Raw genomic sequence first — 56,384 nt, forward strand, 5'->3', positions numbered from 1 at the left:
AACGAGCAGTGTTCGTGCTTCGTGAGGCGCTCGGCTTTGAATATGCTAATATTGCTGAGCTCGTTGGCAAAAGCGAAGCGAATTGCCGCAAGCTGATCAGCCGTGCGAGAGGAAAAATGGGGATTACCCCCGATGAACCAGTCAATCCCGAAGCTGCAAGCGAAGAGTGGGTCCGTCGACTCCTAGCGGCTCTCGAACAGGGTAACGTGGATAGGGTTGTATCCATGCTCGCTAAAGATGTCGTGTTGGTCTCAGATGGAGGGGGTAAAGCCTTCGCCGCCGTCCATCCTATTGAATCGCGCGATCTCGTCTCCCGTTTCCTTCTCGGCTTAACTCGTAAGGCTCCTCATTACGAAGGAGGCGTGCATGTAGAAATGAGGGATATAAATGGCCAAACAGGACTCGTTGTCCGTTCAGGAGATGGCATCGTAACTGTTGCGCTAATGCATGTCGAGAGAAATTCGATTCGCAACTTATACTTTGTTAGGAACCCAGATAAGCTGAGGCATTTATTGAAATGAAAAGAGGATTTGAAAAAAATCGCCGTTAGAACAGTTATGGAGATGCGGGGAAGTGAGCACTCCGGTAACACTAACGGAGTTGATTACTAATAACAAGGAATTCAGGAGTGTAACAACACTACTAGGATCAGAATAAAGGAATACAGTGGATTAGCCAACAAATCACTTAAAGTGCTTGTTAGAAGTTAAGTTTAGTGGTAATCAAAGTGAGGGTTATGTTATGCCAAAAAATGATAATATGCTAAAAATTCTATGGATGTTGAATTCGGGAGAGAAATTGACTGCAAAGCAGATATCGGAAAAGTTAGAGATGAATATAAGAACAGTTTATCGGTATATTGATGCATTATGTGCCAGTGGTGTCCCTATCATATCCGACACAGGGCACAATGGCGGGTATAGCTTGCTGCACAATTTTATCAAATCTCCTCTGCTATTTAGTATTGATGAAAAAAAGACACTGCTTCATGCTGCCCTATTTGCAAAAGAAGCCGGATATCCTTTGAGTGAGGCATTAGAGAATGCAACATCTAAGTTGAAAATGTATTCGAATCAGGAGCAGGAAAGTATACTAAGCCATCATTTAGCCGGATTTGAAGTAATAAACCGCAAGGGATACCCCGCTGTTCAGCCGGTATTGCAGGAATTGGAGCACGCTGTAGCAAATGAATGGTCTGTAGAAATTTCTTATCGTAACAGTCATGAAGAGCAGTCCCCAAATAGGGTAATAGACCCCTATGGTGTGGTTAATTGGAACAATAAGTGGTACACAATTGCATTTTGCCACCTGCGGAATGAGATCCGCAGCTTTCGGGTAGAACGAATTCTGAACATCACACGCACGCCATTCTCATTTAGGCGTCCCAATGATTTTTCAGCGCGTACTTTTTTTATGAAAAATCTGTTACCAGATGTAGTAGGTAAATCCGAATTAATTTCTTTAATTATTGGTGGCAGGGCAGAGGCGTTGGATGATTTATGCATACATTGGTTTTTGGAGCATCATTTGCAGGAGCGGACATCAACGCAAGCAATTTTTTTACTTGAGGAAGAATCACTGTATACATATGTTCCGTATATAATTCTTCCCTATGGGAAATCCATTCAAGTTTTAGAGCCACAGAATCTAAAGAATAAACTTGTGGCGGTTGCTTCAGAGTTAATGGAATATTATCAAGTTTAACAACTTCACTGACAGCAGATGTCAGTGAAGTTGTTTTATTATAATGATAACCACTCATTAAAGATGAATGGTTGCTGTTACCTAATAAACTTTATGAGGAGCACTTAGAAATGAATAATACAGTATATCTTTATGTGTTTGATACCATGTCCGATTGGGAAATAGGTTATTTAGCCGCCGAACTGAACTCTGGAAGACACTTCAGACAGGGGCTGGCTCCAGCAAAAATAGTCACCGTTGGGATAGAAAAGACTCCAGTAACTACAATGGGCGGATTGAAAATAATGCCTGACATTAAAGTGGATGAGTGCAGCATTAAAAGCGTAGATGCACTGATTTTACCTGGTGGAAATACATGGACAGAAGCTATTCACGTGCCCATATTAAAAATTGCCGAGATGTGTTTAAAGGAAGGGATAGTAGTTGGAGCAATTTGCGGTGCTACCTTAGGACTTGCTCAAGCAGGATTGTTAGATTCACGTTGGCACACAAGCAATGATTTGGCCTACCTTAAAATGATTTGCCATTCTTACACGGGCGAAGAATATTACAAAGTGGAATCTGCTGTCACCGATGGGAAATTGATCACCGCATCCGGAGTAGCTCCATTAGAATTTTCTGTTCATGTTTTAAAAGCGCTAGATGTATTTTCTCCAAAAACATTAGACGCTTGGTATAGACTTAATAAAACTCAGGAACCTAAATATTTCTACGAGTTAATGAATTCAATCCAATGACAGTATAGGGATATTAGGCATGTGGAGTGCTGTGTGTTGTTGATTCACTAATAATGTCTGAAGACCACATTTACCTATAAATAGAAGCCCAGGCGTATTCAACGCTTGGGCTTTTGCAGTTTGGTCTAAGCCGCGCTATCATCCAATAATTCTCTAGGGGGTCATGATTTTTATTTGATCGGAATGTACAGATCTACTTTGGAATCAGGATGATCATATCCTAAATATCGTTGATCGTATAGCTCAAAATCCTCACGCTCGTCCATTTCCTCTTTCGTGTTAAGGAACCACGTTCCCCAAATATAATGGAACGTTTGGGGAAGCGTGCGCAGTGTACCAGTGTGAGTGAATACGGCGTAACGCCCCTCTGGAATTACCTTTTGTACAAATTTTGCAGGAAGTCCTTCAAAAGAATCCACTTCGATGCCAGCGACCTCCGTAAATAGCACCGTCTTTATATTCTGTTAAACCAAAGCCTTCGAGTTTACGAGTGTAAGCAATCTTATGTGCTGTATTTTCTGAAATAATATTGCCTAGCTTATACCCAATTTCATAGCTTGTTCCTTTCAAATCCAGTGTATGAACGGAAATCGTTAACATCCTGTTCCCTCCTTTTTTCTACAGTTTAAGGTGGAAAGGGAAGCAGTGCATGATATTTTGTGCTGTTTTTTTCGCTCAATACCAAAATCAGTTTTTTTACCGCATAACAGAAGTTAATGGAGGATATAACAAAGGACCAATTCGTAATTATTTCCGGCGTGAGTAGGAATTTAAAATCCGTCAGCTCATGTTATTTAGGTGATAGTCCATACTTTTAGAATAGTGGCGCATATTATATTTTAGGAAGTAAAAGGGAGGGATAATCAATGAGCTGTGGAGTTGGAGGCAGATTTACTTCTACTGGAGAAATTTTGGTTCTTTATATCTTATTGGTAATTATATTATCTGCTTGTTTCTTTGTATAATAGCAGGCTATCAGAAAGAACAATAGCCACTGTTCCAAGGCTATTGTTCTTTTTTTTGCAAATGTTGATGGACATGCCAATCCTTTATTTCGTTCCAATAACGAGAATAAATCCGATGTATTCATGATAACGGTCCATTATACTGTTGTACTTACTGATCACTTCCCAAATCGTGTGGTCAAGAAAGGAATCAGTGTCCATTTGTTGATAATGGTCTGGATGCTCTGTAAGATCCTCACTTGATTTAGGGAACAAGAAGGGACCATCTATCTGTGAATGATAAAATCCCATAGTGTTTACTAATGCTGACCATTTATTAAAGTCCCATAGATTCTTTACATGATAAAATGTACTAATCATTTGATTAATTTCTGTAGACATAGGTTTATATTGAATCATTTCTCTGTCAAAAAGCTTGCCTCCAGTCCGCAGAACCCTATAATATTCCGAGAATGCCTTTTCTGTATCAGTGAAAATGGATACAGACTCAACAAGAATCACATCAAATGACTCGTTAGGAAAAGGAAGCGAACTTGCGTCACCTACTAAGAATTGAATTATAGATTTCTCTTTTTCAGCCCGTATTTTTGCTTTTGAGATCATATCTGGGTGAATATCTATACCTATTACATCATGACCTTGTGCAGCTAAATAACAAGATGTTCTGCCAGTGCCACAACCAACTTCAAGGATTCGGGAAGCAGGTGGTAGTGGATATTGTTCAAATTGCTTTAAAGTTGCAGTAAACCCTCCAGGATGAGCATTTCCAACACCTAATTTAGCAAGCATATTCAAATATTCCATGAGTGTAAATTCCTTTCACTGCGGGTCTTATTTTATAATATGAAAAAAAAATAACTTTGTACCGCAGTGCTAAATATTAATGACTTAAAAACATACATAAAAAGAAAATGTTGGTTTATTTTTAAATTAAAAGCCAGGTCGTCAAGCAATGTGCGTAATTGCTTGACGATCTGGCTTTTTTTGCTAAAAAGGATATGATTGTCCGTTCTTTTAGTAGTCTCCGATTACAAGTTGGGGTTTTATTTAATTTATTCAAGAACGCTTGAAAATAATGTAAATGTAGAGTATTGTAAGTGATAAGTAGTAAGTAGTAAGTAGTAAGTAAATCAAAACGCTCACCATACGGAATAAATATCATCCAGTAAATACGAATTTATGGATAGGGGTGGATGGTTATGATGGATTTAAAATTAGCACCGAGTTTTTCAGTGATCGCGCTTAATGCACAGAGAAGTCTTCATATGACTACTGTCAAGAAAGTGTCTTTACGCTGTATGGCAGCAGCGGTTATATTGGAGCTTTACTTAGAGGGATGTTTTACGCAATCAGAGAACAAGTTAACTTTGCCCAAGGAAGGATTTGATCAAGCTCATTCAGCACTTTATAGAGAAACGGTTCTACAGCCCTTGCTTCACAAACATGCTGAAGTGAAGGGTGATCTTAATTGGTGGGTAAAAAAGGCCTCCATGCTGTCTAACAAACAATTAAAAAAGTTCGAGACCGCGATTTCAGATTATCTTAAAGCAATGGATTTGCTTGAAGATATCCCAAGTCTGTTAGGGAGCGACATGTATTTTGATACTGCCGAAGTTGAAGTTAGAGCGTATCGCAGTAATATGGAGGCGTACACAAGCATTACAGAGAACATTCGCGCAGAGATTTTGGAAGAGGGTTCAGTAACGGATGAGGTCATTTGTATGCTGTGGCTGCTTCGTGAATGTGGATGCATGCATGATTTCTTCTCGCTAAATGAAATAGAAAAGGTAAATATCAAACTACATGATCTATACCAAAGTAATTTATGGGCAAAGGCATTGCTTCCAATACAAATTCGCCATGGAATTGAGCTGGGAATCAAACGCTTTTTAGAATTGAAGACAAAGTTTGCGAAGACTTTTATCGGTAGTAGCATCAATCTTTTATTCCCTGCCCTAGAGCCATCGCGAGCTGTCTTTATAGAAACAGAGTCTTGGTTTGATAATTCTAATCAAAGACTAGACGCAGTTATTACAAGATTATTGTCCTATGGACATGAAGTTAAGGTGATGGAGAGAGGATCGATTGCGACCCTTAAAATTGATAATTTGTTATACGATGCGATCCCGCATTTTGTAATGATGAAAGTGCCAATCCAAGGTGTGCGTCTTGTTCCGAAGCGCCCGCTGTAAAGGAGTTGGTAATCAATGTCTAGACAACGCTCCATGGAGAATATTTTGGCTTCAGAGTATGTATCTATAGGTGAATTGGTAAGAATCACAAACTCTCGTTATAGTACACTCAAACATTACACAGAAGAAGGCATGCTTCCCTTTGAACAGGCCGAGGAGAATTTAACACGCAGATATAAAAGAGAGAAAACCGTCGCACGCATTCTTTGGATCAAAGAGATGAAAACAAACGGTTTATCTATCCCGCAAATTAAAGGAGCTTTAGGAATGAATTAAACATCGGGATTCCCGGTGTTTTTTGCTTTTTTAGTCAAAGAATTATAAACCCTCAGATAGCCGTGCCCCAATCATCTGAACAAATTGCTCAGCCGCAATAGACAGCTTTCGATCCCGTCGTACTGCAAAACCTATACTGCGAGGTAAAAGCGGATCTTCTAACTTCAACTCATGAAGCTTTCCACTATGAAGATCCTCTTGCACGAAAGAACGGCTGATAAAAGCTGCCCCATACCCTAATCTGGCGAACTCTGCTAGCAGTTCTATGCTCCCCAATTCAATATCTGGAATTACCGATAATCCCTTAGTCGCAAACCATTGTTCAACAAATACTCTAGTGCTGCTCCCTTGAGAAAATAAGATTAAAGGCAGCTCTGACACTTCTCTCATGGTTAGTGAACGACTAGCTAATTCTTGATAGGCTTCACCTACTACAAAACAATCCTCTAACACAGCCAGCGTCTGTATATTTAGCAGTGGATCGTGAAGCGGCATATGGACAAAGGCGCAGTCGATCTCACCATCTTTTAAACGCTTAGTGATGTCTGGCGTCTTCCCATGAGAGAGACGAATTCGTATACCTGGGTATGTGCTATGAAAGGTATTCAACTGCGGCAACAAAAGGTGCTTGATCAGATAATCACTGGCTCCGATTCGTATTTCTCCCTCATTTAACTGCTTCAAGCTCTCCAGATGCTTCTGTGCAGAATCCAGCATGGAAAAGGATTGCTCCACATATTCAAATAGCGCTCGTCCTTCTTCTGTAAGCTCTACACCTTTGGACAGCCTGTGAAACAGCTTCAGCCCTAAGGCTTCTTCCATTTGTTTAATGGCATAACTCACAGAAGGCTGTGTAATATGTAGTTCCCCTGCAGCTTTTGTTAAATTTCGATGACGTGCCGTTTGCCAGAAAATACGATACCACTCCAAGTTGAACATGTGGTATAGATCACCTCTATATCATTATGGTAAAAATCCAATTTCATTTATTTCATTTCATTCATTATAATCAGGCTAGAGGAATAATTCAAAGGGGTGGATGAAGTGGAATCCAATCAACCGGACTTAGAAGCACGTTCTCCATGGTCAACGAATAGCGATAAACACATAGTGAAGATTAGCCCAGCGAAAGCGGTAATCAATGGGACGATAACCATATCAGGAAGCAAAAGTCTGACGAATCGGGCCTTGGTAATCGCTGCTTTAGCTGATGGACGTTCAGAAATAAAGGGAATATTAAGAAGTGATGACTCTTACTGGTGTATTGAATCATTAAAAAAACTGGGGATTCCCGTTGTGATAGAAGAAGAGACAGCTGTTGTGGATGGATGTGGCGGCAACTGGCCGAATCCGACTGGTGAGCTATATGTAGGAGCGGCAGGTACGGTTGCGAGATTCTTACCGGCTGCACTCGCGGCAGGGACTGGCACTTGGACAATGAATGGAAGTAAACGGCTTTGTGAGCGACCACTCGCGCCATTACTCAATGCATTAACAACCCTGGGTGCACAATTTGAGTATAAACAAGCCGACCGTTGTTTACCTTTTACATTAGAGGCAAAAGGTCTGCAAGGAGGAAAGGCAACCCTGCCCGGCTCCACTTCAAGTCAATTTATAAGTGGATTACTGCTAGCCGCACCGTATGCCAAAGAACCGGTAACCGTGTATATTGATGGAGAAGTTGTGCAAAGAGACTATGTAGAGATGACCCTTACTATGATGGCCTCCTTTGGTGTAAAACCAGAAGCATCTCAGGACGGTCAATCGATAACGGTTCCTGCAGGAAAGTATCAAGGTCACACGATCACTTTAGAGCCTGATGTATCCACATGCTGTTACTTTTGGGCGGTAGCTGCACTTACGGCAGGACGTGTACGAATTGAAGGGATCAATGCTAGCAATACAAGTCAACCTGATATCGAGTTCTTAGACGTTCTGGAGGTAATGGGCTGTACCGTTGTTCGTGGGGAGAACTTTGTTGAAGTACAAGGTGTCCCACGGCTTAAGGGTGGATACACAGTGAGTATGAAGAAGTGGTCGGATCAAACACTAACAATGGCTGCTATGGCTATTTTTGCAGATGGTCCAATCACTCTAAAGGATGCCGCACATATCAGACATCATGAATGTGATCGGATAGCCGCGATATGTGAAGAAATAAGTAAGACCGGAATACGTGTGGAAGAGTTTGAGGATGGTCTAACGGTATATCCGGATCAGCCAATCCCAGCTTTACTAAATTCTCATGACGATCACCGGATGGCTATGGCGCTTTCTTTAATCGGCTTGAAGATTGAAAATATTCAGATTAACGACCCTGGTTGTGTCTCAAAGACCTGTCCAGATTATTTTGACCGTTTGTCAGCGTTAGGCGTACAGGTCCAATACTAAATAAGGAGTGCATATATAATGGCAGGAAATACATTCGGTGAAGTGTTCAAAATTACAACCTTCGGTGAGTCACATGGTGTGTCGGTAGGGGTCATAGTGGATGGTGTAACACCAGGCGTCGAGATTAACGAAGCGTATATACAGAAACAGATGGATCGGAGAAAACCGGGCCAATCTTCAGTGACTACTCCTCGTAAAGAATATGATGTTGTCCACATACAATCTGGAGTATTTGAGGGGAAAACAACAGGTACACCGCTCTTTGTAGTTCTTCAAAACCACGATATGAGACCAGAAGCGTACAGCGAGATCCAGGACGCTTTTCGTCCGGGCCATGCCGATTTTACTTATTTAGAGAAATACGGCATTCGGGATCATCGCGGTAGCGGACGTGCTTCAGGTAGAGAAACTGCGGCAAGAGTAGCTGGAGGTGCGATAGCTCGTAAGTTGTTAGAGAGAAGAGGCGTACAGGTAGTAGCATACACACAAGAAATCGGAGGCATAAGATGTGAATCCTTCGATGAGGGTGTGATTGAACAAAACGCTGTCCGTGCCTGTGATCCAATTGCAGCTGACAAAATGATTAAAAAAATTGAGGGGTTAGCCGAGATTGGGGATAGCTGTGGTGGCATTGTAGAATGCCGTATTCGTGGCGTGGTTCCGGGTCTTGGAGAGCCGGTCTTTGATAAATTGGATGCAGAACTGGCGAAAGCTATGCTTTCCATTGGCGCTGTTAAAGGGATAGAATTTGGAGCTGGCTTCGAAGCAGCAACGATGCTGGGGAGTGAGCATAATGATGCGAGGAATAGCGATGGTTTTCTAACTAATCATTCCGGAGGAATCATCGGGGGGATTAGCACAGGACAAGAAATCGTATTTCGGATCAGTGTAAAGCCTACTTCGTCCATCTCTGTGCCACAGCAAACGACTAACATCAAAGGGGAAGAACAAGAGATTCGCACCGAAGGCAGACATGATCCATGTATTTGTCCGAGAATCGTACCTGTCGTAGAGGCTATGGCTTGTTTAGTACTGGAGGATCAATACAAACGACAAGCTGCTATGCTTGGATAATTCTAGAGCGGCATAATGGTGATGTTTGATTTTGACATGATCATTGAATTATTTTCCATTTAATGATATTTTTAAGATCGATTCATTGTCTCAGTCTACCCTGGAAGGAGCTGTACCATGGAACGATCAATTTTTATGAAAAGCATTGCTGCCCCTCTCGGCTTAATCCTGTTCTTGACCAGTATCGGTCTTGCCATTTCATTTGCCGTCCCACAGCGGTCAAAAGCAGCGGTTGTTAAGTCTTCTTCTGCTTTTAGTTTGTTTGAGCAAAGAGTGAAGAAACCTTCATCTCTCAGTCTGGCCCAAGCCACCTTAGTCAATCGTATTGATGAGATGACGCCAGCAGAGGCTAATTTAGCCGTTTTACATTTGGAAAATGCCCTGAAAGCTTATCTACCTACAGCAATCAAACGAATGAATACGCCTGCTATTCAACAAGATATCAAAGATATTTATACTCCAGGCATGTCAATGGTGCTGGCTCGATCCAAGGTGAAGCAGTCCCAGACCCGTGTTGTTCTACAGGACTTGACTGCCATGGACTATAAGCTTGTATTGGGTGGCGGACGCTTTTATCCAATCATTCAATACAAAAGCTTCAAAGTGTTCAAACCTTACGTCTCCAAAGATTTGCAAGCCTATATCGAGCTGATGGCTACTGAGTCTGAGCAACCCTCTGCTGTGAACGGAACTTTGCTGATCAACTGGTACAAGGTCATAGAACGGGCTATGGCATATGAAGATTTTTTGTCAACCTATAAGTCTTCCAACCGTACAATAGCTATTAAGGAAGCCTATAACGTAGCCAAAGAATATGTGTTTAACGGTACCCAAAACTCTCCGCTCTTTGATAAGATAACGCAAGTGATGAGTGAAGAAGCGGCAATTGCATACGAGAATACATTGTCAGAAGCGGGGCCAGAGCAGATTGAAGCCAGCCCACTACTGATCCAGCTTGAAGAATTTTTGATGCTACTGGAGAAGAACGGGGATAAGAAGACGCAGGCTGTTAAGGATTTTCTGAAATCGATTTAAGCTATAAAAATTTCAAAATAATAACTCTTGGAAGGCACTAACGTCCTGTTAGTGTTTTTTTTGCGAAAGGAGAACCTATGAACCGAATACTAGTCATTGGATCTGCTGGATCGGGCAAATCTACCTTGTCTCGCAAACTACATTACATACTTGATCTCCCTGTTGTACATTTGGATACCTATTACTGGAATGCCGACTGGGTTCCTAAACCAAATGAAGAGTGGAATAATATTGTCGAACAATTTATCAATGAAGAGCATTGGATCATGGATGGTAACTATTCAAGAACGATGGATATCCGAATTAACAAAGCCGATTTAATAATTTTCTTAGATATGCCTAGACTTCTATGCATCTACCGAATTATCAAACGACGAATTATATATCACAAGAAATCCAGACCGGATATGAATCAAGAATGCCCAGAAAAATTAGATTGGGATTTTGTGAAATGGGTTTGGAATTATAGAAAAAAAGGTCGAGTGAACACTATAAAGAAACTTGAGCAGATTAAAGGACGTAAAGAGGTTGTTATTCTGAGAACGAGGAAAGAGATGGATGAGTTTATAGGGAAGGTGGAGAAGGAAGGGGCTGGTCTGGGATGACTTGCAAACTGTTAGTTCAATCTGTAAATAAGTCATTAGAAATTGTTGATTTGTACTTTGTACAAGGATGGTGTAGATACTATCACAACGGGTCATCCTGCGGTTAGAAAGTTTAACAATTCTAAGTTATGGGATGATCCTGAATGGGTGGATGGTGTTTTTGAAAAGCTTGAACAATATAAATTCGAACTGAACTCTTGAGCATGTAATTGGATGAAGAGCCAATAGAAATGATAAGCAATAAAAGCAGCGATGTGCTAAGGTTTTAATTCTCAGCCCTAGCACCGCTGCTTCATTTTTAGAGCATCTAATCCAATTCTGCTATCATCTCAAGGCTTTACCCAGGATCCCTTCAGATCCATTTCTCGAATACATTCAGCCGAGTCGTTCCTGTTGTCGTTAATCATTGGTGTGACCGGGTACACCTGCATTTCATCTGCTGAATAAGGCCGCAGAATCGGATTCAGTGCTTCCAGATCATTTGTCTCCTCATCAAGCCATCGAGTGATATCCTGTGGGGACAAAATCGCCGGCATCCGGCTCTCAAATTCGCTAATCAGTGGATTGGCATCTGTCATGACCAGAGAGCAGGTACGAAGAGGCTCCCCGCGCGTATCCCGCCAAATTTCGTATAGACCAGCCACTCCGAACATACTGCGATTATTCATGACTACCCGAACTGGATAAGTCTTCTTGCCTTCTTTTTTCCAATAGTAAAATCCATTGCAAGGGATAATACAGCGCTGCTTGTCCACCATCTTGCGATAGGTTGGATTCTGATGCACATTTCGGAGATCCGCATTGATCGCATCTTTACCCCAATAAGGAACGAATCCCCAGCGGAACTCATCCAGAATTCGCTCACCATCCTGCTGTAATACGACAGGCATATCCTGTGTGGGACTAATATTATAGCGGTCTTTATAGTAGTACATCACCCGTTTGATCTCAAAATGATCCCTAATGTCTTGTAGTTCGGCCGCCAGAGAAAAACGTTGACACATGAAACATCAGCCTCCTTTTGTTTCGTAGTGTTTGTAAAAGGAGGTAAATTATTCATGATTTCCATGGTCATTCATTCGCATTTTTTACAGTAGGCGGTTATTTTAGCAATCACTCCGTATTATGATGTAAACAGACTTAAACTGTTTCCAGGTATGGAGGTGGATATCGCGAGACAGGTCATATCCTGCTGATCGGACTTAAGGAGAATGTTCTAGCAGTTCGGGCTTTACTGGATGAGCATACGCAGGAGGGGGATTTTATTACTTTCAAGGTGCTGGACATGGCCGACGAACATAACCTTTGGAAAATCATCCCTTCCGAACTTCTACGCCATTACATCAACTGGACCCGGAGCTGCTTCGGAGATTAGATGCTTTTGATTTCAATGCAAAGGATATTTACATGCAGGGGGCAGAGACTTATAAGAACCTGATCACACCATTTGCTGAAACGCTTGGTGTACCTGTGATTGCCGGTAGTGATAGTCATCAATGTCTGCAATATGGGATGTTCTGAATCGGTTGAATGTTACCTGCTCGACGGTTGAGGAATTGAAAGAAACTTTTGAAGCAGCTCATTGGTGAAGCACCTTCCAGAGATGATGCAGAGGTTGGCAACATGGTCTAGCCGATTCCAAATATTCCTGGTATACTTTTTTCGTAAATGTAATCGGAGGTGGTACTGTGCTAATGCTGGTTTGCCCATTAGCTAGAAGTTCCTCACGCAAAGCCTAAATTAGGGCGATACTTTGCGTGAGGTGCGATAGGATGGATGATCGCCCAAACTAAATATTATCGTTTCTAATAATGGGCTTTGCACCTTATGGATTGTTCAAAACAAATAAGGGGCTGAAGAGCAATGAATACACCATTTATTAGAAACCATCAATATAATTTTATTAAAAAACAAACAGACATCCTTCTAAAAACACTGCGAACTGTAGCGGATCGAAGAGTCTTGGAGACGGTAAGATATCGTTCATCGTTGAATGTAGTAGAAGCTTTTTCAACACTAAGTGATAGTCAGGAACAGCTGCTGCAACAAATATCTGCCTTTGAGACTGCATACGATTTTCAGAAGTATCTTAGTGGATTAGAGCCTTATTTAGAACCTTATCCACAGATTACACCCAAACAGATTCAGAAGCTATTCCCTAAGAATAAGAAGCTGAAGGTACCTGATTTATCAGCAATCGACTTTCGATATATGACATATTTGAGCTGGATAGATATTGCTACCAATAAACTATTTATTGTATATCCGTTCGAAGGGCAGTTTATCGGTATTGAGGGTAGAATGACACCAATGAACAAGAAGGGGTATTGCCTGTTCTGTAATCGGCAGCAACAGCTCGCCTTCTTTACGGTCAAGACCAGGCTTGCGAAATCTTCGCCGGATGATTACTCCTCCATTGGCCAATATATTTGCATAGAGAGCCAAGAATGTAATCATAGGATTACGAATACAGCAGCGTTAGAGAGATTCATTCTCTCCACTCGTGCATAATGTTAGGATTAGCAAAGGCTGCTTTTGTAGGTAGCTTCAGACTATAGAGCAATAGGGTTTTGAAACGAATGATTTCCGTTTCGAAACCCTATTTACTGTTCGTTCAATTCTGAATTAATTATTTTGAATATTGTTGAAATAGAAACAAAAAAATAATGTGATATAATATTGTTAATGCAAGAGTGGGTGGGAGGACAGGTCATGAACAAAGAAGATCAGATCCTAATGGGTGTCAGGGACCTATATAATAAGATGGTTTGGCTTAACAAAGATAAGATGGAGGCAAGTCTTAAGGGTTATACATCTTCCGAAGTACATTGTATTGAATACATTGAAAAAAATGTAGATTCCAACGTAACAAAACTTGCGGAGTCCTTTTTTATGACTCGCGGTGCCATAAGTAAATTAACTAAGAAACTCATAGAAAAAGGCCTGATCGAAAGCTACCAGAAGTCGGATAACAAAAAAGAAATCTATTTTAGGCTTACTGAGCAAGGAAAAGTAATTTATAAAATCCATGAGAACCTTCACAAAGAGTTTCAAGAGCGGGATAAAGCAGTCTTTGCGCAGATAACCGAGGAACAATTTGATAGTATGCTTAGTTTCGTGGAAAAGTATAGTAGTCATTTGGATGCGGAAATAAAGAAACAGGGTAAAGATATTAAATCGGAATAAAATTTGAATAATGAAAATGAAACCACATGCAGTCGGGCGCTCTATGGAGAACGGCTGCATTTTTATTGTTATTATTTTGTTGACAAGGAAACGAAACGGCGATACGATAAACATGTTTCCTAGGAATCAAAACAGTAACTTTAAGGAGTGAACATAAATGTCCATATTTAAATCACACAATGAACAGAACACAGGACAATCCGTAGATAAACACGCCTTAATATTCGGTCTTATCTCTGTGTTTCTTTGCGGAATAGGCTTTAGTATCATAATGCCTGTCGTCCCATTCTTAGTGCAGCCTTATACAAGCAGTCCTGGAGAACAAGCAATAGTTGTTACGATGCTGACCTCGGTATATGCAGTCTGTGTATTTTTTGCAGCCCCCGTACTTGGAGCTTTGAGCGACAAATATGGCCGGCGTCCATTACTCTTAGTATGCCTGTTGGGTTCCGCCGTCGGGTACTTGGTTTTTGGCATAGGAGGGGCTCTATGGGTACTATTTGCTGGACGTATAATCGAAGGGATAACAGGCGGGAGCATAAGCACGATCTTTGCATATTTTGCAGACATCATTCCTTCGCAGCAGAGAACCAAATACTTCGGATGGGTAAGTGCAGTTGTAGGTGTAGGCACCGTCATTGGCCCAACGATAGGCGGATTACTTGCTAAGTTTGGTTATTCTGTTCCCTTGTATTTTGGAGCAATCATAACTTTATTGAATGTTGTTTATGGATTCTTTTTTATGCCAGAGAGCCTTGCCAAGAAGAATAGACTGAAAGAGATCACCTTTGTAAGACTGAATCCATTTTCACAGCTTGCAAACTTACTTTCTATGAAAAACTTAAATAGGCTGCTAGTCTCAGCGTTTTTACTCTGGATTCCTAACGGATCTTTACAGGCAGTATTTTCTCAATTTACGATGGATACTTTCAGCTGGAAGCCTGCACTAATCGGACTTATGTTTTCGATTATGGGTCTCCAAGACATCATTTCACAAGGTTTGATCATGCCAAAGCTTTTGAAGAAACTTAGTGATAAACGTATAGCAATTCTTGGAATGGCTTCGGAAATTATCGGTTACAGTTTTATTGCGTTATCTGCGTTGTTCTCATTCTATCCTCTTTTTATCGCTGGAATGTTTATATTTGGCTTTGGGGATTCGATCTTTGGGCCTTCATTTAACGGGATGCTTTCCAAGTCTGTCGATTCTAGTGAACAAGGTAGGATTCAAGGAGGTAGCCAATCTATTCAGGCTTTAGCAAGAATGATTGGGCCTATCATTGGAGGTCAGATTTATGTATCACTTGGCCATGCCGCACCCGCATTTATGGGGATGATCCTTATAGCAGCGGCCATACTCGTTTTGTATAAGCGTCCAGATGTAATTATGTAAACTACCTACGTTTAAGAACATATAAAAATAGGGTTTCAGAACTCAGGGACAAGTTCTGAAACCCTATTTGTCATAGTTATTGTTTGTTTTTGGAATCTTTATTGATAACCCGTGCAGGACGAGTTACCCAGTTCGTACGATTCATCGGTTTAACTGTATCAATTCTGGTATTTGACGGTTCATTTGAAGCTTCAGTCGATTCTGTTTGAGTAGATGTTGTAACTTCTTGATCCACGCTTTTTTTCCTTGATAGTCCTGTTCCATCATGCTTGCCTCGGTTCCATACTCTTCCCTTACTCATACATACACTCCATTTCTATACGCTTATTCATAAACCATATCATATTAGGACAAGTTAAGGAAGAAAGACATAAGCACAAATCGAAGGATTTTTCAAGTTATATTGGTTACTGGAGATTTCATTTGGCGATAGCTATAATAGTACTGATATTGAAAGGAGAGTACTTATATTATGGCAATCAAGATCATAACAGATAGCGGTTCTGACCTACCCCTTGACTACATGGAGAAGTATAATGTTTCCGTGGTCCATCTACCGGTTCATTTTGGGCATGAGTTAATGCCTGCGGATACGGATACGAAAACCTTTTATGCTAAAATGAGTGAATCCAAGGAGCTACCTACTACGGCAAGTCCAAGTCCAAACCAATTCCTTGAGACATTCAGGCAAGTAGAGGAAGGTACTGACATTATGGTCATTTGTATGTCCTCTAATATTAGTAGCACTTATCAGACGGCTATGATCGCTATGGAAATGTATCAAGAAGAAGGACACACCAATGCGATAGAGGTTATAGATTCCAAGACCTTTTCTGGCGGGTTGTCGCTGATCGTGGGCCTTGCGGCGAAGTGGTCACAGACTTGTTCAAGTCTGCAGGAACTGAAGGACAAGGTGCTTCAGCAAATGGATGAAGTTCGCGCATATTTTACACTGGATACACTTGAGAATGTAATGAAGGGCGGACGTCTAAGCCGGATATCAGGAGCGGTTGCTTCCGTGCTAAATATCAAACTACTGCTTAAAATCAGCGAAGAGGGTACTGTTGAGGTAGTGGAGAAGACCCGGGGTCTTACAAAGGCATTAAACCGGCTGCTTGCGCATTTGGATGAGAAGCAGCATGACTACGAGAAGGCTGTTATCGCTATAGTACACAGTAACTGTGAGAAGCTTGCACTTGAGATTAAAGAACGCATCTTACAAAAGCACCCGTTCAAAGAAGTTTTACTCTCAAGTATGGGACCTGTAATGGGAACCTATGCGGGTGAAGGTGGAATTGGTGTTGCTTTTTAATAGGACTCCGAGGGCGTTTATATTTGCCAGCAGATGTTCAGATTTCTGGAATTATACGATCGTACATGGGACGAGTTCCTGTGTGCGATTTTTATTTAAATATAAGAATTTGATGGATGTAATAATTTAGCTATTCTTTAGATTGCGTTTAGGTGGGTTTAATAATCGAAGATTATAGTTAGATGGGGTGATTACTGTGTATACAATTCTAATCGCAGATGATGAAGCAGAAATTGTGGAATTGTTGAGATTATATTTAGAGAAAGAGTACAACATTGTGGAAGCGAACAGTGGGACCGAAGCGTTAATGCAAGTGCAGAACCAAAAAATTGATTTAGCGATTCTTGATATTATGATGCCTGGTTTAGATGGACTGCAATTATTGAAGAAAATTCGTGAGTTCCATCATTTCCCGGTGTTGTTTTTATCTGCAAAAAGCGAACATTACGACAAAATACTGGGACTTGAACTCGGTGCCGACGATTATATTTCTAAACCGTTTAATCCATTGGAAATTGTAGCTCGTGCAGGAGCTTTACTGCGGCGGGTACATCATTTTGACGCACAGATTATTGAAGAAAAGGCAGCTGAACAAATTGTGTTGGGAGAATTGAGGCTTGATCAAAGCCAGTGTCTGCTCTATCGTTCAGGAGAGCCCGTCGTTCTTACCTCTACTGAGTACAAAATTCTGGAATTAATGATGAAACAACCGGGTCGGGTCTTTACACGAAAAAAAATATATGAGGCGGTATGGGAAGATTTCTATGTGTACGAAGATAATAGTATCATGGTACATATCAGTAATATCCGGGAAAAGATCGAGGAAGATTCCAAAAAGCCGGTTTATTTAAAGACTATTAGAGGGCTGGGATACAAAATTGAAGCGCCTATGGAGCAATAGAGATCAACGACCTTTACAATCATCGCTGACGCTGGATTTTTTGTTATTCATCTGCATTTTGTTTTTTCTTGTGATTGTTTATTATTTGTTCATTAACCTTGATGTGACCCATTTGTTCGAAAAAAATAAAATCGCTGATCCTGATTTGAAGGTTGAAGCGAGTGCCTATCGAGATAATCTGGAGCATGGGATAGAAACCAAACGGCTTCTGCGTAGCGGTGGGTGGATTGAGATCTTGGGTCAAGACAAGAAGGTCATCGACGTAGTTGGAGATAAGAAGGACGATGTAACACAATATACCGACAACCAGCTCTTAAATAACCTGGAAAACGGAGAAGATCAGGCGTACTTCTACTCGTTGACTACACGTAATAATGAGAATGAATCAGAGTGGCTGCTTTTGAAAATCCCTAGAGAAGTTATCGACATTTCAATTAATAGTGATCCATTAGTTGAATACTTCAACCACTCGCTTTCATACTATGTTTTTTTAGGAGTTGGAATGGTTCTCTTGCTTATTATCGTGTACAGCTATTGGGTGGCACGAAGAATCAGGAAGCCGCTGCGTATTATTACGCTTGGTTTGAAGCAGATGATTGAAGGAAATTATGATACTCGTATCTCGCTATATGCAGAGAAAGAATTTTCGCAAATTGGGGAGACTTTTAATTATATGGCGGACGTAATTGAGAAGACAACGAAAGAAAAACGTCAAGCAGAAGAAAGTAAGAAACGCATGATGGTTGATCTTTCTCATGATCTGAAGACACCCATTACGAGTATACAGGGGTTTGCACAGGCGTTGGTTGAAGGTCGTGGTGAGGACGAAGAACGCCAGAAACGTTATTTAACCTATATCTATAATAAATCCTCGCAAGTGACCAAGCTGATTCAAAATATGGTGGAGCTACTTAAAATAGATTCCCCAGATTTTTTACTACGAATGGAGCGTCATGAATTGGGCGAGTTTATTCGTGAAATCGTTGCAGACTCCTATGGTGAGATTGAACAAAAGAACTTCATCCTGCAGCTGAATGTTCCTGAACAGGAAGTCTTCGCAAGCTTCGATGCGGAGCTACTCTCGAGCGTAGTTCATAATTTGATCTCCAATGCTTTGACCTATAACCCGCCAGGCACTCATCTGCGAGTGGAGGTTATCCCCTCGGAGAGCGAGGTTACCATTGAAATTGCAGATACCGGAGTAGGCATTCCTGAAGAGCTTTGGTCAACGCTTTTTGATCCGTTTGTTCGAGGAGATAAAGCGCGGTCAACTACAGGTGGAACGGGTCTTGGTTTATCCATTGCTATGAAAAATACAGAGAAAATGGGTGGAACGCTTCATCTCAGTCGCGGAAAGAAGGAACCAACGGTATTCACCATACGTATTCCCAAATAACGAGATGAAAGACACCCGAAAATAGAAGATAGGAGAGAACTATGGCTAAACTGAACACATTCATTCGAGTTTGTATAGCGATCCTTTTGGTGTTAGGCATCGTATTTTTAGGCTCACAAGTTAATTTTATTTTCAGTCCAATCTTGTCTTTGTTTAATGTTATTATCGTGCCCTTAATGTTGGCAGGATTTTTCTATTATTTACTCCGACCTCTAATCAATACTTTGGAGAGATATAAACTAAATCGCTCTGTTGCGATCATCATCGTATATGTGGTCATTGCATTGCTCTTGTTTGGTTTTAGTATTGGAGTATGGCCTTCACTTCGAACACAGCTAATTAATTTTGTCGATAATATGCCAAATCTGATCGCAGCCGTGAATCAGCAGTTATTGAGGCTCGAGGACAGTGGATTCTTGGCTTCTATTATCCCAGCAGATATGGATCTTGCTTCCCAATTGACTGAATATTTGAATAAAGGATTTAATCTGATTTCGAACTACGTAACGGGACTATTCTCCTTTGTTTCAAATTTCGCGATTATTTTATTTACCTTTCCTATTATGTTGTTTTACATGCTTAAGGAAGGTGGGAAATTTGGTCGTAAGATTGTAAGTTTCTTTCCAAAGAAGTATCGTGGAGAAGGGACTACAATGATGAGTGAAATTGACAGTGCGTTAAGTGGATTCATTGTTGGTCGGGTATTAGTCAATCTGGCACTTGGTGTTCTGATGTATATTGGTTTCCTTATTATTGGACTACAGTATGCATTGTTGTTGACAGTGATTGCTGTTGTGATGAATTTTGTACCTTTCATTGGTGCAATTCTCTCCAGTATCCCAATTTTCATTATCGGATTCATCCAATCGCCGTCCATTGCAGTATGGTCCATCATCATCGTTCTTGTAGCTCAGCAAATTCAGGATAATCTGATTGCTCCCTACATTTTTGGGAAAAAGCTTGATATTCATCCGCTGACAACGATCATCTTAGTGTTGGTTGGTGGAGATATAGGCGGGATTATTGCGATATTGCTGATTATTCCATTGTATATGATTGTGAAAATCCTCTTGACCAAAGTGTATAATTTGTTTGTTAAGAACCACAGGGCAGAGTCAGAGGTAGAAGTAGAGGTAGAGGAGAGCCTTTAATATCTCTTAAATTAACAAATATGGAGGTTGTTTATATGAATGAAGGAACGGAGCAAGGATTAATTCATATCTCAGATGATGTAGTCACATCGATCGTTGGACAGGTGGTTCTGGAAACGCCAGGTATAGCCGGGATGTCAGGAAGTAATATTTCGGACAACTGGGCCAAACGTTTGGGCGGTAAAAATGTGAAAAAAGGATTGTCTGTAGAAGTGAAGGAAGTAGACGTTGCCATCGACCTGCGGGTTATTGTTAATTACGGATGTGTGATTCAAGAGGTCTGTTATATGCTGCAAAAAAATGTGCGTAATGCTGTGGAGAATATGATGGGCTTGTCCCTTGTTTCGGTAAATGTGAAAGTTGAGAAGGTAGCCCTTCCAGTATAAGGATATCTCTCAAATAGGCACCGTGATATAGGCTTCTGCATAGAATGGAGCAAATCCATTTACGGAGGTCAGAGCATCCATGTCGACATATAACACTGGGCAAGAGCAGAATGTGATTTATCAGGCCGATCCTGCGGTGATCCGGCACCTGCACGGTGTCCGTGATTCCTTGCATCAATCTTGCAAGCCCTACCTAAACCATAGGGTGAATGTACAGACTTTAGATGGCTTAGTGCATGAAGGCACTATTGCCGGAGTAGATAATAAACATTTGTATTTGAACGTTGCAGTTAATGGGCAAATGCCGCGCGGATATTATAACCCTTACCAACCGTATCATCCGGGTCCTGGTCATGGTCATGGTCATGGTCATGGTCCGTATCCCGGCCCGGGTCCTTACCCAGGTCCTCCTAATAATAATGTGATCTTGCCGCTTGTGTTGTTCGAACTGCTAGCTATTTCTTTACTCTAAAGTTGAATTCTATTGAATAAGAGCATGTACTGGTTTTGCGATCGTACGTTGACGCGACTAGTCATGTTCTTTTTTTGTGTAATTGATGTGTACTCTTGATATAATTGCTGTAATACTGGAGGTGTCATATGATTAAATATCCGATTTTGAACAAGAATGCGACAATAGGGGTGACAGCACCTTCATCTGGAGTAGGCGCTCAAAATGCACAGTTAATTAAGTTGGCTTCAAGTCGTTTGGAATCTAAAGGATTTAATATGATTTGCGGGGATACGGTATGGACGCAAGAGAAGGCTAAATCGGCACCGGCCAAAGTTCGTGCTCAGGAGTTTAACGAGATGATGAGCGCTGAGCATATTGATATCCTTATTCCGCCTTGGGGCGGGGAGCTGTTAATTGAGGTTCTTGAGTTTATTGATTTTGATACCATGAAGGACAAATGGATCTTAGGTTATTCAGATATAAGCGTGCTGTTGCTTGCAGTTACGTTAAGAACAGGGATTGCCACGGCCCACGGGACTAACCTTGTTGATTTAAGAGGAGAGTATTCAGATGATACCACAGCCATGTGGGAAGCGGTTCTAGAGACGAAAGCAGGGGGTTCTATTGTCCAGCATTCATCGCTTAAATATCAGGGGGAATGGCAACATGATGCTCCTACGCCTTATGTATTTCACTTGACAGAAGATACCCGTTGGAAGACAGTATCCTCTGGTCCTGTAACTATGAAAGGGCGTCTGCTAGGGGGCTGTATAGATGTAATAAGGCATCTGATTGGCACACCATTTGGCAATCTGCGGCATTTCCAAGAACAAATGATTAACAATGAACCGATCCTATGGTATTTGGAAAACTGCGAACTGAATACGGTTGATGTACGTAGGTCATTAGTTCAGATGAAGCTCGCAGGTTGGTTTGAGAATTGTTCTGGCATTATGTTTGGCAGAAGTCCTGCTAATCGACCAGTAGAGAACTATATGGCCGAAGACATCTACGCAGAGCTTTCTGAGGAGCTCCAGGTACCTATTGTGTATGATATCGATTGTGGTCATATTCCACCGCAAATTACGCTGATTAACGGTGCGTACGCTGAAGTTGATGTGACGGACGGAGTAGGAACGGTAAAGCAATTTTTCTATGAATAGATGCATACAAAAAAGGGACAACCATTTGGGTTGTCCCTTTTACTATTAGTTTCCTGTAGTTACAATTGCAGTGATTTCCTCATCTAGGTCTAGCCTTACATCTTCGCGGTATGCACGAATGCCATATTCGCTAAGCATGTAACGTAGGATCGCCTCGATCATGTTGGACTCAACTAAATATTGACTACGTCCCTGTACCCAAACCTCAGCAGAGTATCCGGTGTCTTCGTCCCAGCTCAGTTCTACTTGAACATCTTCAGGGCGAACCGCTTTACGTTCAGCCATGTGTAGGCAGAGGGCATTGATGATCTCATCCATGCTTAGAACCATTGTTGACATTAGTAACGCCCACCTTGATCTTCTAAGCGACGACGTTCTTTTCTGCGACGGAAGAAGGACATCACCAGCATTACGAGCACATAGATAGCAAGCATATTAATGACGAATCCTAGAATGTTACCGAAGGCACCCATACCGGCGAACATTCCGCCGAACAGTAACCCAGCCAAACCACCGATCATCATACCTTTCATTAAGCCACCACCGCTGAAGAATCCCCGTTTCGTATTCGCAGTAGATCCTGATGTGGAGCTTTTAGTGCTATCGCTTTTTCTTACGTTATCGGTTGTTGATTTTTTTGGAGTTGTTGAATAGCTGCGAGTGCCGGATTTAAATCCGCCACCACCTCGCTTCGCATCCACAAAGTTCGGGGTAGCTACGGCGAAAAATAGAGTAAAGGCCATTACAATCATCATTACGCGTTTCATTGGTTTCATTTAGTACGAAAACCCTCCTGTGAGTATGAATTTATGTGCATGTTCAGTATTACGCAGCTAGTCCTACTAGGTTTCAATTTTTATTTAAAATATAAGAAAGTATATGCTTGTCATAATTTATACTTTTTTAATCAGAAAAAAAGCGTGGATCCAGGATCCACGCAATTAGCAGATAGAAGGTAGTTACTTAAATCATTTATACCCATCAACGACAAGCTCAAGCGCTCCGGTAGCCGGATCGATGATCATGCCATGCACTGGTACATTTGGGGGTAGTAATGGATGCTTATTGATCAGATTCACAGTTTGGGATACCCCTTCTTGGATATTGTCAAACCCGCGTAACCACTTGGTAAGCTTGATCCCGGAATTCTCCAGCGTGTTTAGCACCTCTTCGGATACTCCGCGTTCTTTTATGGAATTGATCATATGATCTGCATTGAGGGAAGCCATACCGCATTCATAGTGCCCAACTACGATAACTTCCTCCGCGTCAAGTTCATATAACGCAACCATGACACTACGCATAACACTACCAAAAGGCTGAGAAATAACCGCTCCGGCATTTTTGATGATTTTAACATCACCGTTTTTAAAATTCATCGCTTTTGGTAATAGTTCAACCAGACGGGTATCCATACAAGTGATAATCAACATTTTTTTATCTGGATAGCGGCTTGTTAAATACGCTTCATACTCTTTATTCTCTACAAAACTCTTATTAAAGTTAATAATATCGGATACATGGCTCATGGCTATTCTTCCTCCCTAAAATCACTGAATTGTACTTACATTACGCATATCTCTTACCAGAATGTTTTTTCCGTAAATCTGTGAATCACTGTCTAGCTTAAAGGAAGAGAATCTTTCCTCGGCATCCAGACGCATCTTGTCCTCATAAAAGATTTCCTGCTGGCGGCTTACGATAAAGGGAAGGGAATCACTTTCCATCCTGGAATCGCCGTCCTCCACTTCTGAAACAATCAGTAATACATTAATTCCGTCACACCCGCAGCCTTCCGTATCATAAAAGAGCTTGAAAAATCCTGGCCGATCTTCAAGCCTTTCCTTCAACTTCCTTTCTGCGAGAGGTGTAACTTGAATCATCATAGCCTGTTCACGCTCCTTTGAATTTTGTGCGAAGCAAGATCTGCTTCTTATGTAACCCATTGAATATTTTAAATTAGAGATGTAATCTCTGAAGTTGATTATACTCATTCAAAAAAGTATCATCAAGAGGAGTCGGCAAAACAGAGAAAGCAGGTGTAATAAAATGGAACAGCAAGTGAAGGAACAGTGGGAGAAATTTAGCGAGTTATTATCAAAAATAAGTGGATATTCAGAGGCCATAGAATTACTTCACTGGGATTTACGCACCGGTGCGCCACGTAAGGGAGTGGAGGTTCGTTCGGGTACGATAGGGATGCTGAGTGGAGAACTGTTCAGACTCGGAATTTCGGAGGAGATGGGAGATTTTACAGCATTTTTTACCCGTCCTGAAGTGATTTCCCAGCTATCACATGATCAGAAGAAGATCGTTACCGATTGCCGTAAAGAATATGAGCGCAGCAAGAGCATCCCTTCCAAAAGATTTGAGGAGTACGCTGTCCTGTCCGCACATTCCCAAACCATCTGGGAAGAAGCCAAGGAGAACGATGATTTTGCTACTTTTGAACCTTACTTAAGCAAGATAGTTGCTCTAAAGCAAGAATTTATCGATTATTGGGGTGTAAAAGGAACGCGGTACGATACGCTTCTTGATATGTATGAGCCTGATCTTACGGTAGAAAAAGTGGATGAAGTATTCAGCCGCCTGCGCAGCCGTTTGGTACCATTGGTAGAAGCTATCGCTGCTTCGCCCAATAAACCAGACACAAGCTTCTTACAGCAGATCTTCCCTAAAGAACAGCAGGAAAAGTTCGGCAACTTTATTTTAGAGCAAATGGGCTACGATTTTGACGCAGGTCGTTTAGATGAGAGTGTGCATCCTTTTGCAACAGGATTGAATCCAGGCGACGTTCGTATTACAACCGCTTATCTGCTTGATAATGTGACTAGTGCCATATTCAGCTCACTACATGAAGGTGGACATGCGCTTTATGAGCAAAATATCAGCAAGGATTTTGTTGGAACACCACTGGCACAAGGTGCATCGATGGGGATTCATGAATCTCAGTCGAGACTATGGGAGAACATGATCGGACGCAGCCGGGCTTTCTGGCAACGTTATTACGGGGATCTTCAACAACAATTCCCGGAACAGCTTGCAAATGTGGAGTTGGAAGATTTCTACCGGGCGATCAACAGCGTGGAGAACTCATTTATCCGGATCGAAGCAGATGAGCTTACATACAATCTGCACATTATCGTGCGTTATGAGATCGAGAAGCTTATTTTTAATGAAGGCCTTTCTGTAAAAGACTTGCCTCAAGTATGGAATGCTAAGTATCAAGAGTATCTGGGTATTACTCCGCCATCTAACGCACTTGGTGTGCTGCAAGATGTCCATTGGTCTGGCGGGGATTTCGGATACTTTGCTTCCTACTCCTTAGGTAATATGTACGCTGCACAGATTCTGAATACACTTCGCAAAGAGTTACCGGAGTTTGATGAGTTAATTGCTGCAGGGAACCTGTTACCTATTAAAGAGTGGCTAACCGATAAGATCTATCGTTTCGGCAATAGCTTAACGCCTTCACAAATTATTGAGCAAGTAACGGGGGAACCACTGAGTCCAGATTATTTAGCTGATTATTTAGAAGCGAAGTATACGGAGATTTACAAACTGTAATCCAGTAGGGTACGCGTGGTATAATAGAAAGAAAGCTTAGACGGAAGGATATGGATATGGCAAATACTCACACCTACAGCCGGAGAGAAGAAGTCGCGAATGCGATTACGCACGGGATTGGAACGGTATTAAGCGTGGCTGCACTTGTTCTGCTTGTTGTTTTTGCAAGTCTGAAAGGAACGACATGGCATGTGGTCAGCTTCTCCATCTATGGAACGACAATGCTGCTTCTGTATCTGAATTCAACACTAGTGCATAGTCTCAAAGAGGGTAAGGCGAAGGATTTGTTCGAATTTTTCGATCATTCCGCTATTTATCTGTTTATTGCTGGCACGTATACCCCCTTTTTGTTAGTCGCCATTCGGGGAACGCTTGGATGGAGTTTGTTCGGCGTTATTTGGGGAATCGCAGTGTTCGGCGTTTTCTTCAAGGCATTTTTTGTTAAAAAGTTTCTGTTCATGTCCACCATATTCTACATCGCAATGGGCTGGCTAATTGTAATCGCTTGGAACCCTCTTTCGGCTGTTGTAGCAGACGGAGGAATGATCCTGCTGATGGCTGGAGGTATACTCTATACATTAGGTACTGTTTTTTATGTATGGAGAGGGTTTCCATACCATCATGCGATTTGGCATGTATTTGTCCTTGCGGGTAGTGTCACACACTTCTTCGCCGTATTGATTTATGTACTACCGATCCAATAATTTCAAGCGTATTTATTGCGTGAAAAAGGGATTTTTAATAAAGAAAGAGATGACAAGCAAAAATGCTTGACATCTCTCTTTCTTTTAGGTATCATAAGGGACGTTGTGAAGGTGTAAAGTGTTTTTCCTTGACGAAGGGAGTGCCCTTAATGAGTCAGGAGAATAGGCTCGAGAAAACGAATCGTATCAATCTGCTTTTTGCCTTTTATGAACGACTGCTTACAGATAAGCAGCAAACGTTTCTTAAATATTATTTTCACGACGATTTTTCCTTGGGAGAGATTGCCGCTGAATTTGAAATCAGCCGCCAAGCCGTTTATGAACATATTAAACGGGCGGAGCAAGTCCTAGAAAATTATGAAGAAAAACTTGGTTTATTAGTGAAGCATGAGAGTCGTACCAAATATTTAGAAGAACTGCGCAGACTGCCGGAGAATGGGATGCTGCCTGAGCAATATAAACTTCGGTTCGCGGAGATCGTGGATCGCTTGCAGAGGTTAGAGTAGCATGAAGGGAGAAACTGCATATGGCGTTTGAAGGTTTAACCGGAAGATTGCAGAATGTGTTCAGCAAGCTGCGCGGTAAAGGTAAAGTATCCGAAGATGACGTAAACGAAGCTATGCGCGAAGTACGGTTGGCCCTTCTGGAAGCCGACGTTAACTTCAAGGTAGTTAAAGAATTCGTGGCTAAGGTGAAAGAAAAGTCTATTGGCACAGAAGTGATGGACAGCTTTACACCTGGGATGGTCATTATCGACATCGTTAACAAGGAACTAACCGAGCTGATGGGCGGAAGCCAAGCGAAGCTGGCCAAGTCGAACAAGCCACCAACTGTCATTATGATGGCGGGTTTACAAGGGGCGGGTAAGACAACCACTTCGGGTAAGCTGGCGAAGCTGTTACAAAAGGGCAATCATCGTCCATTGCTTGTTGCGGCAGATATTTATCGCCCTGCTGCGATCAAACAGCTTCAAGTACTTGGAGAACAAATTAAAGTTCCAGTATTCTCGCTAGGTGATCAGACTAGTCCGGTAGAGATTGCCAGACAAGCTGTACAACATGCGAAGGATAACGGACTTGATTATGTAATTATTGATACTGCAGGCCGCCTGCACATTGATGAAGAATTGATGGAAGAACTGAAGCAGATTCACAACATTGTAAATCCTGATGAAGTTCTGTTAGTAGTAGATGCAATGACCGGTCAAGATGCCGTGAACGTAGCTGAGAGCTTTAATAAGCAGCTTGAGCTTACAGGGGTTGTATTGACGAAGCTTGACGGCGATAGCCGCGGTGGTGCTGCACTATCCGTCAAAGCCGTAACTGGTTGCCCGATCAAATTCGCTGCGCTAGGTGAGAAGATTGACGCATTGGAGCCGTTCCATCCGGAACGTATGGCTTCGCGGATTTTGGGTATGGGTGACATGTTGTCGCTGATTGAGAAAGCTCAAGCGAACATTGACACTGATAAAGCTAAGGAAATGGAACGTAAGATGCGCAATGCAGAATTTACGTTTGATGATTTCCTTGAGCAAATGGATCAGGTGAAGAAGCTTGGCCCGATCGATCAAATTCTTGACATGCTGCCTGGCATGAACAAAGCCAAGGGCATTAAGGATTTGAAGGTTGACGACAAGCAAATGGGCCGCGTTGAAGCCATAGTTCATTCTATGACTAAGACGGAAAAGCGTCAGCCCGAGATCATCAACCATAACCGCCGCAAGCGTATTGCTGCTGGTAGCGGAACTTCGGTTGCCGAGGTCAACCGCCTCATTAAGCAATTTGATGAGATGCGTAAGATGATGAAGCAATTCTCAGGCATGATGGGCGGAGGCGGCAAAGCCTCTAAGAAGAATGCGATGAAGCAGCTTAAAGGTCTAGGTGGAAAAGGTATGAAGTTCCCTTTTAAATGATCTTGCTGTTCTAATATCTCGAAACTATTATAAGGAGGTGATTTTTCGTGGCAGTACGTATTCGTCTGAAAAGAATGGGAGCGCATAAAGCGCCTTTCTATCGTGTAGTGGTTTCCGATTCCCGGTCCCCTCGTGACGGTCGTTTTATCGAGGAAATCGGTTATTATAATCCGATTGAACAACCGGCAGTAGTTAAGATCGATGAGGAAAAAGCTCTTAAATGGCTTCAAACAGGTGCACAAGCATCTGATACAGTACGCAACTTGCTTTCCAAAGCAGGCGTAATGAAGAAGTTTCATGAGCTTAAGCAACAGAAATAATGACTGATTGCGAGGGTCCTCTATGGAAGAATTAGTTGGAGTAATTGCTAAGGCTTTAGTGGATCATCCAGAAGATGTGACGGTACGAGCGGTGGAGAAGGATCACCTAATTGTCTATGAACTGTCCGTACATCCTGATGATGTTGGGAAGGTCATTGGCAAACAAGGAAGGATCGCTAAGGCGCTCCGTACAGTAGTCACATCTGCAGCAGTCAAGAGCGATAAACGCGTAACTGTAGATATTTTATCTTAAATGATGCGTACAATGAGGGGCTAGGGATAGTATATCCCGGCTCCTTTTTGTTCAAATATAGATTAGATGAAGCTCGTAAAGGAGAGGGTTGTATGACAGAAGAGTTAACCGTAGGCAGACTTGTGAATACGCATGGTATTCGTGGGGAGATTAAAGTGCTATCCCATACCGATTTCCCTGATGTTCGTTTTGCTGCAGGTAAGAAGCTGCAGGTGATCCCTGCAGATGGCAGTTCTAAATTCGAAGTAACTGTAGAATCCGCTCGTGAGCACAAGGGTATGTTCATCGTTAAGCTCAAAGGGTATACGAACATCAATGAAGTGGAAAAATATAAAGGAAGCCTCCTGAAGGTTCCGAGTAATGATCTGGTGGACCTCCCTGAGAACGAATACTACTTCCACCAAATCGTCGGTTGTGAGGTATACACGGATGAAGATGAAAACAAACCTCTCGGTACGATTACAGAAATCTTACAGCCTGGTGCGAATGACGTATGGGTTGTTAAGCCTGCAAAAGGACAAGACATTCTAATTCCTGTAATCAACGATGTAGTCCTGAATGTGGATATAGAAGCCAAACGAATTGTTGTCCATTTGATGGAAGGGTTATTGCCATGATGAGAATTGATGTGCTTACGCTCTTTCCGGAAATGTGCGAAGGCGTATTCAGCACAAGCATTCTTGGTAAAGCACGTGAAAAAGGAATCGTCTCCTTAAATGCTGTGAACTTCCGTGATTTCTCGGGAAATAAGCATAATAGTGTGGATGATACACCGTATGGCGGTGGCGGGGGTATGGTGCTCAAGCCTGATCCGATTTTTAATGCAGTCGAGCATGTGCTTGGTATTACACCGAACGAGGAAGATCACAATCGATCTGATGAAGTGGTTTCTGTGAAACCACGTATCATCCTTATGTGCCCACAAGGAAAAACTTACAATCAGAAGATTGCAGAGGAACTGGCGCAAGAGCAGCACCTAATCTTCATATGTGGGCATTATGAGGGATATGATGAGCGGATTCGTGAGCATCTGGTAACTGATGAACTTTCAATGGGTGATTACGTGCTAACAGGTGGAGAGCTGCCTGCGTTGACGGTTATAGATTCCATAGTCCGGCTTCAGCCAGGAGCACTTGGAAATGAAACCTCTGCGATATCTGACTCGTTCAGCACTGGACTGCTAGAATATCCACACTACACACGTCCTGCCGAGTTTCGCGGCTGGAAGGTACCGGATATTTTGCTGAGTGGTCATCATGCTAACATCGACATATGGCGGAGAGAGCAAGCACTGCTGCGCACGTTGGAACGCAGACCGGACCTGCTTGAGACTGCAGAACTTACATTGAAAGACAAAAAGACACTGGAACGTCTAAGAAATGTGGACAAACCGGAGTGATAATTTAATGAAACAGGTATATTTGACGTCTTTTTAACGTATCTTACGTTGAGGAGGCGTTTTTGTTATGTGTACCTGAGAACAAATAAAATAATAGTTTTCAAAATAATATGAGTATTGGTGCGTTAAAAGCTTCTTTTTAGGGTAATGAATAGAGGTGCCGCACTAATATATGCAGCTGATAACGCAGCAAGCTTAACTATTGAAGGGAATGAACTGAAGTGACTACGAAGACGCATGAAGAATTCAAGCCTAACGTGGACACAATCCACAAGGAAGCGGAGCCGCTCCGCACCGTGAATGATATTATCGATTTTTATACAAATCGCAATTCCCATTCGCCATTTAAAGAGTGAACATATAGGATTGAATGTTAGGGATTGATTGTTAGGCTTAATAAAACCATTAGATACAGTGAATTTTGTGTTCGCTGTCGCTAATGGTTTTATTCTTTTAGAAGGTAACAATGCTTGAATCCTATTACTCCGGTTAAACTGTAAATAACCACTTTCCGATGAGATCTAGTATCTCAGCGAAAAGTGGTTATTTTTGAAATTATAAGAAAGTATAAGTTTCACGATATACTTTATTCTTATAATTCTCGCACAAACGCTTACCGTCCTTAAAAGGACGCCGTAGGCGTTTTAGCTTGCTATAAAAGTTCGTGGAGGCACATGTTATTCTTTGCGTAAGATTTTGTGTACTCCTGTAAGGAGTGAGTACAGCGCAACACATACGAGAACAGTAACAGCCCATGCGTAGTTGCGAACGGTGTAAGTAAGTGAAGCTAAAATAACGAAAATGGTGATACGCAGTACGCCTTCTTTAATAAACTGTTTTCTTTCTACATTCATGAGATTGGCCTCCTCGAATGGATGGGATATTGCGGACTGCTAGCCGTAGATAGGTCTTACATTATCTATAGCCTTGAGGAATACGAAAGATACAAGGATCGAAAAAAGTAAATATTGACCCAAAGTCCGACCTATGTAAGTTCGCCGTTACCGACCTGTACTCCTACACATAGATTATATCATTACGAACAAGGAGGAGTACACTAGTGGAAGCTTATTATAATTGTTTGCGTTGTAAGGATAGAAGGGTGCGGATTCTGACTAGAGACGGTAGACAGCATGAAGGCGTTATTACAGATGTAGACAGATACAATGTTTACTTAAGAACTGACAATGGTTCTGTGCATACTTCTGCTTTTTGGGGAAATTCTTTTGCCGGAAATCAGATCTTAACTTTAAGTTTATTCACTCTGCTAGCCATCGCATTAATCTAATCGTTAGGAACCAAAAACAGACCGCCCGATTATCCCGGACGGTCTGTTTACTGCTGATTACTGTACTGTAATTGCACCTATATTTGAGCTTAGGGACAATAAGGGGCCGCCCCCATTGATATCGGTCTTTCCGCCTTCTACACCTTTGATTTGCCCGAGATCACTATTGGCTTCTAAGCTGCATTTCATACCATCGGCTAGGACAGCACTGAGGCTGCCGACCTCTGTTTTGGCTTTTAGGCTGCTATCATCCTTCATCCCTGCTATATCCATTCGTATGCTGCCAGTATCGGATTCTATAGTGGATTTGCCAGTGATTTTAGCTCTTTCAATATTGATCGCTCCAACGTTGCTGACGATTTGATAATTCCCCTCTAGATTGTGAAGACGAATTTGACCTACGTTATTTGTGATTTTATATTTATTCATGCTGGCGGGGAGCTCTATATTATAGCTTATGCTAAAATCTGAATATCCATATTTGTCTTGCGCCCATGTCCATAAGTCCTTTTTAGGACTTGATTTGGAATGCGTGGACACCTTCAACGTATCACCACTGACCTCTACTAAAACTTCAGCATCATCTATAATCTTTTGACGGTCAGACGCATGGAGAGAGCTGTTGTGGGCTGAGATCGTTGCATTTACATGGATCAGATCTCCTGTAACAGCTGTAACTTCTATTTCTCCTACTGCATTGTCCATGCTGAGTACGGATGCTGAACCGATCGCTTGAGATACGGAGAGTTCTTTGCTAATGCTGTCTGCTTTAACTTCGTCAACTACCTTAGTAGCTGTTTCCTCAACGGCTTGCTGCACAGTTGCAGCTGCTTTTCCTAGCTCTTGCTTGACAACTTCACCAATGTTCTGGTGCACATTCTCAGAAATACTCTTTTCAACCTCATTTTTGGCAGATTGTCTGCCTGGTAATTCAGTGCAACCGGCCAAAAGTACGATAGATAATACGGCTACTGCTGCTAATACACTATTATTATTCCTTTTCCTCATTGAAAAAACTCCTCCTCATATATGGGTGTATGTGATCTGACATATGTGATTTCGTTATGTACTTCTGTAAGTATAGCTTATGGAATTTATCTGTAAAAACGGCTGGAGGCGGGTTATTATACTGGACCAAAGACTAGGTCTCAAAAGTGTTCACTACACTTCGATTTTTAATTGTGCTAAAATAAATGAAAGATCACTCGCTGAATAAATACGATACGGGTACATATTTAAAAGGGCGCGGAAATCCTCATATAGAACCTTCAGCAGCTACTGGAAATCGCTTTTTTCGGATAGAAGTGCATAGGTGTGCTAAGGCTACATTGTATACAGATATAGACCGTTACCTCACTTGCAGAACAGGGCGGTCTTTTTACTTTCTTTCTTTAATAAATCCTGAAGGGTGGAGGGAGCCAAATGAAATATGTAGCCATTTTGCTTGCCTTAGTAGTTTTGACAGGCGTATATTTTTTAGTCTGGAAACGGAAAATAAATACTGCAAAAAATTATCCGCGTACCACTCAGAGCAATGTAATCTCAATGGATAGTCATCGTAAAGCCAAACAGAGCCCAGGGGAGCAGCCTTGCTCTTCTTGTAAGAAGAAGAATGGAAAGCTAGTCTTCTATGCACAAGATAATGGAACTGTGGTTGGTCTATGTAAAGATTGCCAATCGAAGGCGAAAAAAAGAGATATGCTACCGCTTTAAATAGAAAAAATAAGTTGTATTAGCCCGTCCTTTATGGTATTATTATCTCTGTTGTGTGGAATACGGTGGTCCGCTGCGGATAATGAGGGAGAGCAAAGATCTCTCCGGAAGAGGCAAGAACACCTGTACGGAAGGAGGAAGTCCTTAATGAATATCCTACAAGCTATTACGCAAGAGCAACTTCGTAAAGATATCCCGAGTTTTCGCCCGGGTGACACTTTGAAGGTGCATGTAAAAGTAATCGAGGGAACTCGTGAGCGTATCCAGTTGTTCGAAGGCGTTGTAATCAAACGTCGTGGCGGTGGAATCAGTGAGACTTTTACGGTTCGTAAAATTTCTTACGGTGTTGGTGTGGAAAGAACATTCCCAATCAACTCGCCTAAAATCGAGAAAATCGAAGTGGCTCGTCGTGGTAAAGTGCGTCGTGCTAAACTTTATTATCTTCGTGAACTACGTGGTAAAGCAGCGAGAATTAAAGAAATTCGTCGCTAGAATAGTGACAAAGGAAAGGGGCTTGAATTCAAGCCCCTTTCGTTTTATTATTTTATGAAAATATAAGAAAGCATCAGTTTCACGTTATACATTATTCTTATATTTCTCGTATAAACGCTTACCCGCCTTAAAGGACGCTGAGGGCGTTTTAGCTTGGCATACAATGCGTGCGACATATACGCTTGGGGATCAGCTTCTCCGAAAAGGCCTCCTGAAGGAGTATCTGTGGAGGGGTTTTTGGCAGGAGCTTTTTTGTGTTGTATAGTAAGAGTAGTATTAAGAGAGGACGGTGAACTATGCAGCAGGAACAAAGTGAAACTTTGGAATCAAGCGCGCAGAACCCACGTAAACCTAAAAATGAAGTCTTGGAATGGGTCAAGGCCATTGCGATTGCTTTAGTGTTGGTTTTTCTGATTCGCTGGCTTTTGTTCAAGCCTTTTATTGTAGATGGACCTTCCATGCAGCCTAATTTCCATACTGGTGAACGTGTTATCGTAAATGAGATTTTGTACGATATTAGATCTCCGCAGCGGGGCGAGGTTATAGTATTCCACGTGCCATCTGAGGGTAGAGATTTTATTAAACGTGTAATCGGTGTCGCTGGAGATACTGTGAAAGTAGAAGGGGATGTAGTTACAGTTAACGGGGAAGTTGTTAATGAGACCTATATCCAAGATGCAATTGATGCAAAGCATAGTATCAACGCTCTGTATAATAATAAAGATTTCCCTAATGAAGAGTTCCCAGATGGTACTGTACCTGAAGGACATGTGTTCGTTATGGGGGATAATCGCTCGGATAGTACGGATAGCCGAATGATCGGTTATGTACCTCTGGGGGATATTGTAGGCCGTGCAGATTTAATCTTCTGGCCGATAAAGGATATTTCACTGATTAACCATTAAGTTGACAGAAGTCAAAGGAGGTGACGGCAATGGCCATTCAATGGTTTCCTGGTCATATGACGAAGGCTAGGCGGCAAATCGAGGATAAGCTGAAGCTGATTGATGTTGTAATAGAATTGCTCGATTCCCGTCTGCCGCTTTCCAGCCGCAATCCGATGATTGACGATATTTTGCGGGACAAGCCAAGATTGATTATTTTGAACAAAGCGGATCTGGCAGATCCAGAAATTACACGGAAGTGGCTGGCGTACTTCAAGGCACAAGGGCATGTTGCTTATCCTGTTGATGCATCTACTGGAACAGGTGTAAAGGATATTCCAGAGCAAGTCAAGCTGCTGCTAAAAGAAAAGATTGACCGGCAGATTGCAAAAGGAATGAATCCGCGAGCGATGCGTGCATTGATCGTTGGTATTCCTAACGTTGGTAAATCAACACTCATTAACCGGATGGCTGGTAAGAGTATTGCTGCTACTGGTGACCGCCCAGGGGTAACCAAGGGTCAACAGTGGATTAAGACAGGCGGCAACTTGGAGCTTCTGGATACCCCAGGTATTTTATGGCCGAGATTTGAGGACCAAGAAGTAGGTTATCGCCTAGCGGTAACAGGTGCAATAAAGGAAGAAATCCTGAATATTGAGGACATCGCCTTTTATGCAGTGAAATATTTGGTGAAGGACTACGGCTCTAGATTTCAAGAACGCTTTGGCATTGAGAAGCTTCCTGAGGATCTGGAGAATCCAGATGAGATCGTAGCTGTTATGGAAGCCGTGGGTCGTAAACGCGGTTGTCTAATTAGCGGTGGACGTGTAGATCTGGAAAAAGCTTCGCGGGCCTTGTTGCATGAGCTACGGGCAGGTAAGCTTGGACGCTTTACGCTGGAAACGCCTTAAATGGTGTGAATTCTGCGTTTAATGGACTAGGTATGGAAGAGCCATCCGAAATTTCGGAGGCTCTTTTTTTATGTTTTGGGTCCTCGACAAAGTACCTGAGTACGCCTCAAGCTAAGCCCCACTTTGTGGGGATATTTTATGGGAATGGATTAAATTGGAACGTCTATTTTAAGATGACCATGTAAGCTTTACTATGATAAGCTGACTTATATAGATCATAGAATAATTCATAATTGGCGGTGACAAATTAGTGAGTTCGTTAGATATGTTGGCCTATGAAAAAGAAGGCTGGGAACAGTCTTATCGCCGAATAGCAGGCGTAGATGAAGTAGGAAGAGGTTGCTTGTTTGGGGACGTCGTCGCAGCAGCGGTGATTTTGCCAGAGGGGCTTATTATTGATGGAGTGAATGATTCCAAAAAACTTACAGCTAAAAAGAGAGATGCTTTATACGAGATTATAATGGAGCAAGCGCTGGCCGTGGGTGTGGGGTATGTAGACTCTACTGTTATTGATGAGATTAATATTAAGCAAGCTTCACGCCTGGCCATGAAAAAGGCGGTTGAGAGTCTAGAGCACACTCCTGACTATATGCTGATCGATGCTGAAAAGGTAGACCTCCCTTTGCCACAACAGGCAATTATTAAAGGAGATGCTAATAGTCAGTCCATTGCAGCAGCTTCGATTATCGCTAAAGTGACACGAGACAGGTTGTGTGAAGGTCTGTGGGAGGAATTATACCCTGATTATGGGATTGCGATACATAAAGGTTACGCGACCAAGCTTCACCGGGAACAAATTACGGCTCTAGGTCCAACACCTATGCATCGGCGCAGTTTTATTGGACGGATTCTCGCGGAGCAGCAAACGTTATTCTAGAAGCAATGCTTAAAAAAGTAGGATGAATACCGATATAGTAAGAAGAGAGAAAATGGAGGGAGGAGAAACGGTATGAATATCGGAACATTGATCCGTGGATTGCTTGGAGAACAAAAACCGGGTGCAGCGAAGTCTTTAGAGTTAAAAGAAGGGCAAGTTGTTCGTGGTGTTGTTCTCTCTGTATCGGATTCAGGCAAAGAAGCGGTTGTGCAAATCCAAGGTACACCTGTTCGTGCAGAATTAGAAACACCATTACTGCCTGGAGAAACCTTGAATTTACAGGTTGGATCACCCGGAGAAGGTGGATTACCCGTATTGAAGCCGGTCTCCCTCGGTGAAACGGCGTTAGTCACTCCCCAAAGCATGGGTGAGGCCTTGGAGTCGCTCGGATTAGCTGATTCCAAAGCAGGTCGAGAAATTGTACTAGCGATGCAAGCAGGAGGCGTTCCACTTACAAAAGAGACAGCGGCTTTGCTGGATGCGGTAATGAGTGCAAAACCAGCTGGTGTGCCTGCTTCAGAGTGGCTTGACGCAGCTGTCATTTCTGTAAAGCGGGGACTACCCGTTACAGCTGAGAGTGTGAGAGGATTGCAGCAGGCTGTATTTGGCCCGCAGCTGCATCAGCTTTTATCAGCACTGGAAGATCAGATTACTATATGGGCAGGTCAAATTGCTAATGAAGAAACAATAACCGCAGAATCTAAAGCTGGAATGGGTACAATTACTGGAAAACTCGAACCTTCGGTAACTGCAGGTGCTGGAAGTGGGAATAACATGGGTGTTGTAGAGAGTGATGTCACAGAAGCTGACCCTATACAATTGGCAGCTAAAGGAAATGGACAAGCTACAACTAAAACTGCTGAAGGCACTATCGCTAGCGGAAGTACCGCTCTTTCGGAAGGAGCAGCTGAAGGTGCTCTGAAACCGGTTGAACAAGGTACGCCAGTCAAGGTGACTCTTAATATAGCTTCTGATAATGAAACGGGGATTGGAACTGGCAAGCCAGTTGTAGTTGATGAGACAGGTGAAGGAGCTCAGATCTCCAAGGGTGGTATTGTTACAGAGCCTATGGCTGGTAAATCAACACCTGCTATGACATCCGGCGCTCTAAATAGTGCGTTAAGCGCTCAAGCTGATAGTGCGGTGAATAATCCTATCCGTTCCAGTGAAGTTGAGATTCAGGGTAATGCCTTGAATTTGAATAAGGATGGGGCATTGGATAGTGCTATACAGGCAGATAAGAGTCGGGCTGCCTCGATGGATAAGAGCGGGGCTATGCCGGGTGGCGCGAGTGTGAGCGCCGAAGGAACTGCTGCTGGTGCGGCGCCCCACGCAGCAAGTGGTACCGCCCTGCTTGCGAAGCTGCAGGGCGTGCTCACCGAGCTGCGCGGCAGCTTGCCGCAGCTCGCCATGGTCCCGCCCGCTGACGCGGCGGGAGCAAGCCCTGCCCCCGCGGCTACTGCGCCGCGCGGGGAGGCCCCGGCTGCGACGGCTTCGCCGGTGCAGCCGGACACCGCCCCACCCGCGGACGCGGAGTCGTGGGTGGGGCGGGTGCTGAAGCTGCTCGGTGCGGAGCACGAGCAGCAGGCGGTGCGCGGCGTCGCAGTAGCCGCCGCTGAGACGGCCCGCGCGGCGACAGGTACGGCCGCGCTTGGCAGTGCGGGTGTCGGAGGCGAACAAGCCACCGACACCTTAAAGGGCGTGCTGCTGCAGATCATGAGCAGCAGCGAGGTACCGCCAGCGGTAAAAGAAGCCGCGAGCGGACTAGTGCAGCAGCTGACAGGACAACAGCTGCTGCTCAATACAGATCGAACGGCTCCTTTCGCGCAAGTAACTTTGTTCTTGCCGCTGCAAGGTCCAGATGGGCAGGAGACAGCTTCCGTTCATATTCAGTCGCGCCGGGGACGCAAGGGTGAATTAGATGCTGCCAATTGCAGGCTCTGGTTTGATTTGGATATGAAGCAGATCGGCCAGACACTGGTTGATGTGCAGGTTGTTGATCGAATCGTTAGTCTTAAGCTGCATAATGATCATCCTTGGGTGCTTGAGCTGCTGGAACAGCGGCGTGATGACATTAAAACGGCAGTAGAATCTATTGGTTATCAGTTGTCGGGATTAAGAACTGAACCTTTACCAGAACTAAAGCTATCTACAGAACTTGCCAATCCCCATAGTAAGCTTGTTGATTATGTTCCTGATGCTTATAAAGGAGTGGATTACCGTATATGAACGAGAATGAGCCTGTACCTCCAATTTCACAAGGGCTCAAAAAAGCGGTCGCTCTCAAATATAGCCCAGGACAAAGCGAGGCACCTGTCGTTGTTGCCAAAGGACAAGGGGCGATAGCGGATCTGATTCTGCAAAAAGCTAAAGAGAGTGGGGTTGCTGTCCAAGAGGACGCAGCTCTCGTAGAAGTTCTTTCAAAGCTCGATCTAGATCAACAGATTCCATCTGAACTTTATCAGCTAGTGGCTGAAATCCTCAGCTTTGTGTATCAGAGCGACCGTTCCGCCGGTGAACGGAGACCGGAATGAAAGAGCCATACACAAGAGAACGCTACAACCGCAAACAGAAGGGAGCCGCTGCTGAAGACGGGGCTGTGCAGTACTTATCTACTTGTGGGTACAAGATCTTAGAACGAAATTGGCGTTGTCGAACCGGAGAACTTGATATTATTGCGGAGAACGAAGGCTGTATTATTATTGTTGAAGTTCGCAGTCGTAGTGGAGAGCTATATCAAGGGACTCCGGAGGAATCTGTGAATACTCGAAAAATACATCAAGTGCGAAATACAGCACAGGTTTATTTGCATATGAAAGGTTATGATGATCGAAGAGTAACTTTTGACGTCATTAGCATTTTACTGAATGAAGATTTAAGCATTGCTTCTTTGGGGCATATACGTGAGGCTTTTTAAGCTGCACCCCATATTCTCACGCCATTCATTATGGGCACTAGCATTCTTATGAAAAAAGTCTTTACAATAGCCTCCGCACAGTGGGTCATTTCTCAAAAGAAATGGGTAAACATTAGAGTAACTTTTTAATGTCATCATGAGGAGGGCTGTTTAAGTGAAGAATAAACCTTTTGAAATGCAGGTTAGTTTTGCTTGCCAATATTGCCAGCAGAAGATTGAAGTGAAATTTACCGCAGAGCCAGTATCCGTTGTCTGTTGTGCAAATTGCAATAAGAACTTCACGGTTATGCGGCCCACTATAGCTGAGGAAATATTAATCGATTGGAAAAATGAGGCGCTATTTCAAAAAATCCGTGCTGATAAATCACAAAACAGCAATAGCAGTCTCTTAGCGCTTGTTATAAAAGTCATAGAGCTTCTTACATGGCGTGATAAAGGAAATGGACAGGTGGAAGCGATTAAAGAGATGCGTGGCTGGCTCATTGAGAATGAAGAGACACCCCCTCTAGCTGAACTGATCCAGAGCGATAATAAAAAACGATCACATAAGCGGCGTGACTGGAGATAATCATACAAACTATGATCAAAAAAGAAAGAAGGGTGAACATGGCTAACGTTTTTTTTACATCCGACCATCATTTTGGACATAAGTTGATTATTGATTTTGAATCCAGACCCTTTATAGATGTGGGGCAAATGAATGAAGCCATGATTGAGAGTTGGAATTCGGTAGTAAATCCGGATGATAAAGTGTTTCATTTGGGAGACTTTTCGTTTCTTAATAAGGAAGCGACACATGCTATTGTGGAGAGGTTACAGGGCTATAAGATTCTAATTCTCGGCAATCATGATCGGGGACGCGGTCGGGATTGGTGGCTTGAAGCAGGCTTTGACGAGGTTAGTGAATATCCGCTGATTTATAAGGATTTCTTTTTTCTCTCTCATGAGCCTATGTATATGAATAAACATATGCCTTACGTAAATGTGCATGGTCATATTCACGGACAAAAATATGAAGGAAAGAATTATTTTAACATTTGTGTAGAGCATTGGAACTATAAACCGTTGACTTTTGAACAGATTAGGGACTCTGTCATAGTTAGTGAAGAAGGTTAATGTGGGTCTATGGAATTATTTATGCGTATTTATGCAATTTGATGTTTATTAATAATTCTTGATTACGCAAAGATTCCCTATATATAATGAGATATAAAAGCAAATTTATTACCGGAAAATAAGGAAGCACCTTTTTTCTTGAAGATGTGACACCCAAACAGGGGTGTATTTCAGGAGATGAGGTGTTTTTATGTATGGAAAAATGCATAGTGCATGTCTGTATGGAATTGAAGGGGTAATGATAGGTGTAGAAATTGATCTTGCGAATGGATTGCCACAGACGAATATCATTGGTCTGCCTGATTCTGCGATTCGTGAGGCAGTAGAACGAGTAAGAGCCGCTATTAAGAACTGTGGTTATCGTTATCCCCAGCAGCGCATTACGATAAATCTAGCACCAGCCGACTTACGAAAAGAAGGCTCTGCTTTTGATCTTGCGATTGCCCTGGGGATACTGATAACTAGTGGTCAACTGATAATGCCCTCAGCCAATGAGGTGCTTTTTATTGGAGAGCTTGCGCTTGACGGTAGTCTGCGTCCAGTATCAGGTGTTCTACCAATGGTGGAAGCAGCGCGCAAAAATGGATTTAAGGCTGTACTGCTTCCTGAAGGGAATGCTGCTGAGGCAGCTTTGATCAGTGGTATAAATATATATGCAATCGACCATTTGTGCGCATTACCGAACCCGGAAGAAACACTGTCCAATTCAGCAAAAGGTGAAGACGAACAGAACCGAAGGAGTGGGGGAGTTTCCGAAGATATGCCTTCTTTATCATCTCTTCCTTTTCCTGTAACTGTGACCAAGGGGATAGATGCTAATGACCGACCTCCGGTTCTTGTCCTTTCTTTGGAACATCTTAAATATACCCCAGTTTACGGTACTTCTGAGGACTCCTCATATGGAATGAACGAGATGATGGATGATTACAGTGATGTGCTAGGGCAACAACATGTAAAAAGAGCCCTAACCATTGCGGCAGCGGGTATGCATAATATATTGCTCATCGGTCCACCCGGTACAGGTAAGACGATGCTGATTAAACGCCTTCCAAGCATCCTTCCGATATTGTCTGAGAGTGAGGCACTAGAGGTAACCAAAATATTTAGCGCAGCAGGAACTTTAAAAGATGCCCACAACGGCTTACTGCGTAGTCGTCCTTTTCGCTCTCCGCATCATACCATATCGGCCGCAGGCCTTATTGGGGGTGGAGGCATTCCAAAGCCGGGAGAAGTTAGTCTTGCGCATCGAGGGATTCTCTTTTTAGATGAGTTGCCCGAATTCTCTCGGAATGTACTTGAAGTGTTACGCCAGCCGCTCGAAGACGGGGTTGTTACCATAAGTCGTGCTCGAGCTTCTTTTACCTATCCTGCAAAATTCATGCTGGCCGCATCGATGAATCCCTGTAGCTGCGGTTATTTTGGGAGTAATCTTTCTCAACAACATTGTACATGCAGCCCCGCTAGGATTGCTCAATATCGCGCAAAGATATCAGGACCCTTATTGGATCGTATTGATTTACAGGTGGATGTTCCTCGCCCGAAGGAATGGGATCGTCAAGGGCATGTTCTATCTTCGGCTGAGATGTATGCAGAGGTGATGGCGGCACAGACGATACAAGCTAAACGGTTTAAGCGTTTGCCTATTTCTTGGAATAGTGAACTTTCCGGCGCTTCCCTTCGGAGATATGCAAGTCTTAGCCGTGAAGGTGCCCAATTGCTGTATGACATTCTGGAGAATTTAGGTTTAAGCATGCGAGCGCATGATCGAATTATTAAGCTATCCCGTACAATAGCTGATCTGGAAGGCGCACCGGATATTACTTCCGCGCATCTTGCGGAGGCTGTGCAGTACCGTAATTTAGACCGGCAGGCGATGACAGAAGAATAAACTAAATAGAGCAGCGATTCCCGTTATTGGCGAATTGCTGCTCTGTTTTTGGGTTATTGATTTCACTCCGCAAAATTGTTAACGTCTCTGGAACCTTATGGACCCGAAAGACATGATATGGGCATTCTTAGCTTTTGGAGCGTGCTTTCGGACTCCAGAGACACTATTTTTTTAAAAACGGCCCAAATATAGTCTTTTCTTATAAATAGCTGCGATGGCGCCCATTAAAAATCCGAAAGTGGACAAGTATTGAATTTAAAATCATCTGTATCCGTTAGGGCTTCGTTTGAGAAAATAATTCTCTATAGTTCCTTTACAGTACATTCAATTCTACAGCGATATTGCCGCGGGTTGCGCGGGAGTATGGACAAGCGCCATGAGCAGCCTCTACTAAAGAGGTTGCGGTTTCTCTGTCAACGCCTTTAACTAGCACATCAAGTTTAACTGCTATGCCAAAACCTCCATCTTCAACTTTACCAAAGCTGACTGTGGCCGTTACTTCGCTACCTTCAATTTTCACTTTTCCGAGTCGGGCAACCATGTTCAGTGCACTATCGAAACAAGCGGAATAACCAGCTGCAAATAATTGCTCAGGATTTGTACCTTCGCCACCGGCACCTCCCATTTCGCGTGGTGTGCTGATTGTAAGATTGAGCTTAGGGCTTTCTGATTCGATAAAACCGTTTCTTCCTCCTACGGCTTTAACAGTGGTTTCATACATTTTTTGCTGGATCGTCATCATTGTGTATCTCTCCAATTCCTAATTAGTTTGTGTAAAATCTAATTTATCACAATTAACTATAATGTCAAATTATTTTTTCCTATTAACATGATGTTATGAGTGAATTATGATAAAATAAGGGTATAAGGCAGGTGATTAAGATATGAAAATGAATGAAGAAGATATGCAAAAGATGACGACTACACCTGAGCTGTTAATTGAGAATCAACTCTGTTTTACGATTTATGCTTGCTCTCGTGAGATCACAAAGCTGTATCAACCTTATTTGGATAAGATCGGTTTAACATACTCGCAATATCTGGTAATGCTTGTGTTATGGGAACGGCAGCAATGTACGGTTAAAGAAATTGGTGAGGCGCTATTTTTGGATTCGGGTACGCTGACACCTCTTTTAAAACGCCTACAAGCTGCAGGGTTGATCGTGCGTGAACGTTCGACACAAGATGAGCGAAAAGTTCTGATTTCACTAACGGAACAGGGCTGGGCACTTCAAAGCAACGCGGCTTGTATTCCCGGGAAAATGATGGAAGAAACGACTATGTCCGGCGATGAGACTGTAGAGCTGCTTGAGCAGTTCAAAAGCTTGTTAAATCGTGTTCATGAGGCGAACACTCAAGATAGTAAAAAGTAAGTATAATCAGGAGTCTGTGCGATCGTTCGCATTCCGGCATGAAATCAAGCGAAAAAATGTGTACAAATCATGAATATATTTAAGGAAAGCGTTTTAAAAACATGTTACACTATTCTGGGTTCCTTTATATGGCATATAGGTAAGTATAAGCTTAGTCTTATAGATTTACTCAATGTCTCTCACAGAAATAAGGCCATTCTTTTACGAGTGGTAGAGCAGTTTCTGTTGGTTCCGGAATAGTGCTGCATGTTTAGCATCAGCCTATCCCTAACCCCGCGGCAATCAAAACGGAAGGCGAGATGACAACAGGCTGCCTGTTAAGTCACCACGCTACTTTAGGAGGCTACCGCTATGAATATCCACGAGTATCAGGGAAAAGAAGTGCTTAAGAAGTACGGTGTGGCCGTACCGAATGGAAAAGTAGCTTATACAGTGGAGGAAGCGGTAGAAGCCGCAGAGTCACTGAGTACACCGGTTGTTGTAGTTAAAGCTCAGATTCATGCAGGTGGACGAGGTAAAGCTGGAGGTGTAAAGGTTGCTAAGAATATCGATGAAGTGCGTACTTACGCAACCGAAATTCTCGGTAAGACTTTAGTTACTCACCAGACTGGTCCGGAGGGTAAGGTAGTAAAACGGCTGCTCATTGAAGAGGGCTGTCAAATTGTTAAAGAGTATTACATCGGTATCGTTGTTGATAGAGGAACTGGCCGAGTGGTTATGATGGCATCTGAAGAAGGTGGCACAGAGATTGAAGAGGTTGCAGCTACACATCCGGAGAAGATTTTCAAAGAAATCATTGATCCGGCAGTAGGTTTGCAGACTTTCCAAGCTCGTAAATTAGCTTACAGCATCTCTATTCCTAATGAACTGGTAGGCAAGACTGTTAAATTCATGCAAGCGCTATATCTAGCTTTTGTGGATAAAGATTGCTCTATTGCCGAAATTAACCCATTGGTAGTTACTGCGGATGGGAATGTGATGGCTCTAGATGCTAAATTGAATTTTGACCCCAATGCCTTGTTCCGCCACAAAGATATTCAAGAGCTTCGGGATCTAGATGAAGAAGATTTGAAAGAAATCGAAGCCTCTAAGTATGACCTGAGCTATATTGCACTTGATGGCAATATTGGTTGTATGGTGAACGGTGCAGGCCTAGCGATGGCAACGATGGATATAATTAAATATTACGGAGGCGAACCCGCCAACTTCCTTGATGTAGGGGGCGGTGCAACTACCGAGAAAGTTACAGAAGCCTTTAAAATCATTCTATCTGATGAAAAGGTAAATGGAATTTTCGTTAATATTTTCGGCGGTATTATGCGCTGTGACGTTATTGCTAACGGTGTTGTGGAAGCGGCAAGTCAATTGGGATTGACTAAACCGCTTGTTGTTCGTCTTGAAGGAACAAATGTTGGATTGGGTAAGCAAATCTTGGCAGGATCGGGACTTAACATTGTAGCTGCTGATTCTATGGCGGACGGTGCCCGTAAGATTGTATCTCTTGTGCAATAATGGCTCGGAAGTTGAAGCCAGTTATCGTATTTGACAATATAAGTAGGGATGTGACTTAAGGCATGAGCATTCTTGTAGATAAAAATACGAAAGTTATCACGCAAGGTATTACGGGAGCAACGGGCTTGTTCCATACTAAGGGTGCGCTTGATTATGGAACTCAGATGGTTGGAGGAGTAACGCCGGGTAAAGGTGGAACGACAGTTAATATCACCCTTGAAAATGGCAGTGAAGTTAGTCTTCCGGTATTTGATACAGTCGCAGCTGCTAAGGCAGCTACTGGTGCAACTGCTAGTGTGATTTATGTACCGCCAGCCTTCGCAGCAGACTCCATCATGGAGGCTGTAGATGCAGAGTTGGATTTGGTTATCTGTATTACCGAAGGTATTCCTGTGCTTGATATGGTAAAAGTCTCACGTTATATGGAAGGTCGTTCTACAGTGTTGATCGGCCCAAACTGTCCGGGTGTTATCACTCCTGGAGAGTGTAAGATTGGAATCATGCCTGGCTATATTCATATGCCTGGTTATGTAGGAGTGGTCTCGCGTAGCGGAACGCTAACCTATGAGGCGGTTCATCAGCTGACCACGCGTGGAATTGGGCAATCTTCGGCTGTAGGTATTGGCGGAGACCCGGTTAAAGGCTCTGAGTTTATTGATATTTTGAAGCTGTTTAATGAAGATCCGGGTACGAAGGCAGTTATTATGATCGGAGAGATCGGTGGAACTGCAGAGGAAGAAGCAGCAGAGTGGATTCGTGAACACATGACCAAGCCAGTTGTAGGCTTCATTGGAGGAGCAACTGCACCTCCAGGCAAGCGTATGGGGCATGCTGGTGCTATCATTTCTGGAGGGAAAGGTACAGCTAGCGAAAAAATTGCCGTACTGGAAGCTTGCGGAATCAAGGTAGCCCCTACACCTGCTGAAATGGGTTCGACACTCGTAAGTGTGCTTGAAGAGCGCGGTATTCTCAATGCTTTTACATCGCACTAATTAGTGTAGTTAAGACAGAGAAATCAATCCACGTAGTGAGGTTATTTCGTGTATAATTAATTAAAGAGGTAAGCAACCTTTTGTTCCTATTTAGGGATGAAAGGTTGCTTTTTTTATTTTAAATAGAAATTTATTGAATTTAAAGAAATGCTTGCGTTTTCATGATGTGTAACACAAAATAGGGAAGGCTAGGCCTTCCATGTTAAGGGGCGAAAAATGATATGGAAGAACGGGAACTACTATTCGGCTTTAATGAAGTAGAAGGAATTGGCTGGAAAACTATCGACAAAATTCGCAGAGCTGGGCTTTTGTCAGAAAAAGCATTTTCTTGTAGCTCAGAAGACTGGGAAAAGGTTGGATTGAGCGAGAAAGTGTCGATTCAACTAGCTTCAATATATACGTTGGAGTGGATAGCAAACCGCCGCTTACTAATGGAAGAAAGTGCTGTAAACATGGTTACGATTTTTGATGCAGACTATCCCCATTTATTGAAGGAGACGGCTCAGCCACCATGGATTCTTTATTATCGTGGGCGTTTGAATCTGTTATCGACACCCAGTGTAGCGATGGTCGGTACTCGTGTGCCAACAGCTTATGGACGGAAGGTAGGGGAGATCCTCACGAAAGAGCTTAGTGAAGCAGGTCTAACAGTGGTTAGCGGATTAGCTAGGGGGATTGATAGCGTTTGTCATGAAGCTGCGCTAAGAAGCGGTGGAGGCACAATAGCGGTAGTGGCTACAGGACTTGATCGGGTCTACCCGCCTGAGAATAAGGAGCTTGAACGATTGATTTCCCTTGATGGGTTAGTGCTAACAGAGTATCCCCTTGGAACCAAAAGTCATCCAGGGTTATTTCCGCAGCGCAATCGAATTATTGCAGGCCTCACATACGGGACAGTGGTCGTAGAGGCGGATAGTAGAAGTGGATCACTTATTACAGCAGATGCTGCCTTGGAGGCAGGACGGGATGTTTTTGCTGTCCCTGGACCTATTACGTCTCCAAAAAGTAGAGGTGCTCTTGATCTGATTAAACAGGGGGCAAAGCTGGTAACCGGTGCACTAGATATTTTAGAAGAATACACTTCTTTTCTCCCGGCAAACCTCTCAAAAACAGGTGAAAGCGGTCCCTCTAAACAGGTAGCTGACGATTTGTTAATTGAAAAGAAATTGACAAATGAGGAGTTACACCTATACCATATACTGCATCAAGGCCCCTTTATTTTGGACGATCTGCTTGTGAGGACAGGATGGGATTTTGGACATTTGCATTCAGTTCTGTTATCTTTAATCATAAAAAAAGCGGTAGCACAATTACCAGGAGCTATTTATAAGGTAATTTAATATAGAGGTACGAGTGTTAACGAGGAGGAAGAGTCTATGGCAGATGCATTGGTTATTGTCGAATCGCCCGCGAAAGCGAAGACAATTGGCAAATATCTAGGTAGTAAGTATATTGTAAAGGCATCTATGGGACACATCAGAGATCTACCGAAGAGTCAAATTGGTGTTGAGGTGGAGAATGATTTCAATCCCAAATATATTACGATTCGTGGTAAAGGTTCTATATTGAAGGAATTGAAAGATGCTAGTAAAAAAGTGAAAAAAGTCTATCTCGCAGCTGACCCCGATCGCGAAGGAGAAGCGATTGCTTGGCACTTGGCACATGCCCTGGATTTAGATAATACACAGGAATGCCGAGTTGTATTTAATGAGATCACCAAACAAGCGGTGAAGGATGCTTTTAAGACGCCACGCAAGATTAACATGGATCTTGTGAATGCACAGCAGGCAAGACGTATACTGGATCGGCTAGTAGGTTACAAGATTAGCCCTCTATTATGGAAGAAAGTCAAAAAAGGGTTATCTGCTGGACGTGTTCAATCTGTAGCTGTAAAGATCATAATGGATCGTGAGAATGAAATCTCCGCTTTTGTACCTACTGAATATTGGAGTATTACAGCTAAACTTGGGATTCGAGATTCTGTCTTTGAAGCTAAGTTTCATAAGCTGAATGGTGTGAAGAAGGAACTTAATCAGGAAAGCGATGTTCAAGAGGTCCTTGAGGCAATCAAGAACGCAGCTTTTAAGGTAAGTAATGTGAAGGAGAAGGAAAGACAACGGCATCCTTCGGCTCCTTTTACAACAAGTTCCCTTCAACAGGAAGCAGCTCGTAAGCTTGGATTCCGTGCAGCTAAGACAATGTCTGTTGCCCAGCAATTATACGAAGGTGTGGAACTAGGCAAAGAGGGAACCGTAGGTTTGATCACCTATATGCGTACGGACTCGACACGTTTATCTGTCACTGCACAGGATGAAGCTAAAGAGCTGATTACTGCTAAGTATGGTGAAAAGTTCTTACCTGAAGCCCCTCGCCAGTATTCAAAGAAAGCGGCTGGAGCGCAAGAAGCGCATGAAGCGATCCGACCAACTTCAGCACTTCGTGAACCGGAAATGGTCAAAGAGTTCTTAAGCCGGGATCAATTCCGTCTTTACAAGCTGGTGTGGGAGCGGTTCGTATCCAGTCAAATGGCGTCTGCTCTTCTTGATACACTCTCGGTTGATATAGAAGCAGGTACAGCCACATTCAGAGCGGTGGGTTCGAAGGTTTCATTCCCAGGGTTCATGAAGGTTTACGTGGAAGGTAACGATGATGGAACTACAGATGAAGATAAGTATTTACCGCCTCTTGAAGCGGGAGATGCTTTAAATAAGCAAGAGATCGAGCCGAAGCAGCATTTTACACAGCCACCACCGCGATATACAGAAGCAAGGCTTGTAAAGACACTTGAGGAATTAGGGATAGGACGCCCAAGTACGTATGCACCAACGCTTGAAACGATTCAGAAGCGTGGTTATGTAGCGATTGAAGAGAAAAAATTCATGCCTACAGAGCTTGGAGAACTTGTCATCGAGCAGATGGAACAATTTTTCCCGGAAATATTGAACGTAGAGTTTACGGCTAATATGGAAGGCGATCTTGACCATGTGGAAGAAGGCTCAGAAGATTGGGTGAAGGTTCTTGCTGAATTTTACGAGTCTTTCGAGAAGCGCTTAGTGTTTGCCGAAGAAGAAATGAAAGAAATTGAGATTGAAGATGAAGTCTCTGATGAGATCTGCGAGAAATGTGGTAAACCACTTGTATATAAATTAGGACGCTTTGGGAAGTTCCTAGCATGTTCTGGCTTTCCAGATTGCCGAAATACGAAGCCGATTATCAAAGATATTGGTGTAACTTGCCCTAAATGTAATGAAGGAAAAGTTGTAGAGCGTCGTAGCAAAAAAGGGCGTGTCTTCTATGGCTGCGATCAATATCCTGGGTGTGATTTCGTCTCTTGGGATAGACCATCCACTAAACCATGTCCATCTTGCGGGGCTTGGATGATTGAGAAACGCAATAAGCAAGGCACCAAACTGCAATGTACGTCTTGTGACCATACAGAGGCAGTTTTAGACAACGAAGAAGAGTTAGCAGAATAATAGTCTCTACAGGAGGAAATAAGACAGTGACAGATACAGCAAAGGTAACAGTAATTGGAGCAGGTCTCGCAGGAAGTGAAGCGGCCTGGCAAATAGCCTCTCAAGGCGTACCGGTAAGATTGTATGAAATGAGACCAGTGGTGAAGACGCCAGCACACCACACCAATCAATTCGCAGAACTAGTATGCAGCAACTCCTTGCGTGCAAATGGTTTAGGCAATGCGGTGGGTGTATTAAAGGAAGAAATGCGACGTTTAAACTCTCTTGTATTAGGTGCGGCTGATCGCCACGCTGTACCTGCTGGCGGTGCACTTGCCGTGGATCGGGATGGTTTCTCGGGAGAAATTACGAGTACATTGCATAATCATCCGCTCGTTGAAGTCATAAATGAAGAACTTACGCATATACCGGAGGAAGGGATTGTTGTTATTGCAACGGGTCCACTAACTTCCCCTGCATTATCTGCTGAAATTAAGGGTCTATTAGGTGAAGAGTATTTCTATTTTTATGATGCTGCAGCACCAATTGTTGAGAAAGACAGTATTGATATGAATAAAGTGTATCTGGCTTCCCGTTATGACAAAGGGGAAGCAGCATATCTGAACTGTCCTATGACTGAAGAGGAGTTTGACGTGTTTTATGATGCGTTGATTTCTGCAGAGACGGCGGCACTCAAGGATTTTGAGAAAGAGATATACTTTGAGGGCTGTATGCCTATCGAAATCATGATGAAGCGCGGTAAGCAAACTGCATTGTTTGGTCCAATGAAGCCTGTTGGGCTTATCAATCCGCACACAGGTAAGCTACCTTACGCGGTAGTACAGCTTCGTCAGGATAACGCTGCTGGAACGCTTTACAATCTGGTGGGCTTTCAAACGCACTTGAAATGGGGCGAACAGAAGCGGGTATTCTCGCTGATTCCAGGTCTTGAGAACGCTGAATACGTTCGGTATGGTGTAATGCACAGAAATACCTTTATTAATTCTCCTAAACTCTTGCATCCTACTTATCAAATGAAGGGTAAAGAAAGGCTGTACTTTGCTGGACAGATGACTGGCGTGGAAGGTTATGTGGAATCAGCAGCTTCAGGTCTGATTGCTGGCATTAACGCTGCTAGAGCCGCACTTGGTCAAGAAGGACTGATCTTCCCACAAGACACGGTGCTTGGTAGTATGCCTGCCTATATCACTTCTGCTGATCCGGAGCATTTTCAGCCTATGAATGCCAATTTTGGTCTTCTGCCGAAGGTGGAGAAGAAAATTCGTAATAAGAAAGAAAAGAATGAGATGTTAGCGCATCGTGCACTAGACAGTCTTGCCGAGTACGCCAATGGTACGGGCCTTGCCTATAAAGAGCCGGAGGCTATCGACAACCAAGAATAAGCGCCTTGGGCGTCCTTATAAGGATGATAAGCGTTAGCGTTTAAGCGAGAAATATAAGGATAATGTATAACGTGAAACGTATACTTCTTATTTTTGAACAAAGCCCATCTTAAGGAGGTAACTACAATCATGGTACCCAGCTTTCATGCGACTACAATTTGTGCTGTAAGACATAACGGACAGGCAGCTATAGCAGGTGATGGTCAGGTTACATTCGGAGAGAGTGTAATTATGAAGACGACGGCCAGAAAAGTTCGTCGCTTATACAGAGGACAAGTAATAGCAGGGTTTGCAGGATCTGTGGCCGATGCTATCACTTTGTTCGAAAAATTCGAAGGCAAGTTGGAGGAGCATCATGGAAACCTGCAACGGGCAGCCGTAGAATTGGCGAAAGACTGGCGTCAAGATCGTATTCTTCGAAAACTTGAGGCATTGATGATTGTTATGGACAAGGAAGGAATGCTCTTGATCTCCGGAAATGGTGAAATTATCGAGCCAGATGATGATGTGCTCGCTATTGGTTCCGGTGGTAACTTTGCACTTGCTTCCGGTCGCGCGCTCAAACGTCATGCTCCAAATCTTGCTGCTGCGGATATCGCTCGTGAAGCTCTTCAGATTGCATCAGAAATATGTGTGTATACTAACTCCAATATTATTGTTGAGCAATTATAGGCTCAGTGCCATAGAGACAAGGAGGAATTCACGATGGTGAATCAATCGCTAACACCCCGTCAAATCGTAGCTGAATTGGATAAATATATTGTAGGTCAGAAACAAGCTAAGAAATCGGTAGCTGTTGCCCTTCGTAATCGTTATCGGCGCAGTCTGCTGGCTGAGGAACTGCGTGATGAAGTTGTTCCTAAGAACATCTTGATGATCGGACCTACTGGTGTAGGGAAAACTGAGATTGCTCGGCGTCTAGCTAAGCTCGTTAATGCTCCGTTCATCAAAGTGGAGGCAACCAAATTCACTGAGGTGGGTTATGTAGGGCGAGATGTGGAGTCTATGGTGCGTGATTTAGTTGAGACCTCTATTCGTATGGTGAAGCTAGAGCGTACGGAAAAGGTGAAGGATCGTGCAGAAGAACTGGCTAATGAGCGGATTGTCTCTATTTTAGTGCCTTCGTCTTCAAAAAATAAATCTCAGAAGAATCCTTTTGAGATGATTTTTGGCGGGAACTCTTCACAAGAGGATTCTAAAGAAGATTCCGAACCAGATGGAAGCTTAAGCGAACGCCGTCGCGGGGTTAGATTTAAGCTGCTAGCTGGTCAATTGGAAGAAGATATCATTGAAATAGATGTTGAGGATACAGCGCCATCTATGCTGGATATGTTTGCAGGGCAAGGGAACGACCAGATGGGGATGAATATGCAAGAAATGTTTGGCAGCTTGCTTCCGAAGCGGACGAAGAAGCGCAAGCTTCCTATCCGTGAGGCTCGTAAAGTGCTAATTCAGGATGAAGCAACCAAACTGATTGATATGGATGATGTCATTCAGGAATCTGTGACACGCGCTGAACAATCGGGTATTATTTTTATCGATGAGATTGATAAGGTTGCAAGTCAAGGTAAGGGTTCGGGCCCTGATGTATCACGTGAAGGTGTGCAAAGAGATATCCTTCCAATTGTAGAGGGTTCTACAATCATGACAAAATACGGTCCTGTGAAGACGGACTACGTGCTCTTCATGGCTGCCGGGGCTTTTCATGTTGCTAAACCTTCTGATCTGATTCCAGAGCTTCAGGGGCGTTTTCCGATTCGCGTAGAACTAAGCAGTCTGACACTGGAGGATTTTGTTTCCATCTTAACAGAGCCAGAGAACGCTTTGACGAAACAATATGTTAATTTGTTAAAAACCGAGGACATTGAAGTGGAGTTCCAGAAAGATGCTATTTATGAAATTGCCAAAATAGCTGCTTCAGTGAATCAAAATATGGAGAACATAGGTGCTCGGCGTCTTCATACGATTTTGGAGAAGTTATTGGAGGATCTTTCTTTTGAAGCACCTGAGCTGACGCTGGACACTATGGTTATTACACCAGAGTATGTGCGTGAGAAATTGGCAAGTATTGCACAGGATCGTGATCTAAGTCAGTATATTCTTTAATGCGACAAATTCTATTCTTTTGGATTTGGGCATATTGAATTAGAAAATTACAATTTAGTGTCATTAATAGGTAAAAAAATGTAAAAAGATGCAATTAAAAAGATAATTTTGAGTTAAAAAAGGAATAAAATAGCAATAAAGTGCTAAAAGCCCTGTCTTTTCTAAAAAGATAGGGCTTATTTCTTATTGTAATAATATACAAATTAAATGAAAATCAATGTATGTGAAAATACTAATAAGTTATACTTTGCGACAAGGTTCGACGTAGAAACTGATAAATAGAGGACTTTTATACTTTATTTGTCGAAATCAAGCAGGTTTTTTAAGGAAAGTTGTGGAATTCATTTCATTATGATAGCTTTGAAAGGAGGAATTATCTTGGGATTGCTGAATAGTGTCAGTTTTCAACGATTGCAGGGAGGCATTGATGCTGCCTACAAACGACAAAATGTTCTAGCGAATAATGTGGCTAACGAAGATACGCCAAATTTCAAACGTTCTGATGTTTCATTCGAAAGTTTCCTTCAGCAACAAGAAAGTGGAATAAAACCTACACTTAACGCGAAGGTAACGGACTCCCGACATTTTCAATTTGGTAGTAATAGAATTGTACCAGCAGCTGTCGTTAGTACGGATGAAACTACCTCGATGAATAATAACGACAACAATGTGGATGTAGAACGAGAAATGGCGTTAAGTGCTGAGAACCAACTCAGGTATAGTTCTTATGTCGAGCAGATCAACAGTCAAATTTCGATGATGCGAGCTGTAATTCAAGGAGGATAAGATTGCATGAACTTTGGGAGTAGTTTTGGGATAAGTGCATCAGCATTAACAGCTCAACGATTGCGGATGGACGTGATTTCCTCCAACGTGGCCAATGCGGAAACTACAAGGGCATCGGTGGTTGATGGCAAAGCTGTTCCTTACCGTCGAAAGCTTGTTGTTATGGAAGCTACCGAAAGCAGTAAGTTCTCGAATATACTAAATTCGAAATTAAACGGTAGTAGTAGTGAAGGTGTAAAGGTGCAGTCCATTATAGAAGATACTTCACCGTTAAAGCCAGTTTACAACCCGAGCCATCCTGATGCGGATGCCGAAGGTTATGTCTATATGCCAAACGTAGATATTACTAAAGAAATGGTAGATATGTTATCTGCATCACGTTCTTATGAAGCCAATGTCACGATGCTGAATGCATCTAAAGCTATGGTAAGTAAAGCACTCGAAATTGGGCGCTAAACGTAATTAACACAAGGAACGCTTCCACAGTGAGTTTTGTACGAAGTGAATCTAGGAAGCATATGCTTACAAAACTTTTAGGAGGGAAACAGTTGATACAGAATATCACTAATGGGGTTCAAGCTGTACAGCAGCTTGCCATGAAACCAACATCTACCGAAGTTTCATCCACTCCTGCTAATGCCATGGAGAGCTTTGGTTCTTATCTTGAGAATGCACTCACTAAAGTAGCAGATCAGGAACAACAAGCAAAGGATATGAGTAATAAATTTGTATTGGGAGAAGTGAACATAGACGAGGTGATGATTTCTTCCCAACAGGCTTTACTGAGTTTGCAGTTGACTACACAAGTCCGGAACAAAGTGATAGAAGCCTATCAAGAAATTATGAGAACTCAAATTTAATTAATTCCTAGCTTAGTTCCGGATGGGGTGACACTGTGAATGAAAGATTTGCCCAATATCGGGAGAAGGTGACCCTGTATTGGAACAGATTTAGTGGTAAACAGAAGATTTTATTCTTTTCTACATTGTTTATCATTCTAATAATAATCGTAGTATTAACCATGCAGCTTTCAAAGACAGAATATGAAGTAGCGTTTCAAGATTTGGACAGCACAGATTCAGCTGGAGTAATGAACTACTTGGATACAGCAGGTGTTTCATACCGATTAAGCCAAGATGGAAAGAGCATCTCCGTGCCAAGCACAGAAGCGGCTCGAATAAAGGTGGATATCGGTTCTCAGGGGATTGTTCAGGGGGGCTCTATCGGTTATAAGGTCTTTAATGAAAATTCGTCAATGATAGGGACGACAGATAGTGAGTTTAATGTGAAGTATAATAATGCATTAAACGGTGAAGTAGAACAGTTAATGAGACGTATGCAAGGAATTAAGGATGCTAAAGTGCTGATTAATCTGCCTAAAGAAACAGTTTTTGCTTCCCAGGCTGACCAAGAGCAAGCATCTGCATCCGTTGTGCTTTCATTTAATCCGGGATTCAGACCCACTCAAGATAATATTGATGGGTACTTTAACCTTGTAAAGACGGCTGTTCCAAATCTACCAATCGATAACATTACGATTGCTAATAATGAAGTCGAGTTAATGCCTACGGCCAAAGGTGGACAAGCTGGAGTTTCCAGCCAAGTCGAAGAGAACTTCGCTCTTCAGAAGAAATTCGAAGAAGAAGTAAAGAAAGATGTGAAACAATTCCTTAGCACTCTTACGGGTCCAGATAAAGTTGATGTTCTTGTATTTTCGAAGCTGAACTTTGACAAGGAAAACCGGAAGGAGAATCTCGTAACCCCTGTGGATACAGAGAACATGAAGGGGATTGAGATCAGTTCACAAATCATTAGTAATTCGTATTCGGGTCAAGGAAATACAACTGGCGGAGTGGCAGGCACTGGTTCACAAGATGTAGCGGGCTATCCTTCACAAGCCGGTACGGATACTTCTACTTCGGAAGAATCTTCTGAAACGAGGAACTTTGAAGTAAACCGAATTACAAAGGATGTTATCGCAAGTCCCTTTACTGTTAAAGATTTAACCATAAATGTTGCAGTTGAACCACCTACAGGACAAAATACTTTGGACGCTGCTACATCAGCAGCAATTCAAAATATTTTGGTAAATATTGTTCGTGCTTCGCTCGCAGATTCAGGTACTACATATACAGACGCTGATTTAACCAAAAAGGTTTCGGTGTATTCTCAACAATTTGGCGGAACCGCTGCTA

At 42.7% G+C, this 56,384-nt stretch carries 66 protein-coding genes (2 of these 66 cut by a window edge); 53 read left to right on the plus strand and 13 right to left on the minus strand.

The features are described from left to right. The 3 genes from sigJ to MKX60_RS15270 all read left to right on the plus strand — a co-directional run. A protein-coding gene (gene sigJ / locus MKX60_RS15260) for an RNA polymerase sigma factor SigJ (protein WP_341060226.1) crosses the window boundary here: on the plus strand, positions 1-521 show its 3' portion. Its footprint begins 343 nt before the window's first position; only the last 521 of its 864 coding nucleotides appear in the window; its start codon lies off the left edge, out of view; it ends in the stop codon at positions 519-521. 220 nt (positions 522-741) lie between these two features. Continuing rightward, a complete protein-coding gene (locus MKX60_RS15265) occupies positions 742-1,704 on the plus strand; it encodes a helix-turn-helix transcriptional regulator (RefSeq protein ID WP_076285380.1) in 963 nt (320 codons plus the stop codon). 110 nt (positions 1,705-1,814) lie between these two features. Beyond that, a complete protein-coding gene (locus tag MKX60_RS15270) occupies positions 1,815-2,441 on the plus strand; it encodes a type 1 glutamine amidotransferase family protein (RefSeq protein WP_076285381.1) in 627 nt (208 codons plus the stop codon). Between the two features lie 170 nt (positions 2,442-2,611). Here MKX60_RS15270 and MKX60_RS15275 read toward each other — a convergent pair whose 3' ends face one another. Together MKX60_RS15275 and MKX60_RS15280 are read right to left on the minus strand one after the other, a co-directional pair. Next, on the minus strand, positions 2,612-2,860 hold the full coding sequence (locus tag MKX60_RS15275; RefSeq protein WP_341060227.1) for a GyrI-like domain-containing protein: 249 nt from the start codon (positions 2,858-2,860) through the stop codon (positions 2,612-2,614). After that, positions 2,847-3,041: a hypothetical protein gene (locus MKX60_RS15280; protein ID WP_076285382.1), complete on the minus strand. Its 195-nt coding sequence runs from the start codon at positions 3,039-3,041 to the stop codon at positions 2,847-2,849. Before MKX60_RS15280 ends, MKX60_RS15275 begins: the two co-directional genes overlap by 14 nt. Before the next feature lie 266 nt (positions 3,042-3,307). Here MKX60_RS15280 and MKX60_RS15285 point away from each other — a divergent pair, with 266 nt between their 5' ends. Further along, the gene (locus MKX60_RS15285) at positions 3,308-3,406 is read left to right on the plus strand and encodes a sporulation protein YjcZ (RefSeq protein WP_139328621.1); all 99 of its coding nucleotides are present in this window, start codon (positions 3,308-3,310) and stop codon (positions 3,404-3,406) included. Between the two features lie 84 nt (positions 3,407-3,490). Here MKX60_RS15285 and MKX60_RS15290 read toward each other — a convergent pair whose 3' ends face one another. Then, entirely contained in the window at positions 3,491-4,210 is a 720-nt protein-coding gene (locus tag MKX60_RS15290; protein WP_076285383.1) for a class I SAM-dependent methyltransferase, read from the minus strand. Positions 4,211-4,605: 395 nt separating this feature from the next. Here MKX60_RS15290 and MKX60_RS15295 point away from each other — a divergent pair, with 395 nt between their 5' ends. Beyond that, the gene (locus MKX60_RS15295) at positions 4,606-5,598 is read left to right on the plus strand and encodes a hypothetical protein (protein WP_076285384.1); all 993 of its coding nucleotides are present in this window, start codon (positions 4,606-4,608) and stop codon (positions 5,596-5,598) included. A 15-nt stretch (positions 5,599-5,613) separates the two neighbouring features. Further along, positions 5,614-5,874: a helix-turn-helix domain-containing protein gene (locus MKX60_RS15300; RefSeq protein ID WP_076285385.1), complete on the plus strand. Its 261-nt coding sequence runs from the start codon at positions 5,614-5,616 to the stop codon at positions 5,872-5,874. Positions 5,875-5,916: 42 nt separating this feature from the next. Here MKX60_RS15300 and MKX60_RS15305 read toward each other — a convergent pair whose 3' ends face one another. After that, the gene (locus MKX60_RS15305) at positions 5,917-6,813 is read right to left on the minus strand and encodes a LysR family transcriptional regulator (protein ID WP_076285386.1); all 897 of its coding nucleotides are present in this window, start codon (positions 6,811-6,813) and stop codon (positions 5,917-5,919) included. Between the two features lie 105 nt (positions 6,814-6,918). Between MKX60_RS15305 and aroA the strand changes: the two genes are divergently transcribed. The 4 genes from aroA to MKX60_RS15325 all read left to right on the plus strand — a co-directional run bounded on the left by aroA (position 6,919) and on the right by MKX60_RS15325 (position 10,979). Beyond that, a complete protein-coding gene (gene aroA, locus MKX60_RS15310) occupies positions 6,919-8,265 on the plus strand; it encodes a 3-phosphoshikimate 1-carboxyvinyltransferase (RefSeq protein ID WP_341060228.1) in 1,347 nt (448 codons plus the stop codon). Positions 8,266-8,283: 18 nt separating this feature from the next. Further along, positions 8,284-9,339, plus strand: coding sequence for a chorismate synthase (gene aroC / locus MKX60_RS15315; RefSeq protein WP_042189513.1), 1,056 nt, complete (start codon positions 8,284-8,286; stop codon positions 9,337-9,339). 117 nt (positions 9,340-9,456) lie between these two features. Further along, positions 9,457-10,374 carry a hypothetical protein gene (locus MKX60_RS15320; protein ID WP_076285389.1) on the plus strand — a complete coding sequence of 306 codons (918 nt, stop codon included), beginning with the start codon at positions 9,457-9,459 and terminating at the stop codon, positions 10,372-10,374. 77 nt (positions 10,375-10,451) lie between these two features. Continuing rightward, a complete protein-coding gene (locus tag MKX60_RS15325; protein ID WP_076285390.1) occupies positions 10,452-10,979 on the plus strand; it encodes a DNA topology modulation protein in 528 nt (175 codons plus the stop codon). Positions 10,980-11,308: 329 nt separating this feature from the next. Here MKX60_RS15325 and MKX60_RS15330 read toward each other — a convergent pair whose 3' ends face one another. After that, a complete protein-coding gene (locus MKX60_RS15330; RefSeq protein ID WP_076285391.1) occupies positions 11,309-11,983 on the minus strand; it encodes an SOS response-associated peptidase in 675 nt (224 codons plus the stop codon). Between the two features lie 301 nt (positions 11,984-12,284). Between MKX60_RS15330 and MKX60_RS15335 the strand changes: the two genes are divergently transcribed. The 4 genes from MKX60_RS15335 (at position 12,285) to MKX60_RS15350 (ending at position 15,558) form a co-directional block, all read left to right on the plus strand. Next, positions 12,285-12,500: a hypothetical protein gene (locus MKX60_RS15335; protein WP_076285392.1), complete on the plus strand. Its 216-nt coding sequence runs from the start codon at positions 12,285-12,287 to the stop codon at positions 12,498-12,500. 342 nt (positions 12,501-12,842) lie between these two features. Beyond that, positions 12,843-13,490 carry a FusB/FusC family EF-G-binding protein gene (locus MKX60_RS15340; RefSeq protein WP_341060229.1) on the plus strand — a complete coding sequence of 216 codons (648 nt, stop codon included), beginning with the start codon at positions 12,843-12,845 and terminating at the stop codon, positions 13,488-13,490. A gap of 201 nt (positions 13,491-13,691) precedes the next feature. Next, on the plus strand, positions 13,692-14,165 hold the full coding sequence (locus MKX60_RS15345) for a MarR family transcriptional regulator (protein WP_341060230.1): 474 nt from the start codon (positions 13,692-13,694) through the stop codon (positions 14,163-14,165). Between the two features lie 157 nt (positions 14,166-14,322). Further along, positions 14,323-15,558, plus strand: a complete 1,236-nt coding sequence (locus tag MKX60_RS15350; RefSeq protein WP_042189497.1) for an MFS transporter — start codon at positions 14,323-14,325, stop codon at positions 15,556-15,558. A 76-nt stretch (positions 15,559-15,634) separates the two neighbouring features. Here MKX60_RS15350 and MKX60_RS15355 read toward each other — a convergent pair whose 3' ends face one another. Beyond that, positions 15,635-15,859 (minus strand): hypothetical protein, encoded by a 225-nt coding sequence (locus MKX60_RS15355; RefSeq protein ID WP_341060231.1) that lies wholly within the window; start codon positions 15,857-15,859, stop codon positions 15,635-15,637. Positions 15,860-16,030: 171 nt separating this feature from the next. Here MKX60_RS15355 and MKX60_RS15360 point away from each other — a divergent pair, with 171 nt between their 5' ends. The 7 genes from MKX60_RS15360 (at position 16,031) to MKX60_RS15390 (ending at position 22,321) form a co-directional block, all read left to right on the plus strand. Continuing rightward, positions 16,031-16,870 (plus strand): DegV family protein, encoded by an 840-nt coding sequence (locus MKX60_RS15360; protein ID WP_076285397.1) that lies wholly within the window; start codon positions 16,031-16,033, stop codon positions 16,868-16,870. Positions 16,871-17,066: 196 nt separating this feature from the next. Continuing rightward, positions 17,067-17,771, plus strand: a complete 705-nt coding sequence (locus tag MKX60_RS15365) for a response regulator transcription factor (RefSeq protein WP_042189491.1) — start codon at positions 17,067-17,069, stop codon at positions 17,769-17,771. Continuing rightward, a complete protein-coding gene (locus tag MKX60_RS15370) occupies positions 17,749-19,167 on the plus strand; it encodes a sensor histidine kinase (protein ID WP_341060232.1) in 1,419 nt (472 codons plus the stop codon). Before MKX60_RS15365 ends, MKX60_RS15370 begins: the two co-directional genes overlap by 23 nt. A 41-nt stretch (positions 19,168-19,208) precedes the next feature. Continuing rightward, entirely contained in the window at positions 19,209-20,318 is a 1,110-nt protein-coding gene (locus tag MKX60_RS15375) for an AI-2E family transporter (RefSeq protein ID WP_042189487.1), read from the plus strand. Positions 20,319-20,353: 35 nt separating this feature from the next. After that, complete coding sequence (locus MKX60_RS15380; protein ID WP_042129003.1) at positions 20,354-20,704, plus strand: Asp23/Gls24 family envelope stress response protein; 351 nt, start codon at positions 20,354-20,356, stop codon at positions 20,702-20,704. A 79-nt stretch (positions 20,705-20,783) separates the two neighbouring features. Further along, positions 20,784-21,176, plus strand: coding sequence for a hypothetical protein (locus tag MKX60_RS15385; RefSeq protein WP_341060233.1), 393 nt, complete (start codon positions 20,784-20,786; stop codon positions 21,174-21,176). Positions 21,177-21,304: 128 nt separating this feature from the next. Continuing rightward, positions 21,305-22,321 (plus strand): S66 family peptidase, encoded by a 1,017-nt coding sequence (locus tag MKX60_RS15390; RefSeq protein WP_341060234.1) that lies wholly within the window; start codon positions 21,305-21,307, stop codon positions 22,319-22,321. 45 nt (positions 22,322-22,366) lie between these two features. Here the strand turns inward: MKX60_RS15390 and MKX60_RS15395 are convergent, their stop codons facing one another. The 4 genes from MKX60_RS15395 to MKX60_RS15410 form a co-directional block, all read right to left on the minus strand. Continuing rightward, the gene (locus tag MKX60_RS15395; RefSeq protein ID WP_076285455.1) at positions 22,367-22,651 is read right to left on the minus strand and encodes a YxcD family protein; all 285 of its coding nucleotides are present in this window, start codon (positions 22,649-22,651) and stop codon (positions 22,367-22,369) included. Between the two features lie 8 nt (positions 22,652-22,659). Next, positions 22,660-23,088: a hypothetical protein gene (locus MKX60_RS15400; protein WP_076285456.1), complete on the minus strand. Its 429-nt coding sequence runs from the start codon at positions 23,086-23,088 to the stop codon at positions 22,660-22,662. Between the two features lie 201 nt (positions 23,089-23,289). After that, on the minus strand, positions 23,290-23,850 hold the full coding sequence (locus tag MKX60_RS15405; protein WP_042189481.1) for a beta-class carbonic anhydrase: 561 nt from the start codon (positions 23,848-23,850) through the stop codon (positions 23,290-23,292). Positions 23,851-23,871: 21 nt separating this feature from the next. Further along, entirely contained in the window at positions 23,872-24,207 is a 336-nt protein-coding gene (locus tag MKX60_RS15410) for an iron-sulfur cluster biosynthesis family protein (RefSeq protein WP_042189479.1), read from the minus strand. Between the two features lie 163 nt (positions 24,208-24,370). On the opposite strand from MKX60_RS15410, the gene MKX60_RS15415 reads away from it, so the two are divergent. The 8 genes from MKX60_RS15415 to trmD all read left to right on the plus strand — a co-directional run bounded on the left by MKX60_RS15415 (position 24,371) and on the right by trmD (position 30,476). Continuing rightward, a complete protein-coding gene (locus tag MKX60_RS15415; RefSeq protein WP_339796846.1) occupies positions 24,371-25,888 on the plus strand; it encodes a carboxypeptidase M32 in 1,518 nt (505 codons plus the stop codon). 56 nt (positions 25,889-25,944) lie between these two features. Beyond that, positions 25,945-26,592, plus strand: coding sequence for a PAQR family membrane homeostasis protein TrhA (trhA, locus tag MKX60_RS15420; RefSeq protein ID WP_042189474.1), 648 nt, complete (start codon positions 25,945-25,947; stop codon positions 26,590-26,592). A gap of 149 nt (positions 26,593-26,741) precedes the next feature. Then, positions 26,742-27,098: a YlxM family DNA-binding protein gene (ylxM, locus tag MKX60_RS15425; RefSeq protein ID WP_036688609.1), complete on the plus strand. Its 357-nt coding sequence runs from the start codon at positions 26,742-26,744 to the stop codon at positions 27,096-27,098. A 20-nt stretch (positions 27,099-27,118) separates the two neighbouring features. Beyond that, positions 27,119-28,504, plus strand: a complete 1,386-nt coding sequence (gene ffh / locus MKX60_RS15430; protein ID WP_042189471.1) for a signal recognition particle protein — start codon at positions 27,119-27,121, stop codon at positions 28,502-28,504. Positions 28,505-28,551: 47 nt separating this feature from the next. Continuing rightward, a complete protein-coding gene (gene rpsP / locus MKX60_RS15435) occupies positions 28,552-28,824 on the plus strand; it encodes a 30S ribosomal protein S16 (protein WP_036688604.1) in 273 nt (90 codons plus the stop codon). 22 nt (positions 28,825-28,846) lie between these two features. Beyond that, positions 28,847-29,077: a KH domain-containing protein gene (locus MKX60_RS15440; RefSeq protein WP_042128982.1), complete on the plus strand. Its 231-nt coding sequence runs from the start codon at positions 28,847-28,849 to the stop codon at positions 29,075-29,077. 92 nt (positions 29,078-29,169) lie between these two features. Further along, complete coding sequence (gene rimM, locus MKX60_RS15445) at positions 29,170-29,694, plus strand: ribosome maturation factor RimM (protein WP_076299254.1); 525 nt, start codon at positions 29,170-29,172, stop codon at positions 29,692-29,694. Continuing rightward, positions 29,694-30,476: a tRNA (guanosine(37)-N1)-methyltransferase TrmD gene (trmD, locus tag MKX60_RS15450; protein WP_076285457.1), complete on the plus strand. Its 783-nt coding sequence runs from the start codon at positions 29,694-29,696 to the stop codon at positions 30,474-30,476. The genes rimM and trmD overlap by 1 nt, the downstream gene beginning before the upstream one ends. Positions 30,477-31,153: 677 nt before the next feature. Here trmD and MKX60_RS15455 read toward each other — a convergent pair. Beyond that, positions 31,154-31,330, minus strand: a complete 177-nt coding sequence (locus MKX60_RS15455; RefSeq protein ID WP_156113147.1) for a hypothetical protein — start codon at positions 31,328-31,330, stop codon at positions 31,154-31,156. Positions 31,331-31,536: 206 nt separating this feature from the next. On the opposite strand from MKX60_RS15455, the gene MKX60_RS15460 reads away from it, so the two are divergent. After that, complete coding sequence (locus MKX60_RS15460; RefSeq protein WP_042189469.1) at positions 31,537-31,764, plus strand: hypothetical protein; 228 nt, start codon at positions 31,537-31,539, stop codon at positions 31,762-31,764. 57 nt (positions 31,765-31,821) lie between these two features. On the opposite strand, the gene MKX60_RS15465 is transcribed toward MKX60_RS15460, so the two are convergent. Continuing rightward, positions 31,822-32,772 carry a hypothetical protein gene (locus MKX60_RS15465; protein ID WP_076299253.1) on the minus strand — a complete coding sequence of 317 codons (951 nt, stop codon included), beginning with the start codon at positions 32,770-32,772 and terminating at the stop codon, positions 31,822-31,824. Between the two features lie 414 nt (positions 32,773-33,186). Here MKX60_RS15465 and MKX60_RS15470 point away from each other — a divergent pair, with 414 nt between their 5' ends. The 11 genes from MKX60_RS15470 to MKX60_RS15520 all read left to right on the plus strand — a co-directional run bounded on the left by MKX60_RS15470 (position 33,187) and on the right by MKX60_RS15520 (position 42,562). Further along, complete coding sequence (locus tag MKX60_RS15470) at positions 33,187-33,477, plus strand: hypothetical protein (RefSeq protein ID WP_076285405.1); 291 nt, start codon at positions 33,187-33,189, stop codon at positions 33,475-33,477. 147 nt (positions 33,478-33,624) lie between these two features. Further along, positions 33,625-33,969, plus strand: coding sequence for a 50S ribosomal protein L19 (gene rplS, locus MKX60_RS15475; protein WP_042128973.1), 345 nt, complete (start codon positions 33,625-33,627; stop codon positions 33,967-33,969). Between the two features lie 296 nt (positions 33,970-34,265). After that, positions 34,266-34,874 (plus strand): signal peptidase I, encoded by a 609-nt coding sequence (lepB, locus tag MKX60_RS15480; RefSeq protein WP_042189466.1) that lies wholly within the window; start codon positions 34,266-34,268, stop codon positions 34,872-34,874. Between the two features lie 29 nt (positions 34,875-34,903). Next, positions 34,904-35,764, plus strand: a complete 861-nt coding sequence (ylqF, locus tag MKX60_RS15485) for a ribosome biogenesis GTPase YlqF (RefSeq protein ID WP_042189465.1) — start codon at positions 34,904-34,906, stop codon at positions 35,762-35,764. A 265-nt stretch (positions 35,765-36,029) separates the two neighbouring features. Next, positions 36,030-36,641, plus strand: a complete 612-nt coding sequence (locus tag MKX60_RS15490; RefSeq protein ID WP_042189464.1) for a ribonuclease HII — start codon at positions 36,030-36,032, stop codon at positions 36,639-36,641. Between the two features lie 72 nt (positions 36,642-36,713). Next, the gene (locus MKX60_RS15495; protein ID WP_341060235.1) at positions 36,714-38,870 is read left to right on the plus strand and encodes a DNA ligase; all 2,157 of its coding nucleotides are present in this window, start codon (positions 36,714-36,716) and stop codon (positions 38,868-38,870) included. Next, complete coding sequence (locus MKX60_RS15500; protein WP_042128964.1) at positions 38,867-39,175, plus strand: EscU/YscU/HrcU family type III secretion system export apparatus switch protein; 309 nt, start codon at positions 38,867-38,869, stop codon at positions 39,173-39,175. The genes MKX60_RS15495 and MKX60_RS15500 overlap by 4 nt, the downstream gene beginning before the upstream one ends. Continuing rightward, positions 39,172-39,558: a YraN family protein gene (locus MKX60_RS15505; protein ID WP_042189462.1), complete on the plus strand. Its 387-nt coding sequence runs from the start codon at positions 39,172-39,174 to the stop codon at positions 39,556-39,558. Before MKX60_RS15500 ends, MKX60_RS15505 begins: the two co-directional genes overlap by 4 nt. A 154-nt stretch (positions 39,559-39,712) precedes the next feature. Then, complete coding sequence (locus MKX60_RS15510; protein ID WP_139328534.1) at positions 39,713-40,126, plus strand: hypothetical protein; 414 nt, start codon at positions 39,713-39,715, stop codon at positions 40,124-40,126. Between the two features lie 38 nt (positions 40,127-40,164). Beyond that, the gene (locus tag MKX60_RS15515; protein ID WP_341060236.1) at positions 40,165-40,674 is read left to right on the plus strand and encodes a phosphoesterase; all 510 of its coding nucleotides are present in this window, start codon (positions 40,165-40,167) and stop codon (positions 40,672-40,674) included. A 190-nt stretch (positions 40,675-40,864) separates the two neighbouring features. Beyond that, complete coding sequence (locus tag MKX60_RS15520; protein WP_341060237.1) at positions 40,865-42,562, plus strand: YifB family Mg chelatase-like AAA ATPase; 1,698 nt, start codon at positions 40,865-40,867, stop codon at positions 42,560-42,562. Positions 42,563-42,875: 313 nt separating this feature from the next. Here MKX60_RS15520 and MKX60_RS15525 read toward each other — a convergent pair whose 3' ends face one another. Beyond that, a complete protein-coding gene (locus MKX60_RS15525; RefSeq protein ID WP_042189459.1) occupies positions 42,876-43,304 on the minus strand; it encodes an organic hydroperoxide resistance protein in 429 nt (142 codons plus the stop codon). Between the two features lie 142 nt (positions 43,305-43,446). Between MKX60_RS15525 and MKX60_RS15530 the strand changes: the two genes are divergently transcribed. The 12 genes from MKX60_RS15530 to fliF form a co-directional block, all read left to right on the plus strand. Beyond that, on the plus strand, positions 43,447-43,935 hold the full coding sequence (locus tag MKX60_RS15530; RefSeq protein WP_269321761.1) for a MarR family winged helix-turn-helix transcriptional regulator: 489 nt from the start codon (positions 43,447-43,449) through the stop codon (positions 43,933-43,935). A 351-nt stretch (positions 43,936-44,286) separates the two neighbouring features. Further along, a complete protein-coding gene (sucC, locus tag MKX60_RS15535) occupies positions 44,287-45,447 on the plus strand; it encodes an ADP-forming succinate--CoA ligase subunit beta (RefSeq protein WP_042128955.1) in 1,161 nt (386 codons plus the stop codon). Between the two features lie 62 nt (positions 45,448-45,509). After that, entirely contained in the window at positions 45,510-46,439 is a 930-nt protein-coding gene (sucD, locus tag MKX60_RS15540) for a succinate--CoA ligase subunit alpha (protein WP_042128953.1), read from the plus strand. A 221-nt stretch (positions 46,440-46,660) separates the two neighbouring features. Further along, positions 46,661-47,779: a DNA-processing protein DprA gene (gene dprA, locus MKX60_RS15545; protein WP_341060238.1), complete on the plus strand. Its 1,119-nt coding sequence runs from the start codon at positions 46,661-46,663 to the stop codon at positions 47,777-47,779. 36 nt (positions 47,780-47,815) lie between these two features. Continuing rightward, complete coding sequence (gene topA / locus MKX60_RS15550) at positions 47,816-49,915, plus strand: type I DNA topoisomerase (RefSeq protein ID WP_042189457.1); 2,100 nt, start codon at positions 47,816-47,818, stop codon at positions 49,913-49,915. Continuing rightward, the gene (trmFO, locus tag MKX60_RS15555) at positions 49,915-51,297 is read left to right on the plus strand and encodes an FADH(2)-oxidizing methylenetetrahydrofolate--tRNA-(uracil(54)-C(5))-methyltransferase TrmFO (protein WP_143764098.1); all 1,383 of its coding nucleotides are present in this window, start codon (positions 49,915-49,917) and stop codon (positions 51,295-51,297) included. The genes topA and trmFO overlap by 1 nt, the downstream gene beginning before the upstream one ends. A 129-nt stretch (positions 51,298-51,426) precedes the next feature. Then, positions 51,427-51,969 carry an ATP-dependent protease subunit HslV gene (gene hslV, locus MKX60_RS15560; RefSeq protein WP_042189455.1) on the plus strand — a complete coding sequence of 181 codons (543 nt, stop codon included), beginning with the start codon at positions 51,427-51,429 and terminating at the stop codon, positions 51,967-51,969. Between the two features lie 33 nt (positions 51,970-52,002). Further along, on the plus strand, positions 52,003-53,403 hold the full coding sequence (gene hslU / locus MKX60_RS15565) for an ATP-dependent protease ATPase subunit HslU (RefSeq protein WP_076299246.1): 1,401 nt from the start codon (positions 52,003-52,005) through the stop codon (positions 53,401-53,403). Positions 53,404-53,781: 378 nt separating this feature from the next. Next, a complete protein-coding gene (gene flgB, locus MKX60_RS15570) occupies positions 53,782-54,189 on the plus strand; it encodes a flagellar basal body rod protein FlgB (RefSeq protein WP_076299245.1) in 408 nt (135 codons plus the stop codon). A 6-nt stretch (positions 54,190-54,195) separates the two neighbouring features. After that, positions 54,196-54,645 carry a flagellar basal body rod protein FlgC gene (flgC, locus tag MKX60_RS15575; RefSeq protein WP_076285414.1) on the plus strand — a complete coding sequence of 150 codons (450 nt, stop codon included), beginning with the start codon at positions 54,196-54,198 and terminating at the stop codon, positions 54,643-54,645. Positions 54,646-54,737: 92 nt separating this feature from the next. After that, positions 54,738-55,049 carry a flagellar hook-basal body complex protein FliE gene (fliE, locus tag MKX60_RS15580; protein WP_042189451.1) on the plus strand — a complete coding sequence of 104 codons (312 nt, stop codon included), beginning with the start codon at positions 54,738-54,740 and terminating at the stop codon, positions 55,047-55,049. A 35-nt stretch (positions 55,050-55,084) separates the two neighbouring features. Next, a protein-coding gene (gene fliF, locus MKX60_RS15585) for a flagellar basal-body MS-ring/collar protein FliF (RefSeq protein ID WP_076299244.1) crosses the window boundary here: on the plus strand, positions 55,085-56,384 show its 5' portion. Its footprint extends 287 nt past the window's final position; 1,300 of the gene's 1,587 nt are visible here — the first part of the coding sequence; it begins with the start codon at positions 55,085-55,087; its stop codon lies off the right edge, out of view.

The sequence above is a fragment of the Paenibacillus sp. FSL R5-0914 genome (assembly GCF_038004525.1).
In the GTDB taxonomy this organism is placed as follows: Bacteria; Bacillota; Bacilli; order Paenibacillales; family Paenibacillaceae; genus Paenibacillus_AQ.

Bases quoted from the DNA above. Each gene is read 5' to 3' on its own strand.
- MKX60_RS15385 (WP_341060233.1), top strand. From the start codon at position 20,784: ATGTCGACATATAACACTGGGCAAGAGCAGAATGTGATTTATCAGGCC.
- hslU (WP_076299246.1), top strand. From the start codon at position 52,003: ATGGTGAATCAATCGCTAACACCCCGTCAAATCGTAGCTGAATTGGAT.
- MKX60_RS15280 (WP_076285382.1), bottom strand. From the start codon at position 3,041: ATGTTAACGATTTCCGTTCATACACTGGATTTGAAAGGAACAAGCTAT.
- aroC (WP_042189513.1), top strand. From the start codon at position 8,284: ATGGCAGGAAATACATTCGGTGAAGTGTTCAAAATTACAACCTTCGGT.
- MKX60_RS15380 (WP_042129003.1), top strand. From the start codon at position 20,354: ATGAATGAAGGAACGGAGCAAGGATTAATTCATATCTCAGATGATGTA.
- MKX60_RS15320 (WP_076285389.1), top strand. From the start codon at position 9,457: ATGGAACGATCAATTTTTATGAAAAGCATTGCTGCCCCTCTCGGCTTA.
- MKX60_RS15495 (WP_341060235.1), top strand. From the start codon at position 36,714: ATGAATATCGGAACATTGATCCGTGGATTGCTTGGAGAACAAAAACCG.
- MKX60_RS15295 (WP_076285384.1), top strand. From the start codon at position 4,606: ATGATGGATTTAAAATTAGCACCGAGTTTTTCAGTGATCGCGCTTAAT.
- MKX60_RS15375 (WP_042189487.1), top strand. From the start codon at position 19,209: ATGGCTAAACTGAACACATTCATTCGAGTTTGTATAGCGATCCTTTTG.
- MKX60_RS15345 (WP_341060230.1), top strand. From the start codon at position 13,692: ATGAACAAAGAAGATCAGATCCTAATGGGTGTCAGGGACCTATATAAT.
- ffh (WP_042189471.1), top strand. From the start codon at position 27,119: ATGGCGTTTGAAGGTTTAACCGGAAGATTGCAGAATGTGTTCAGCAAG.
- rplS (WP_042128973.1), top strand. From the start codon at position 33,625: ATGAATATCCTACAAGCTATTACGCAAGAGCAACTTCGTAAAGATATC.
- MKX60_RS15305 (WP_076285386.1), bottom strand. From the start codon at position 6,813: ATGTTCAACTTGGAGTGGTATCGTATTTTCTGGCAAACGGCACGTCAT.
- MKX60_RS15290 (WP_076285383.1), bottom strand. From the start codon at position 4,210: ATGGAATATTTGAATATGCTTGCTAAATTAGGTGTTGGAAATGCTCAT.
- MKX60_RS15285 (WP_139328621.1), top strand. From the start codon at position 3,308: ATGAGCTGTGGAGTTGGAGGCAGATTTACTTCTACTGGAGAAATTTTG.
- MKX60_RS15350 (WP_042189497.1), top strand. From the start codon at position 14,323: ATGTCCATATTTAAATCACACAATGAACAGAACACAGGACAATCCGTA.
- MKX60_RS15360 (WP_076285397.1), top strand. From the start codon at position 16,031: ATGGCAATCAAGATCATAACAGATAGCGGTTCTGACCTACCCCTTGAC.
- sucC (WP_042128955.1), top strand. From the start codon at position 44,287: ATGAATATCCACGAGTATCAGGGAAAAGAAGTGCTTAAGAAGTACGGT.
- MKX60_RS15490 (WP_042189464.1), top strand. From the start codon at position 36,030: ATGTTGGCCTATGAAAAAGAAGGCTGGGAACAGTCTTATCGCCGAATA.
- dprA (WP_341060238.1), top strand. From the start codon at position 46,661: ATGGAAGAACGGGAACTACTATTCGGCTTTAATGAAGTAGAAGGAATT.
- trhA (WP_042189474.1), top strand. From the start codon at position 25,945: ATGGCAAATACTCACACCTACAGCCGGAGAGAAGAAGTCGCGAATGCG.
- MKX60_RS15300 (WP_076285385.1), top strand. From the start codon at position 5,614: ATGTCTAGACAACGCTCCATGGAGAATATTTTGGCTTCAGAGTATGTA.
- ylxM (WP_036688609.1), top strand. From the start codon at position 26,742: ATGAGTCAGGAGAATAGGCTCGAGAAAACGAATCGTATCAATCTGCTT.
- MKX60_RS15270 (WP_076285381.1), top strand. From the start codon at position 1,815: ATGAATAATACAGTATATCTTTATGTGTTTGATACCATGTCCGATTGG.
- MKX60_RS15465 (WP_076299253.1), bottom strand. From the start codon at position 32,772: ATGAGGAAAAGGAATAATAATAGTGTATTAGCAGCAGTAGCCGTATTA.
- MKX60_RS15520 (WP_341060237.1), top strand. From the start codon at position 40,865: ATGTATGGAAAAATGCATAGTGCATGTCTGTATGGAATTGAAGGGGTA.
- MKX60_RS15395 (WP_076285455.1), bottom strand. From the start codon at position 22,651: ATGGTTCTAAGCATGGATGAGATCATCAATGCCCTCTGCCTACACATG.
- sucD (WP_042128953.1), top strand. From the start codon at position 45,510: ATGAGCATTCTTGTAGATAAAAATACGAAAGTTATCACGCAAGGTATT.
- topA (WP_042189457.1), top strand. From the start codon at position 47,816: ATGGCAGATGCATTGGTTATTGTCGAATCGCCCGCGAAAGCGAAGACA.
- MKX60_RS15340 (WP_341060229.1), top strand. From the start codon at position 12,843: ATGAATACACCATTTATTAGAAACCATCAATATAATTTTATTAAAAAA.
- ylqF (WP_042189465.1), top strand. From the start codon at position 34,904: ATGGCCATTCAATGGTTTCCTGGTCATATGACGAAGGCTAGGCGGCAA.
- MKX60_RS15405 (WP_042189481.1), bottom strand. From the start codon at position 23,850: ATGAGCCATGTATCCGATATTATTAACTTTAATAAGAGTTTTGTAGAG.
- trmD (WP_076285457.1), top strand. From the start codon at position 29,694: ATGAGAATTGATGTGCTTACGCTCTTTCCGGAAATGTGCGAAGGCGTA.
- MKX60_RS15400 (WP_076285456.1), bottom strand. From the start codon at position 23,088: ATGAAACGCGTAATGATGATTGTAATGGCCTTTACTCTATTTTTCGCC.
- MKX60_RS15355 (WP_341060231.1), bottom strand. From the start codon at position 15,859: ATGAGTAAGGGAAGAGTATGGAACCGAGGCAAGCATGATGGAACAGGA.
- MKX60_RS15455 (WP_156113147.1), bottom strand. From the start codon at position 31,330: ATGAATGTAGAAAGAAAACAGTTTATTAAAGAAGGCGTACTGCGTATC.
- MKX60_RS15330 (WP_076285391.1), bottom strand. From the start codon at position 11,983: ATGTGTCAACGTTTTTCTCTGGCGGCCGAACTACAAGACATTAGGGAT.
- MKX60_RS15530 (WP_269321761.1), top strand. From the start codon at position 43,447: ATGAAAATGAATGAAGAAGATATGCAAAAGATGACGACTACACCTGAG.
- MKX60_RS15505 (WP_042189462.1), top strand. From the start codon at position 39,172: ATGAAAGAGCCATACACAAGAGAACGCTACAACCGCAAACAGAAGGGA.
- rimM (WP_076299254.1), top strand. From the start codon at position 29,170: ATGACAGAAGAGTTAACCGTAGGCAGACTTGTGAATACGCATGGTATT.
- MKX60_RS15415 (WP_339796846.1), top strand. From the start codon at position 24,371: ATGGAACAGCAAGTGAAGGAACAGTGGGAGAAATTTAGCGAGTTATTA.
- MKX60_RS15440 (WP_042128982.1), top strand. From the start codon at position 28,847: ATGGAAGAATTAGTTGGAGTAATTGCTAAGGCTTTAGTGGATCATCCA.
- hslV (WP_042189455.1), top strand. From the start codon at position 51,427: ATGGTACCCAGCTTTCATGCGACTACAATTTGTGCTGTAAGACATAAC.
- MKX60_RS15325 (WP_076285390.1), top strand. From the start codon at position 10,452: ATGAACCGAATACTAGTCATTGGATCTGCTGGATCGGGCAAATCTACC.
- flgC (WP_076285414.1), top strand. From the start codon at position 54,196: ATGAACTTTGGGAGTAGTTTTGGGATAAGTGCATCAGCATTAACAGCT.
- MKX60_RS15265 (WP_076285380.1), top strand. From the start codon at position 742: ATGCCAAAAAATGATAATATGCTAAAAATTCTATGGATGTTGAATTCG.
- MKX60_RS15525 (WP_042189459.1), bottom strand. From the start codon at position 43,304: ATGATGACGATCCAGCAAAAAATGTATGAAACCACTGTTAAAGCCGTA.
- MKX60_RS15470 (WP_076285405.1), top strand. From the start codon at position 33,187: ATGAAATATGTAGCCATTTTGCTTGCCTTAGTAGTTTTGACAGGCGTA.
- MKX60_RS15390 (WP_341060234.1), top strand. From the start codon at position 21,305: ATGATTAAATATCCGATTTTGAACAAGAATGCGACAATAGGGGTGACA.
- MKX60_RS15410 (WP_042189479.1), bottom strand. From the start codon at position 24,207: ATGATGATTCAAGTTACACCTCTCGCAGAAAGGAAGTTGAAGGAAAGG.
- MKX60_RS15500 (WP_042128964.1), top strand. From the start codon at position 38,867: ATGAACGAGAATGAGCCTGTACCTCCAATTTCACAAGGGCTCAAAAAA.
- lepB (WP_042189466.1), top strand. From the start codon at position 34,266: ATGCAGCAGGAACAAAGTGAAACTTTGGAATCAAGCGCGCAGAACCCA.
- MKX60_RS15515 (WP_341060236.1), top strand. From the start codon at position 40,165: ATGGCTAACGTTTTTTTTACATCCGACCATCATTTTGGACATAAGTTG.